This is a genomic window from Melissospora conviva (genome assembly GCF_049523535.1).
GTDB lineage: Bacteria > Actinomycetota > Actinomycetes > Mycobacteriales > Micromonosporaceae > Melissospora > Melissospora conviva.
Map to the genome: position 1 here is coordinate 56,896 of NZ_JBLLDT010000004.1, position 55,834 is coordinate 112,729.

The following is a 55,834-nucleotide window of genomic DNA, read 5'->3' on the forward strand; positions in this document are numbered from 1 at the left end:
GAGCCAGACCAGCACCACCTGCAGCCAGCCCGGCAGGGTCGGGGTGTTCATCACCAGGTCCACCGCGAAGAGATAGATCGCCGCCCCGGTGCCGAAGATGGCGATGTTGAAGATCGCCGCGACGACCGCGTTGGCGAGCCGGCGGATACCGGCGCTGGCCGGCCGGAGCAGGCCGACGGTGCCGAGGATCGGCGCGGCGACAACCGCCCAGCGGAAGATCAGGAAACCGAGCAGGACCAGCAGCGACGCGGTCAGGTCGAACATCGCGAAGAGCAGCGCGGCGAGGACCGCGATGAAGCCGGAACCCACCCGGTCCATGTCCCGCACACCCTGCAGATACTCGTACGCCTCGGGGTCCTCGGTCTTGATCTGCTGGGCGACCTTGGCCCATTGCTGCTGCTTGGCCTTGATGGCAGCGTCCCGGGTGGACGGGTTGGCGCGCAGCATCTCCTGTTCGTCCCAGGAGAAGGAGCGGGCGTCATAGAGGGCCCGGCCGTACTTGCGGGCGGTCTCGCTGTCGGCGGAGCCGAGCACGCCGCGCAGCCAGTTGCGGTAGAGCATCGTCTCGGTGGCGGTGTCACCGGCACGCACCGCGGGTGGGCGCTTGTCGACGCAGGCGTTCGGGTCGGGCAGAACGCACTGGCCCGGAGGGATGTTCTGGCTGGTCGGGCCGACGGCGTCGTGCACCACCCCGAGGGTGGAGATCAGGGTCTGGTCGGCGAGGTTGGCGGACTTCACCGGCCACGCCGCGATCGCCGTCACCGCCACCATGATCAGCAGGGCCCAGCCGGCGGTGGTCATCGCGCTGCTCATCTCGGACTGGCGGGAGCGCCAGAGCAGATAGAGCCCGACAACGCAGAGGGTGATCACCCCGAAGACGCTGAACACCTTGTCGTAGACCGCGCGGGTCGCCTTCTCGACGAGCGGATCCGCCCAGGCCCACATGGTCCCCGGATCCCAGGCCCGTTCCCGCAGCGCGTTCGACGCGCCGATGATCGCCGTGGCGAACATGAACTCGCCGTTGGCGATCATGGTGCTGACCTGGTAGTCCGGGTGCACCACGGAGGTGGCGCAGCCGGCGTCGACGTCATAGGTGTTGTAGCTGTATCCGGCGTAGCCGTACTCGCTGTAGAGGCCGCCGGGACCGGGTTCACGGGAGGAGTCCGGGCGGCCGGCGAACCAGCCCGCCAGACCGGAGTCGGGGCTGCCGGGCGTCGGCGCGTTCCGGCAGGTGACCTGGTCCTCGGTGACGTCCTGGAGCCGGTCGACACAGTCCCGGAAGTTCGCCTGCCACTCCTTGGTGCTGCAGAGGTCGGCGCGGGCGGCCGCCAGCGGCGCGCCGCCGGTCACCGAGGTGACCGGCGCCGCCTGGGCCGACGAGCCGGTGAAGGGCCAGGAGACAGTGGCCATCGCGAGCAGCGCCAGCGCGAGCAGGAACGATGCGGCGCGGACACCCGGGCGGGACATCTCAGTCCTCCAGGTCCGACAGGAGCTGCGGCAGGGCCGAGGTGATGGCCTTCGCCGACGCCGGGGTGGTGTCGAGGTGGTCCAGCAGCCCCTCGACGTACGAGACGTCGACCCGGACCTTCTGCACGCGCCCGTCCACGTCGCGCATCACGAACTCCCGGAAGCCGAGCCGGGAGGAGGAGGAGCTGTCGGCGGCGGAGAGCGAGGCGAGGGTCGCCTCGTAACCGTCGTCGACGGGCACCCGCAGCAGCCGTAGCGCCTCCGAGGCGATCTCGGCGTCCTCGGCGATGCGCCCGACGAAGACCGTGGAGACCAGGTTCTGCACGTCGAGGCCGAGGATGTCGCGCGGGTTCTGCGAGGCGACGAGCGCCGCGAGGTTCCACTTGCGGGAGTCGCGGGCCAGCCGTACCAGGAATGAACGCCCGGAGCGCCACCCCTCCATGAAGTGCGCCTCGTCGAGGCCGACCAACTTGCGCGTCGCCATCGGCGCGCCGTAGCAGCGGCGTACCGCCAGCCGGTGGGCGGTGTGCAGCATCGGCAGTGCCAGCGACTCCTCCGCCGACCAGTACTCCCGCTCGATCTTGAGGTCGGGCAGCCGCAGCCCGGCCATCGTGATGACCGTCAGCGCCGCGTCGGCGCCGAGCAGCCCCTCCGGCGGCCGGCCGAAGAAGAGCAGCGCCAGCGGCATCTCGGCGGTGTCCAGCAGCAGGTTCGCCAGCTCCCGGCCCGCGTCGTCGTCCATCTTGGCCAGGCAGGCGACGACATCATCCAGGGTGGAGGTCTCCTCCGCCGGGACCTGGCGCACCGCGTGCCGCAGCAGCGTCGCCGTCGAGGCCTCCCGTGCCACCTGTGGCGGGACCAGCATCATGCAGATGTCCTGCACGAGCATCCGCCGCTCGGCTCGGGCGTTGGAGACGGCGATGCCGTACTCGCGGTCGCCGGCCGGGCCGGCGGGGAATTCGCCCCGCGACGGGGTCGGGATCAGCGAGTACGGCGCGAGCGTGCCCTGCTCGGAGCCGGTCAGATTGAGCACCCGCGCGTACGGCCGCAGCTCCGGCATGGCCGCCAGCCGCGCCAGCGGACCGGACGGGTCCAGCAGGGTGACCTGTACGCCCCGGCGGGCCGCCAGGTAGCCCAGCGCGCCGAGGAGGGTGGACTTGCCGCCGCCGGGCTCGGCGACGAAGACCGCCAGCCCGGAGCGTTCGCGTACCTCCATCGGGAAGTGCAGGTCCAGGAAGACCGGCCGTCGGCAGGTGCCGGCCGTACGCCCGATCAGGTCGCCGCGGCGGTCCCCGACGGTCGAGGCGGCCTGGGGCAGCGCGGCGGCGAGCAGGTTGACCGGCATCCGCCGCAGGTAGCCGGTGTTGGCGATCGGCTCGCCGGGGATGAACTCGCGGGCCAGCCAGTCCTGGTTCTTGGGGTGCTGCAGCGAGATCCGCAGTTCGCGGCTGTAGAGCTGGATGAGGCGCCGGGACCGCTCCAGGCACTCCTCCCGGGTGCTCCCGCCGACGGCGATGCGGTGCCAGCCGTGCGCGCGGGCCGACTCCACCGGCAGTCCGGTTGTCATCTCGTCACCGATCACCAGTGCCCGCTGGGCCAGCCGGTCCAGCTCGGGTGGCGCGTCGATGCCGTGCTCTGCGTAGTCGAGCTGCTGTGAGCGGATCATCCGCAGCCGGTGTTCGAGATTGCGGAACGAGTCGCTCGGGCCGAGGATGTCGATCCGGCTGGAGAGCTCCATCGGCCAGGGCAGCCGTTCGTGGAAGTGCAGCCACGGCTCGTGCCGTTCCGGGATCTCCAGCGGCTCCATCCGTCCGACGGTCAGGACCGCGACGTGCTGCTCCTCGCCGCTCATCCGGTCGACGAGTTTGACGGTCGAGCCGTACGGGGTGCGGTAACGCTCGATCTGCTCGGTGAGGGCGAGCAGGTCGCCGGTCTCCCATTTGCCGTCGGCGACGGGGGAGAGCCGGCCGGGCGGGGACATGCAGAGCGCCACCGACCGGAAGAGCAGCCACTCCATCTCCTGGGCGGTGGCGCGGCGTCCACGCATCCCGAAGGAGGCCAGCACCTCGTCGAACTGTTCGACGGTACGGCCGAGCTTGCGCCGTTCTCCCTCGGCCACTCCGCGTCCGAAGGTGCGCAGGATCCGTTCGCTGAAGGTGTCGCCGAGGGAGCGCCGGGCGAAGGTGACCCCGAGGTACGTCTGCCCTTCGGCGTGGTTGACCGAGAGCAGGTGCCGCTGGGCGGCGACGAGGTGGTCGCCCCAGTCCGGGCTGCCCGGCACCGGGGGCAGCGGGGTGGCGGTGTGCGCGTCCATCGTGCGCGCCCACTCGTCGGCCGGGAAGGGGCGGGTGGTGCGGCGCAGGTGCAGCCGGAACCCGGCGAGGCCGGCGTACTGCTCGGAGATGGCGGCGAGCAGCGCCTCCCGTTCGGCGTCGGGGCGGAAGGCCCACCGCACCTCGGGCAGCCAGTACCAGGCGGTGACGGTGTTCGCGGTGAAGGTCAGGTGCCCGGCGATCTCGGTGATGGCCAGCTCGACCATCGGATCGCGGTCGCCGAACTTGAACTTCGGTGCCCGCACGGCCTGCCTCGGTTTGCGGGCCGCGCGGTCCGGGCGGCGCCGTTCGGCCGGGGCCGGGGCGGGGGCCGGCGCGGCCCGGTCGGTGCTCCGGTCGCGGTCGCCTGCGGGCGGCGCGGCGGCCGGCTGCGGCGGCTCAGGGTCGGTGACACCGGGCGGGTCGGCGGGGTGCCGGACGGAGGGGATGCGGCCGCGGACACGCCGGGGCGCGGGGTCGGCGGCGATCGCGGCGGGCGTTGCCGTGGCCGGCATCGGGATCGGGGTCCGCGGAAGTGGCGCGGGGGCGGGCTCTTCCAGCGGCTCGCCGACCACCGCCGGTACCACCAGCGGCGCCGAGGCAGCGGCGGTTTCCCGGCCGGGGGTCGGCGGCACCGCGTACGCGGAGCCGGGGGTCGCGTCGACTGCCGGGCTGGGCGCGGCCGGGGCTGTGGTCGTCGGTGCCGGGGCGCTCGGCACGGGCACGGCGCCGGCGGGGAGGGCGACCTGGGCAGGGCGGCCACCGACGGCTCCGCCGAAGAGATCGAGGAACGGGGAGTCGATGTCGTCGTTGCCGGCCGGTGCCGCCGGGGCCCGCGGTGGTGCCACGGTCGGCACCGGACGGCCGCGCAGCGTCTGAGGTGCCTGGAAGACCGCGACGCGGCCGAATCCCGGACCGCGGACCTGCTCCTGCGCCGCGTCGTAGTCGGGCGACTGCTCACCGTCACCATTGGTGCCGGACGGTTGCCGTCCCGGGCGTGCGCCCGGCGGAGGTGGGGGCATCATGCCGGCGTCCGCCGACCCGGGGTGGGGGATGCCGCGGGGTTGCGCCACATGCTCGACCTACGCCTCGCTTCCACTGGGTGCGCCAAGGTGCTGCCGGCCGGTGTCCGGCGGGGGAAGTCGGGGCATGTCGCCGCGCTCCTCGTCCGATGGTTCATGCCAACTCCTCCCGGATGCGGATCCGGCTCGCCGTCAGACGTGGGTCGCGCTGCTCGACCGCCGGTTCCCGGGTACGCCGCCAGTCGGTCAGCGCCGTGCGGATGACCATCCGCGCCGGCCGGTCCGGGTCGACGTGGCGGAAGATGAACGAGGTGGTCACGATCGCCAGGGCGATCTCCCAGGCCGGGAAGAGTTCGACGTTGAACGTGAGAAGCCAGTGGATGAACATGTAGAGCGGGACGAGCAGGATGAACAGGCCGTACTGCGCGTAGGGCAGGTGCACGGGCAGCGTGTAGCCGGGCGGCCCGAGATAGACCAGGCGGGCCCGGTAGATGTCGTCGTCGGTGCGCAGCCGCATGGTCGCCGGACCTATTCGAAGATCAGGTTGATCAGGTAGTCACCCACGAAGAAGAGGGTGGCGGCGCCGGCGATGAAGGCGAGCCCCACGATGGCGATCGCGGAGCTGGTGAGCACCTTGGAGATCTCGCCGCGGCTGGCCCGGCCGATGAAGATGACGCCGAGCACGGCGAGCAGGATCGGGGCGATCTTGCTCGCGAAGAACGTGACGATCCCGGAGGTGTCGATGCCCTTCGGGTCGGCGGCCAGGGGCGTGCCGGCGAAGGTGTCGAGGTGCAGCGCGCCGCTCGCCAACACCGTTTCCAGCAGTTGTGTGGCGATCATTGGACTACCTCCCCTAGCCGCGGCGGGGGCCGCGGCACTGCAGTTGGAAAACCGGGCGGAAAAGTTCGGCGAGCAGGTCGCCATTGACGCTGCGTCGGACGATCATCACTGGTGGTGATGAAATCTGGGCGCTTTGTCCCGCTTCGGTCATCCCTTTCCGCCTTGCCGTCTCAGTGCTGGGCAGTTCCAAAGCGTACGGCGCGGTCCTGTCTGTAACAAGCGGTGCCGTCTGGGCGATCAAACGATGGACATGCCCGTCCGTGACGGCCTGTCCGATCGTACACCTGTGCTAATCGTTGCGCCGGGGGCGGCCGGCGGCCCGGCGGCGCGTCCGGGTGGCGGCCGGCCGGGGGCGCGGTCGCGTGCCCGGCGGCCGGACCGGCCGCCACCACCTGGAGAGCGGCCGGTGCCGGGCTCGGTACCGTCATGCGGTGACTGATCTGGTGCGGGCGGACTTCCCCGTCGTGATGGGCGTCCTCAACGTCACGCCCGACTCCTTCTCCGACGGCGGCCGGTACACCGACCTGGACCAGGCGGTGGCGCACGGCATCCGGCTGCACACCGACGGCGCGCACCTGATCGACGTCGGCGGCGAGTCGACCCGGCCCGGCGCCGAGCGCGTCGACGCCGCCACCGAGATCGCCCGGGTGCTGCCCGTCATCCGCGCCCTCGCCGCCGCCGGCGTGCCGATGAGCATCGACACCACCCGCGCCGCCGTCGCCGAGACCGCCCTCGCCGCCGGCGCCACGATCGTCAACGACGTCTCCGGCGGGCTCGCCGACCCCGACATGAGCCGGGTGGTCCGCGACGCCGGCTGCCCCTGGGTGCTCATGCACTGGCGCGGCCACTCCCGGCGGATGACGGAGCTGGCCGTCTACGACGACGTTGTCGCCGATGTCCGCGCCGAACTGCGCCAACGTGTCGACGCCGCCCTCGCCGCGGGAGTCGCCGCCGACCGGCTGATCATCGACCCCGGGCTCGGCTTCGCCAAGAACGCCGACCACAACTGGCAGCTCAGCACCCGCCTGCCCGAGCTGCTCGACCTCGGCCTGCCGCTGCTCTTCGCCGCCAGTCGCAAGAACTACCTCGGCCGGCTGCTCGCCGCCGGGGGCGGCACGCCCAGGCCGCCGGCCGAACGCGACGTCGCCACCGCCGCCACCAGCCTGCTCGCCGTGGCCGCCGGCGCCTGGGGCGTCCGCGTGCACGACGTCCGCGGCACCGTCGACGCCCTGGCAGTCTGGGCCGCCACCGGCCGGCCCCGGCTGCGCAGCAGAGAGGAATCGGCATGACCGACCGCATCACCCTGACCGGCCTGCGGGCCCGCGGCCACCATGGCGTGTACGACTTCGAGCGCCGCGACGGGCAGGACTTCGTCGTCGACGTCGTACTCGAACTCGACCTCGGTCCGGCGTCGCGCTCCGACGACGTCGCCGACACCGTGCACTACGGCGAACTCGCCGACGCGCTGGTCGCCATCATCACGGGCGACCCGGTCGACCTGATCGAGACCCTCGCCGACCGGCTGCTCACCGCCTGCCTGGCCGACGCCCGGGTCGGGCGGGCAACGGTCACCGTGCACAAGCCGCAGGCTCCGATCGCGCACGAGTTCGCGAATGTGTCGGTGACCATGACGAGAGGGCGGACGGCATGAGTCAGGCGATCCTGGCGCTCGGCAGCAACCTCGGCGACCGCATCGCCACGCTGCGCGCCGCCGTCGCGGGCCTCGGCGACGAGCTGCTGCTCGCCTCCGGCGTCTACGAGACCCCGCCGTGGGGCGATGCCGACCAGCCCGCGTACCTCAACGCGGTCGTCCTGGTCCGCCGCGCCGGCGCCGACGCCCGGTACTGGCTGGAGCGGGTCCGCGAGCTGGAGGCGGCCGGCGGCCGGGTCCGCGACCCGCAGCGCCGTTTCGGTCCCCGTACGCTCGACGTCGACGTCATCGCCGTCTGGGACGACGCCGGGGAACCGGTGCTGCGCGACGACCCCGAGCTGACCCTGCCGCATCCGCGGGCCCACCAGCGCGCCTTCGTGCTCCGCCCGTGGATCGACATCCAGCCCTACGGCCGGCTGCCCGGGCACGGCTGGCTGACCGACCTGCTCAACGCCGAGCCGGTCGCGGGTGACGCGCTCGGTCTGAGCCCTCGTCCGGAACTGCCGTTAGAGTCGGAGTCATGAGTCAGCCGCAGGCGCGCCCGCCCGGATCGGATCCCGCCCGGATGGGACCGACCCGTCCGGCGACGCTCGCGGTGGCAGCGCTGGCAGCCGCGGCGCTGATCTGGCTGCTGGTGACCGCCGCGTACTCCTACCTGCCGCCGCTGCCCTGGCTGCCGGTGGTGACCCTGGCCGGGCTGGCTGTGATCGAGGGCTACCTGGCGTACAGCACCCGGGCCCGCATCGCCGGCAGGCCCGGCCACGAACCGGTGAATCCGCTGCTGGTGGCGCGCTTCGTGGTGCTGGCCAAGTCCTCCGCGCTGGCCGGCGCGATCTTCGCGGGCGGCTACGCGGCGCTGAGCGGCTGGCTCTTCCTCAAGCCGACCCGGGCCGCCGCCGAGGATCTGCCCGTCGCGGTGGCGGGTCTGCTCGCCGCCGCCGCGCTGATGCTTGCCGCCCTCTGGCTGGAGCGCTCGTGCCGGGTGCCGCAGCAGCCCGATGACGAGCGGGGCCGCGACGACCGTGAGCGTCCCGAGCGGGCCGGCGGCGAACGCGCCGGCTGAGCCTGACAGTCATCAATCCGCCATCTCGGGGTGACGGGGTGTCCACCCGGGAGTAGCGTGCCACCGACCGGGACACATTCATGGTGATCTTCGGATCGGATGGGTGGGACCGGCCGTTCGACCGGGTCGGGCGGCGCCGTGCCAGGCGGCCCGCGTCCCGGTCACCGGACCGGTGTGGAGGCGTGGCGCATGTACGAACAACCGGCCTACGGGCAGTACCCGGCCGAGCCGGAGGAGACCGCGCGACCGCAGGCCCCGGCCGAGCCGGTACGTCGGCCCGCCTCCACCGGCGTTTCCGCCGCCGTCGCCCAGTCCGAGCCGGAGCCGGAGCCGGGCCGGGACCGGCTGCTGGTGCACCTGGGCTGGGAGGCGCTGCTGCTGGTCGCGGTCGTGCTGCTCGCCGTATACCTGCACCGCGACCGGCCGGAACTGTTCCGTGGTGCCGGGCTCGACACGTTGCTCGTCGCCGTCGTGGCGATCGGGCTGCTCGGGCTGGCCGCCGGGCTGAGCCTGCGCACCGCCGCCCCGAACCTGGCGATCGGGCCGGTGACGGTGGCGTCGGCGCTGCACTTCGCCGAGGAGGGTGACCAGGGGGTGGTGGCCGCGACGGCGCCGGTGCTGGTCGCCGCGGCCGTCGGCGGGCTCCTCCTCGGGTTGGTCGTTGTCGTCCTGCACGTGCCCGGCTGGGCCGCCGGGCTGGCCGCGGCCGGCGCGGTGGTGGTCCTCGTCCAGCAGCGCCCGGCCGCCGTTGCCGCGGGCGGATTCGAACCGACGGAGAAGGCCCTGCCGCTCTTCGCCGGGTTCGCCGCCGTCGCGTTGCTCGGCGGGCTCTTCGGAGCGGTCGGTGCGCTGCGGCGCGTGCTGGGCCGGTACCGCCCCGTCGGCGATCCGGCGCTGCGTCGCGGCACCGCCGCGGCGGTGCTGACGGTGCTGGCCCTGTCCGCCTCCACCGTCCTGGCGGCGGCGGCCGGCACACTGATCGCCGCCACCGCCACCACCACGGTGGCGCCTGCCCCGGGCTTCGACTGGACGATCCTCGGCTTCGGTGTGGCGATGCTCGGCGGCGCCAGCGCCTTCGGCCGCCGAGGTGGCATCGCCGGCACCTTTCTGGCCGCCGTGCTGGTGACGCTCGTCCTCGGCCTCGCGCTGCTGCCGGATGCCTCCACCGGCCGGTACGCCGTCGGCGCGGCCGCGCTCGGCCTCGGCCTGATCGTCACCCGTCTGGTGGAATGGCGGGGCCGGCCGCGCTCGACGGTCGCCGCTGTCCGGCCCACGACCGTCGACGAGACCGACTGGGGTTCGCTCCGGGGGACCACAAACCCGTCCTGGTATCCGCTGTTGCCGGAGCGGGCCGTGGAGTCGGAGCCGGCGCCCCGGGAGACGACCCGCTGGGAGCAGGAACAGAACTGGTGGGAGCAGGCCCCGCGCTGGGGTGGCCCCAGCCGCTGAGCGCCCTGCCGGGCGGCGCCACCGGAGCCGGCCGTGGTGTCCCCGCGCGCCCCGGCGTCCGTCGCGGGCGCGGGGCGGTTCGCGGCGCTAGGCTCGGACCATGACCGAATCACCGTCTTCGCGTGTCGGCCCCCAGCCCTTCGCCGAACTGGATGCCCTCTCCACGGAGGAACTGCGGGAACGGGCCTTCGAGCTGGCCCGGGACCGGCGCGACGCCGGCTTCTTCTGGGACGTCATCCAGCATCTGCCGAACGCGGACGAGGCCGCTTCCCTGGACGGCGCCCCGAACGCCATCGGCAACGAGGTCGACGAGGCGGTGGCGCTCTGGCGCCAGTTCACCGGCCACGGGTACGAGGAATCGGAGCCGCTGCTGCGGGCCGCCTTCATCGACTATCTGATGCGGCACTCCGGGCGCTGACCGGTCGGCCACCGAGGCCGTGACGGTCGGATGTTTGCCGCCATGTTTGCATTGGGAAATTCGCATTCATGGCTCTCACCAACCGTTACAAGAGTGCACCGGGCGCGGGGACCCTCGCGGCCCTCGTGCTCGTCCTGGTCTTCGGCAGCCCCTGGTATGTCGACTGGGCCCAGGAGAACACCGACAGCGACACGGCGGGCGGCTGGTTCCTGCGGCTCCTCGCCTGGCCCGCGTGGCGGTTCGATTCGAACGACTCCATTCAGGACGTCTTCGCCACGGACCTGCGGGCCATTCTGGTGGTCGCGTTGACCGCCCTCTTCCTCTTCCTGCTCCCCGGTTCACAGCTCGCGCGTGCCCGGGGCACCCTCAGTCAGTTCTTCGCCGGCTGGGCGTCGTACGTCTTCGCCGGTGCCTTCGCCGCGCTGCTCACCGCGTTGATCCACTCCAACCCGTCGCTGCTGGGCGCTTTCCAGGCGGCCGGCTCCGGCGCGACGTACGGCTTCTTCGTGGGCTGGATCATCGGCATCGCCACCCTCGGCGGCTGGCGCGGCCGGCGCTGACGCCAACGCTCCCGCGGCGACGGCGACGGCAACAACCCGATCCGACGACGCCGAGGGCCGGCGGCACTGCGTGCGCACGGGGGCCGGCCGGGCCCTCCCCGACGGGAGGGCCCGGCCGGCCGCGTGGCGCTACTTGTCGATGTCGCCGACGACGAAGAACATCGAGCCGAGAATCGAGATCAGGTCCGGGACCAGCGTTCCCGGCAGCAGGCCGGCCAGCGCCTGGACATTGGCGTACGAGGCGGTGCGCAGCTTCAGCCGCCAGGGGGTCTTCTCGCCCCGGGAGACCAGGTAGTAGCCGTTGATCCCGAGTGGATTCTCGGTCCAGGCGTAGGTGTGCCCCTCGGGCGCCTTGACCACCTTCGGCAGCCGGGTGTTGACCGGTCCGGTGAGGCGGTCGACCCGGTCCAGGCACTGCTCGGCGAGGTCGAGGGAGACGTACACCTGGTCCAGCAGCACCTCGAAGCGGGCGTGGCAGTCCCCGGTGGTGCGGGTGACCACCGGCACGTCGAGCTGGTCGTAGGCGAGGTACGGGTCATCGCGGCGCAGGTCGAAGTCGAGGCCGCTGGCGCGGGCGACCGGCCCGGAGGCGCCGAAGGCCGCCGCGTCGGCGGCGGAGAGCACCCCGACGCCGACGGTGCGGGCCAGGAAGATGTCGTTGCGCCGGATCAGGTTGTCGAGGTCCGGCAGCCGGCGGCGGACCTCGCCGATGGCCGCCCGGGCCCGGCCGGTCCAGCCCGACGGCACCTCCTCCTTGAGGCCGCCGACCCGGTTGTACATGTAGTGGATCCGCCCGCCGCTGGCCTCCTCCATCACCGCCTGCAGCGTCTCGCGCTCACGGAAGGCGTAGAACATCGGCGTGATCGCGCCGATCTCCATCGGATACGAGCCGAGGAACATCAGGTGGTTGAGGACCCGGTTCAGCTCGGCCAGCGCCATCCGCAGCCAGACCGCGCGTTCGGGGACCTCCATGCCCATCAGCCGCTCGACGGCCAGCACCACGCCGAGTTCGTTGGCGAAGGCCGAGAGCCAGTCGTGCCGGTTGGCGAGCACGATCACCTGGCGGTAGTCGCGGACCTCGAAGAGCTTCTCGGCCCCGCGGTGCATGTAGCCGACGACCGGCTCGCAGGAGATCACCCGCTCGCCGTCGAGGACCAGCTTCAGCCGGAGCACGCCGTGGGTGGAGGGGTGCTGCGGTCCGATGTTCAGGACCATGTCGGCGCCGAGTTGCGGGTCGTCGCCGCGGTCGGGGACCAGGCCGGCTCCGGTGCCGACGGTCAGCTCACGCAGGTCACCGGTTCCAGTGCTCATGCCCGTCATCGTGCCACGAGCGGCGGCAGGTCGACGCCGACCGGTTGCAGCAGCCACCAGTGGCCGCCGAGTCCGGCCGGGTCGGTGAGCTCGGCGGCGGCCGAGGCGGCGGCGAGTGCCCGCACGTAGCCGGCCGGGTCGGCCGAGGCCAGCGCCAGGGGCGGCCGGGTCCCGCGGACGCCGAGTGCCCGCAGCGCTTCGGCCTGGGTGAGCAGCGTCGGCGGCCGGTCCGCGACGGCCGCCCCGGCCTCGGCGACGGCGTCGACGGCGACGTGCGCGGTCACGTCGCAGGAGCCGTCCGGCACCGGCGGCACCTGCCGGCCGTGGCGGTAGCCGGTCAGCGTGCCGCCGGCCGGGCGTTCCCCGCGCAGGTGCCCGTAGTCGACGCTGACGGCGAGCCCGCGGCGCACGGTCGCCACCGCCTCGGCCCAGGCGACATCCCGGGTACGCCCGATCTCGGCGCGTCCCGCGCCGGGCCACCAGCGTGCCAGCCATGCCGCGTCGGCCCCGGTGACCGGCGGCCCCGCCGTCTCCTGCCCGGTCGCCGGGTCGACGAGCACCTGGTGCGGGCCGGCGGGGCCGTGATCGGCGATGTCCAGCGGCACGTTGTCCAGCCATTCGGTGGCGAGCAGCAGTCCGGTGATGCCGGCGGGCGGTTGGTCCTGCCAGCGCACCGCCGCGGGTAGCCCCGGCGGGCGGGGGGCGAGTTCGACGGCGGTCGGGCGCAGCCGGGCGGCGAGCGCCGGCCCGGCGGCGGTCAGCATCGCGGTGAGCAGCTCGCCGCGGCCCGCGCCGACGTCGACCAGGTCGAGGTGGTCCGGCCGCCCGAGTGCGGTGTCGACCCGGTCGAGCAGCTCCAGCAGGGCGCCGGCGAGGGCGGTGGAGGCGTGCACACTGGTCCGGAAATGGGCGGCCGGGCCGGCGCCGGAGGTGAAGAACCCGGCCGGGCCGTAGAGCGCCCCGGTCATCGCGGTGCCCCAGGTCACCGGCATCGCCCTGCCCCTTTCGCCGTCGGCGCCCATCGCCTCGCGGCGGGCGGCGTCACATCGTCGGAGCGCGATGGCGTCAGTGAAGGTTTTCACACACGCTTGTCGCACCGCTGTAACACCGGCGCATACTACGACCGACCGGTACCCCAATTATCGAGGACTGGATCGCCTGCCATGAGCGCTCTGCCGCGCCCGGCCGTCCCCGGCGGAGCAGCCGTGGCCCCGGGCACCCCCACTTCGGCCGTACCCCTGGTCTTTCCGCGTGCCCTGACCATCGGCGTGATCGGCTCCGGCCGGGTCGGCGCCGTGCTGGCCGCCGCGTTCACCGCCGCCGGACACCGGGTCGTCGCCGCCTCCGGCCGCTCGCAGGTCTCCCGGGACCGGATCGCCCTGCTGCTGCCCGGAGCCGCCCTGCGGACCCCCGACGAGGTGGCCACCGCCGCGACCGACCTGCTGCTGATCGCCGTACCGGACGACGCGATCGCGGGGGTCGTCACCGGCCTGGCCGAGCGGGGCCGGCTGCACCCGGGCCAGGTGGTGGCGCACACCTCCGGCGCACACGGGCTCGCGCCGCTGGCCGCGGCCGGCGCCGCCGGCGCCCACGCGCTGGCCCTGCACCCGGCGATGACCTTCACCGGCACCCCCGAGGACCTGGGCCGGCTGCCCGCGATCTCGTACGGCGTGACCGCGCCGCCGCAGCTGCGCAGCCTCGCCACCCGGCTCGTCGCCGACCTCGGCGGCGTACCGGAATGGATCGATGAGTCTGCGCGTTGCCTCTACCATGCGGCACTGGCACACGGCGCGAACCACCTGGTGACGCTCGTGAACGAGGCGAGGGACCGGCTGCGCGACGCCGGGGTGACCCGGCCGGAGAAGGTGCTGGCGCCGCTGCTGCGGGCCGCCCTGGACAATGCCCTGCGGCTCGGCGACACCGCGCTGACCGGTCCGGTCTCCCGCGGGGACGCCGCGACGGTCGCCGGGCACCTGGACGAGCTGGACCGGGTGGCGCCGGAGTCGGTGCCGGCCTATCTGGCGCTCGCCCGCCGCACCGCCGACCGGGCGATCGCCGACGGCCGGCTGCGGCCGACAGATGCGGAACTGCTGCTCGGCGTCCTGGCCGACCGGCGCAAGGAGGAGGTCGGATGACCGAGCTGGTGCAGACCCGCGGCGCGCTGGCGGCGGCACGGGCCGCCCGCGAAGGCAGCGTCGGCGTCGTGATGACGATGGGCGCGCTGCACGCCGGGCACGCCGAGCTGATCAGGACGGCCCGCGAGCAGGCCGACCACGTGCTGGTCACCATCTTCGTCAACCCGCTGCAGTTCGGGCCCAGCGAGGACTTCGACCAGTACCCGCGCACCCTCGAAGGCGACCTGGAGATCTGCCGTGGCGCCGGTGTGGACATCGTCTTCGCCCCCTCGGCGGCCGAGGTCTACCCCGGCGGGGAGCCGGCCGTACGCGTCAATCCCGGCCCGCTCGGCGAGGAGCTGGAGGGCGCCAGCCGCCCCGGCTTCTTCCACGGGGTGCTGACGGTGGTGCTGAAGCTGATCAACCTGACCCGGCCGGACCTGGTCTTCTTCGGCGAGAAGGACTACCAGCAGCTCACCCTGGTCCGCCGGATGGTGGCGGACTTCAACCTGCCGGTACGCGTGGTCGGCGTGCCGACCGTGCGCGAGGCCGACGGGCTGGCCCTCTCCAGCCGCAACCGCTACCTCTCCGCCGCCGAGCGCGCGACCGCCCTGGGGCTGTCGGCGGCGTTGCAGGCCGGTGCGACGGCGGCGAAGGACGGCGCGGACGCCGAAGCCGTACTGGTCGCCGCGCGGTCGGTCCTCGCCGCTGCCGCGCCCGACGCGGAACTCGACTACCTCGTACTTACCGACCCGGACCTGCAACCGCGGCCGGTGTCGGGTCCGGCCCGGATGCTCGTGGCAGCCCGGGTCGGCCGGACACGCCTGATCGACAACATGCCCCTCCACCTCGCGGTGGCGGGCTGAGGACCGGGAGAGAACCTGATGTTCCGCACGATGATGAAGTCGAAGATCCACCGGGCCACGGTGACGCAGGCCGACCTGCACTACGTCGGTTCGGTCACGGTGGACCAGGACCTGCTCGACGCCGCGGACCTGCTCCCCGGTGAGCAGGTGGCGATCGTGGACATCACCAACGGCGCCCGGCTGGAGACGTACGTGATCCCCGGTGAGCGGGGCAGTGGCGTGATCGGCATCAACGGCGCGGCGGCGCATCTTGTGCACCCGGGCGACCTGGTCATCCTGATCTCGTACGGGCAGATGGACGACGCGACGGCGCGGGTGTTCCAGCCCCGGGTGGTGCACGTCGACGCCGACAACAGGATCATCCAGCTGGACAGCGACGCCGCAGGCGTGGCGCCGGGCATGGTGGGCGACCCGGTACGCGGCGACCGCGTCGTCGTCTGAGCCTGCGCCCCGACGTTCCGCTGCGGCCTGTTCCCGACCTTCTCTTCCGGACTGTCACCCACGGTCCGGATCCGGTTACCCTGTGGGCCAGTTCTGCCCGGAGGACGCCGGAGGAGGAGCGCCATGCGCCGAGCGACCGCATTCGCCGTGGCGCTGGCGGTGCTGCTGGCGCTCGCCGGCTGCGCCGAAGCGGGCGTTGACGGCGACCTGACCGACGACTGGCCGGCGCTCGGCGAGCTCCGGCCGTTCCTGCCGGTCGCCGGAGTCTGCCACCCGACCGAGAGCCCCCGGGAGGTGTCGGCGGCGCAGAGCAGCGTCGACTGTGCTGTGCCGCACCTGGGTGAGACCGTCCATGTCGGAGCCTTCCCGGTCGGCGTGGCGAAACTCCCGCCGGAGCAGGCCGCCGAGTCCCGGGCCGCCTTCGCCGAGTGCGACCGCCGGGCCGCCGGGTACGTCGGCGCGCAGTGGCGCAGCGCGCGCCTGCGCCTCGACGTCGCCGTCCCCACCGGGACGGCCTGGGCACGGGGGGCCCGCTGGTTCCGCTGCGACCTGACCGAGGTCACCGGAGTCGAGCAGGAGTCACCGGCGCCGGTGCTGCGGACCGGCAGCCTGCGTAACGCGCTCACCACTGGCGGGCCGCTGCTGCTCGGCTGCTACACGGCGGCGCTGAGCCGCGTCGGGCTGGTGGAGAAGCTGACCCCGGTCGACTGCGCCCGGGGTCACAATGCCGAGTTCGCCGGGGTCTGGCCGGTGCCCGAGCGCCTCGACCGGCCACGCCGGGACCGCGACTGGCTGCCCTTCTACGAGGCATGTTCGCGCATCATCGCCGCCTACGTCGGCGTTCCGGACGACGGGTTGCTGCCGGCGCGGGCCGGGATCAAGCCGGTGCCCACGTCGGCGGCGCGCTGGCGGGCCGGGGACCGCGCCGCCCGCTGCTATTTCTGGCTGCCTCAGCGGCAGGTGCAGAGTTCGCTGCGGGGTGGCGGCCCGGCCGCGCTGCCGGTGCCCGGCCGCTGACGGCGTCCAGGGCGTCCGCGAGGGCCGGCGGACCCGGGGCTGTCGGCGATCTCACGGCCCGCCCCCCGACGCCGGGGTGCCGCGGCAGGCGCGGTTGACTGTGCACATGCGTCTGCCGACCGTTGAGCTGCCGTCGTTGCCCGGCCTGCTGGCCGCGCCCGCCCCCGGCTGGGTGGAGAACACCGACGTGATCGTGGTCGGCTCCGGCGTCGCGGGCCTGACCGCCGCGCTGCAGCTGCGCGAGGCGGGGCTGCACGTCACGGTGGTGACCAAGGTCAATATCGACGACGGCTCGACGCGCTGGGCGCAGGGCGGCATCGCCGCGGTGCTGGACCCGCTCGACACCCCACAGGCGCACGCCCGCGACACCGAGATCGCCGGCGTCGGCCTCTGCGACCCCCAGGCGGTACGGGTGCTGGTGGAGGAGGGGCCGGCCCGGGTGCGGGAGCTGACCCGCCTCGGGGCGGAGTTCGACCGCCACCCCGACGGCTCCTGGATGCTGACCCGCGAGGGTGGCCACCGCGCCGACCGGATCGTGCACGCCGGCGGGGACGCCACCGGCGCGGAGGTGCAGCGCGCACTGCACGCCGCCGTACGGCGGGACCCGTGGATCCGGCTCGTGGAGCACGCGCTGGTGCTGGACCTGCTGCGGGCCCCCGGTGACGGCCCCGGCGGCCTCGGGCCGGCCTGCGGCATCACCCTGCACGTGCTCGGTGAGGGCAGCGAGGACGGTGTCGGGGCGATTCTGGCGCGGGCGGTGGTGCTGGCCACCGGCGGCATGGGCCAGGTCTTCGCGGCCACCACCAACCCCGCCGTCTCCACCGGCGACGGCATCGCGCTGGCGATGCGGGCCGGCGCGGCCGTCACCGACCTGGAGTTCGTGCAGTTCCACCCGACCGCGCTGATCGCCCCGCCCGACCCGGCCGCCGGTGGGGTGCGCCGCGCGCAGCAGCCACTGGTCTCCGAGGCGCTGCGCGGCGAAGGGGCGCACCTGGTCGACGCGGACGGCAAGCGCTTCATGCTCGGCCGGCACGAGCTGGCCGAGCTGGCCCCCCGGGACGTGGTCGCCAAGGGCATCCACCGGGTGCTGCTGGAGTCCGGCTCCGATCACGTGCACCTGGACGCCCGGCACCTCGGCGGAGAGTTTCTGGCGCGCCGGTTCCCGACCATCGTCGCCTCCTGCCGGGCGATCGGCGTCGACCCGGCCGTCGACCTGATTCCGGTGGCCCCGGCCGCGCACTACGCCTCCGGCGGGGTCCGTACGGATCTGCTGGGCCGTACCTCCATCCCCGGTCTGTACGCCTGCGGCGAGGTCGCCTGCACCGGGGTGCACGGCGCGAACCGGCTGGCCAGCAACTCGCTGCTGGAGGGGCTGGTCTTCGCCCGGCGCATCGCCGACGAGGTCGCCCGGGGCCTGCCCGAGCAGGCACAGCCGGCGGCGACGGGTGCCTGGGCCGGTGGTGCCGGGCGGGTCGTGTCGCCGGAGATCCGGGAGCCGCTGCAGCGGGCGATGACCCGCGGCGCCGGGGTGCTGCGTTCGGCCGGATCGCTGGCGGGGACCGCCGGGGTGCTGATGGAGCTGGGCCGGCGGCCGGGCAGTGCGGCCACGGCCTCCTGGGAGGCGACGAACCTGCTCACCGTCGCGTCGGCCCTGGTCGCCGCCGCGTACGCCCGGCAGGAGACCCGGGGGTGTCACTGGCGGGAGGACTTCCCGGCGGCCGAGGACCGGTGGCGGGGGCATCTCGTCACGTCGATCACGCCGGGGGACCGGCTCTGCCAGGGTTGGGAGGAGCCGGGGGACCGGCTCGGCCAAGGGCGGGAGGAGCCGGGGGACCGGCTCTGCCAGAGGTGGGAGGAGTTGCGGTGACACCGACGACCGAGCAGGGGCTGCGCGCCGCCGGGCTGGACCCGGAGCAGGTACGGCGTGTCGTCGGCACGGCGCTCGCGGAGGATCTCGGGCCGCTGGGGCAGGACGTGACCAGTGCGGCGACGATCCCGGCCGACCAGGTCGACACCGTCGACGTGGTCGCCCGCGCCGACGGGGTCGTCGCCGGGCTGCACGTCGCGGCGGCCGTCTTCGAGCAGGCCGCGGCCGACGCCGGCCGTACGGTCGAGGTGCGGCTGGTGGCCACCGACGGCGACCGGGTGGCGCGCGGTGACGTGCTGGCGACGGTGACCGGCCCGACCCGCTGCCTGCTGACCGCCGAGCGGACGGCGCTGAACCTGATCAGCCGGATGTCCGGGGTGGCGACCCACACGCGGGCCTGGGCCGACGCGCTGGGCGGGACCAAGGCGATGGTGCTGGACACCCGCAAGACCACGCCGGGGCTGCGGTTGCTGGAGAAGTACGCGGTCCGCGCCGGCGGCGGCACCAACAAGCGGCTGGGCCTCTACGACGTCGCGATGATCAAGGACAACCACAAGCTGGCGGCCGGCGGCATCACCGCCGCCTACCGGCGGGTGCGGGAGCTCTTCCCGCATGTCCCGGTGCAGGTGGAGGTGACCACGGTCGACGAGGCGGTGGAGGCCGTCGAGGCGGGCGCGGACTTCCTGCTCTGCGACAACATGACCCCGGCGACGCTGCGCGAGGTGGTCGAGGTCGTCGGCGACCGCGCGGAGCTGGAGGCGACCGGCGGGCTGACGCTTGCGCGGGCCGCCGAGTACGCCGGGACCGGTGTGGACTACCTCTCGGTGGGGGCGCTCACGCACTCCTCGCCTATCTTGGACATCGCACTTGACTTGAGGCATCGGGGCTGACGCATGCTGCTCTGCATCGACATCGGTAACACCAACACCGTGCTCGCCACCTTCGAAGGTGACAAGCTGGTGCATTCCTGGCGGATCAAGACCGATGCCCGCTCCACCGCCGACGAGCTCGGCCTGATGTTCCGCGGGCTGCTCGCCGGGGACAACGTCGAGATCACCGGCATCGCCGCCTGCTCGACCGTGCCGGCCGCGCTGCGCTCCCTGCGGTCGATGCTGTCCCGCTACTACCCCGACATGCCGAGCGTGATCGTCGAGCCGGGGGTCCGCACCGGTGTGCAGCTGGCGATCGACAACCCCAAGGAGGTCGGCTCCGACCGGGTGGTGAACACCCTGGCGGCGTACACCCTCTACGGCGGGCCTTCGATCGTGGTGGACTTCGGCACCACCACCAACTTCGACGTGATCAGCGACCGGGGCGAGTTCCTCGGCGGCGCGTTCGCCCCCGGCATCGAGATCTCCTTCGACGCGCTCGCCGCCCGGGCGGCCCAGCTGCGCAAGGTCGAGGCGACCCGGCCGCGTTCGGTGATCGGCAAGAACACCGTCGAGTGCCTGCAGTCGGGTCTCTACTTCGGCTTCGCCGGACAGGTGGACCGGATCGTGGAGCGGATGGTGGAGGAGATCGGCGAGGTGCGGGCCGTGATCGCCACCGGCGGCCTGTCGGGTCTGGTGGTGCGCGAGTGCCGCACGGTCACCCACCACGAGCCGATGATCACGCTGATCGGTCTGCGGATGGTCTACGAACGCAACCGCTGATCCCGGGCGGTCACGCCGGCGCCGGCGGCAGGTGCCGGCTCGCGGGCCCGCCGGTCACCGCCGGCGGGCGCGGTGCACGACCGTCCGGTACGGCAGCTCGAAGCTCTCCCGGCCGGCCAGGTCGGGGTGCTCCTCGGTCAGGGCCCGGACCTGCTGCTCAAGCCGGCGCTGCTCCCGTACGTCGGCGGTGAGGTAGTAGGAGCGGGTACGCAGCAGCCCGATCAGGCTCGTCACGTCGTGGGTGACCCGGTGGGCGAACTCGGCGCGCTGCGCCGGGCCGAAGAGCTCGCCGAAGTCCGGTTCCGGCTCCGGCCGGCCCGCCCGGTCCCCGCGGGAGCCGGCGATGCCCTCGATGATCTGCGAGAGCGCGTCGACCCAGGGCGCCGACTCGTCACGCAGGTTCCAGATCGGGGCGAAGCTGCCACCGGGGCGCAGCAACCGGGCGATCTCCGGGTGGGCCCGATCCGGATCGAACCAGTGGTACGCCTGGCCGGCGACCACGGCGTCGGCCGCCCCGTCCGGTAGCGGGACCGCCTCGGCGCTGCCCGCCAGCGCGGTGACTCCGGGTGTGCCGGCGACCAGGCGGGCCCGCATCTCCGGATCGGGCTCGACGGCGACGACCTCGTGCCCCAGTGCGGCGACCCCCCGGGAGAGGATGCCGGTGCCGGCCCCGAGATCCACCACCCGGGCCGGTGCGGTGAAGCCGATGGCGAACGCGACAGCCTCGAGCGGGTACGGCGGCCGGAACCGGTCGTAGTCCCCGGCTGCGGGGCCGAAGGAGAGGGCCTGCGTGTGCTCCACCATGCCCGGAGGTTATCCAATGGGGCGGGCCCGAGGTGGTGAGTACGCTCAGGCCTGACCGGAGTTGATTCTTTGTTGAGGAAGCGTGCCGTGAGCCAGCAGAACGCCGTACCGACCGATCCCGCCGACGATCTTCCGGAGCAGATGCGGGTCCGCCGGGAGAAGCGGACCGCGCTGCTGGCCGAGGGGACCGAGCCCTACCCGGTGGGCTATCCGCGTACCGCCACGCTCGCGGAGATCCGCGCGCGCTACGGCGAGCTGCCGACCGACACCGCGACCGGCGACACCGCCGCGGTGACCGGCCGGGTGATCTTCATCCGGAACACCGGCAAGCTCTGCTTCGCCACCCTGCGCGACGGCGACGGCACCGAGTTGCAGGCGATGCTCTCGCTCGACCGGGTCGGCGCCGACCGGCTCGATGCGTGGAAGCGCCAGGTGGACCTCGGCGACCTCGTCGGCGTGACCGGCGAGGTGATCACCAGCCGCCGCGGTGAACTGTCGATCCTCGCCGCCGACTGGGCCATGACTGCCAAGTCGCTCCGTCCGCTGCCGGTGGCGCACAAGCCCCTCAGCGAGGAGGCGCGGGTCCGCCAGCGCTACGTCGATCTGATCGTGCGTCCGCAGGCGCGCGCCATGGTCCGTACCCGGGCCGGCGCGGTGCGCAGTCTGCGCGACTCGCTGCACCGTCGCGACTTCATCGAAGTCGAGACGCCGATGTTGCAACTGTTGCACGGCGGGGCCGCCGCGCGCCCGTTCGTGACGCACAGCAATGCACTTGACACTGATCTGTATCTCCGAATCGCGCCCGAGCTTTTCTTGAAGCGGGCTCTCGTCGGCGGCGTCGACCGCGTTTTCGAGATCAACCGCAACTTCCGCAATGAGGGCGTCGACAGCAGCCACTCGCCCGAGTTCGCGATGCTCGAGGTCTACGAGGCCTACGGCGACTACAACACGATGGCCACACTCACCCGGAATCTGGTTCAGGAGGCCGCCGTCGCCGTCTCCGGTTCGACCGTGGTGACCCACGCCGACGGCCAGGAGTTCGATCTGGGTGGCGAGTGGCGTTCGGTCACGCTCTTCGGTGTGCTTTCCGAGGCGCTCGGTGAAGAGGTGACCGTCGACACCGAGTATGCGGAGCTCGTGCGGCACGCCGACAAGGTCGGCCTCTCCGTCGACCCCAAGTGGGGGCCGGGCAAGCTCGCCGAGGAGCTCTTCGAGGAGCTGGTCGTACCGGGCCTGCAGGCTCCGACCTTCGTGCGCGACTACCCGGAGGAGACCAGTCCGCTGACCCGGGGCCACCGGGACCGGCCGGGACTGACCGAGAAGTGGGACCTCTACGTGCTGGGCTTCGAGCTCGGCACGGCGTACTCGGAGCTGGCCGACCCGGTGGTGCAGCGGGAGCGGTTGCTGGCCCAGGCCCGGCTGGCCGCTCGCGGCGACGACGAGGCGATGCAGTTGGACGAGGATTTCCTGCGGGCCATGGAGTACGGAATGCCACCGGCCGGCGGCATGGGAATGGGAATCGATCGACTGCTGATGGCGCTGACCGGCCTCGGAATTCGGGAAACCATCCTCTTCCCGCTCGCGCGGCCGGAGTAGCACACGTTCTGCTTGCGCGTTTCGTGGTCCTATTGACGGGGCAAGCGACTAAAGCGCTATTGTGCTCTAGATTGCAGGACGGCCCTGCTGGAAAGGAACGTGGCACGTGGCCAAGCAGATCATTCACAAGTTGGTCGATGACCTCGACGGCGGCGACGCGGACGAGACTGTCAAGTTCGCGCTCGACGGTGTTCAGTACGAGATCGACCTGTCGGAGAAGAACGCCGGCAAATTGCGGGAGCTATTCGACCCGTACATCCAGGCGGGCAGCAAGGTCGGCCGCGGCGGTGTCGTGGTGGGTGGCCGTGCGGCGCGGGGCCGGGGCAGTGCTGCCGCCGACCGCGAGCAGAACAAGGCGATTCGCGCCTGGGCGAAGAAGGAAGGGCGCGACATTTCCGACCGCGGCCGCATCCCCCAGGAGATCGTGGACGAGTACCACGCCAAGGCCGGCCGCTGACCGCGGGCCGTCCTGGATTCGTCGGCGCCGGCCCGGAGCACCGCTGCGGGCCGGCGTTCGTCTGCGCGTGCCGCTGCGGGATGTCGGCGGAACGCCTCGCCGGGGCGGGAATCGCGGCCCCGCCGGCGGCGTTGTCCACAGCTGGTGGATAAGTTGTCCACAGGCTGTGGAAGACCTGCCGGGCTCTTCGGAGGCGCCGGCGGCCGGGGAAGATTTCGCTATCCGCGTACAGCCAGGGGTACGGGAACACCTCCTGAGCGTGGGAGGTTGGAAAAAACAGCCCGTTCCAGGCTCATGCCGACAGCGCACGACCTCAGCTGAGTCGGTCCGCGGCGATAGAGTAAGGAAGCACGGACGTCCGCCCCTGGACGTCCGGGCACCGGCCCCGCCAAGATTCTTGACCATCAAGATCGAGTGCGCACGGCACGTGAGGAGCACGAGGGCATGTTCGAGCGGTTCACCGACCGAGCGCGACGGGTTGTCGTCCTGGCTCAAGAAGAAGCCCGGATGCTCAACCACAACTACATCGGTACGGAACACATCCTGCTGGGCCTGATCCATGAGGGTGAGGGCGTCGCGGCTAAGGCCCTGGAGAGCCTCGGCATCTCCCTCGAGGGCGTCCGCCAGCAGGTCGAGGAGATCATCGGCCAGGGCCAGCAGGCGCCGAGCGGGCACATCCCGTTCACCCCGCGGGCCAAGAAGGTGCTGGAGCTGTCACTGCGCGAGGCGCTGCAGCTCGGCCACAACTACATCGGCACGGAGCACATCCTGCTCGGCCTGATCCGCGAGGGCGAAGGCGTCGCCGCGCAGGTCCTGGTCAAGCTCGGTGCCGATCTCAACCGGGTCCGTCAGCAGGTGATCCAGCTGCTCTCCGGTTACCAGGGCGGCAAGGAGCCGACCGCTGCCGGTGCCGCCGCCGGTGAGGCCGCTCCGTCGACGAGCCTCGTGCTGGACCAGTTCGGGCGCAACCTGACCCAGGCCGCCCGGGAGGGCAAGCTCGACCCGGTCATCGGCCGGGAGAAGGAAATCGAGCGGGTCATGCAGGTGCTCTCCCGCCGCACCAAGAACAACCCGGTCCTGATCGGCGAGCCCGGCGTGGGTAAGACCGCCGTCGTCGAAGGGCTGGCGCAGAAGATCATCAAGGGTGAGGTTCCCGAGACGCTGAAGGACAAGCAGCTCTACACGCTTGACCTCGGCGCCCTGGTCGCCGGCTCGCGCTACCGCGGTGACTTCGAGGAGCGCCTCAAGAAGGTGCTCAAGGAGATCCGCACCCGCGGCGACATCATCCTCTTCATCGACGAGATCCACACCCTGGTCGGCGCGGGCGCCGCCGAGGGCGCGATCGACGCGGCGAGCATCCTCAAGCCGATGCTGGCCCGCGGCGAGCTGCAGACCATCGGCGCCACCACCCTCGACGAGTACCGCAAGTACGTCGAGAAGGACGCCGCCCTGGAGCGTCGCTTCCAGCCCATCCAGGTGGGTGAGCCGTCGCTGGCGCACACCATCGAGATCCTCAAGGGGCTGCGCGACCGGTACGAGGCGCACCACCGCGTCTCGATCACCGATGCGGCGCTGGTCGCCGCCGCCACCCTGGCCGACCGGTACATCTCCGACCGCTTCCTGCCGGACAAGGCGATCGACCTGATCGACGAGGCCGGCGCCCGGATGCGCATCCGCCGGATGACCGCGCCGCCGGACCTGCGTGACTTCGACGAGCGCATCGCCCAGGTGCGCCGCGACAAGGAGTCCGCGATCGACGCGCAGGACTTCGAGCGGGCCGCGCAGCTGCGCGACACCGAGAAGCAGCTCCTCGGGCAGAAGGCCCAGCGGGAGAAGGAGTGGAAGGCCGGCGACCTGGACGTCGTCAGCGAGGTCGACGACGAGCAGATCGCCGAGGTGCTGGGGAACTGGACCGGCATCCCGGTCTACAAGCTCACCGAGGAGGAGACCTCCCGGCTGCTGCGCATGGAGGACGAGCTCCACAAGCGGGTCATCGGCCAGGAGGACGCCGTCAAGGCGGTCTCGAAGGCGATCCGGCGTACCCGCGCCGGCCTGAAGGACCCCAAGCGCCCCTCCGGCTCGTTCATCTTCGCCGGCCCCTCGGGTGTCGGTAAGACCGAGCTCTCCAAGGCGCTCGCCGAGTTCCTCTTCGGCAGCGAGGACGCGCTGATCCAGCTCGACATGTCCGAGTTCCACGACCGGTACACGGTCTCCCGGCTCGTCGGCGCCCCGCCCGGATACGTCGGTTACGACGAGGGCGGCCAGCTGACCGAGAAGGTTCGCCGCCGGCCGTTCTCGGTGGTCCTCTTCGACGAGATCGAAAAGGCCCACCCGGACGTGTTCAACACGCTGCTGCAGATCCTGGAGGACGGCCGTCTCACCGACGGTCAGGGCCGGATCGTCGACTTCAAGAACACTGTGATCATCCTGACCACCAACCTGGGCACGCGTGACGTGGCCAAGTCGGTCTCGCTCGGCTTCCAGGCCTCCGAGGACTCGGAGTCCACCTACGAGCGGATGAAGCAGAAGGTCAACGACGAGCTCAAGCAGCACTTCCGGCCGGAGTTCCTGAACCGGATCGACGACACGATCGTCTTCCACCAGCTCCGGCAGACGGAGATCCTCTCGATCGTGGACATCATGCTCCAGCGCATCGAGGGCCAGCTCCGGAACAAGGACATGGGCCTGGAGCTCACCGACAACGCCAAGAAGTACCTGGCGGCGAAGGGCTTCGACCCGGTGCTCGGCGCCCGTCCGCTGCGTCGCACGATCCAGCGCGACATCGAGGACAACCTCTCCGAGCGGATCCTGTTCAACGAGCTGATCCCGGGTCAGATCATCGTGGTCGACTGCGAAGGCGACCCCGATGACGTCGACAAGGCGAAGCTGGTCTTCCGGGGAGCGGAGAAGCCCGTCCCGGTGCCGGACGCCGTGCCGGCCGACCTCGGCGGCACCGCCGCCGCGGGAGCGGACGACTAGTACTCCCAGCTCTACCCGACCGGGCCCGGTGGCGACAGCCACCGGGCCCGGTCGGCGTCTGCGCCGTTGAACCCCACTGTGCGCCGGCCAGCGGCCGCCGGGCGGGGGCCTCCTCAGTCGCGGTGGTCGCCGGCGAGGGCACAGAGGTCCTCGCGGATCTCCACCAGCCCGTCGTCGACCAGCCCGGCCAGCGCCCGCCGCCGCTGCGTCGCGTCGGCCCAGACCAGGTCCAGCCGCTGCCGGGGCAGGGGCCCCTCGGCGCCGCGCAGCGCGGCCAGCAGCAGCCCGCGTACCTGCCGGTCGGTGCCCGCGTACCGCTGCGGTCGCCGGGTCGGCCCCGGCGGCGCGGTACGGCCCGAGCCGTGCCAGGCGCAGCAGGCGATCAGCGGACAGTCGGCGCAGCGGGGCGCGCGGGCCGTGCAGACCAGCGCCCCGATCTCCATCAACGCGGCGCTGGCGACCACCGCCTCCTCCGGATCCGAAGGCAGCAGCCGCTCGGTGGCGACCAGGTCGGCCGGCCGGGTGGCGGGGCCGGCGTCGGGCTCCCCGGCCACCGCCCGGGCCACCACCCGGCGCACATTGGTGTCCACGACCGGATGCCGCTGCCGGTACGCGAAGGCCGCGACCGCCCGGGCGGTGTACGTGCCGACGCCGGGCAGGGCGAGCAGTTCGAACAGGTCGTCGGGGACCACGCCGCCGTGCCGGTCGACGATCGCCACAGCGCACTCCCGCAGGCGCAGCGCCCGGCGCGGGTAGCCGAGCCGGTTCCACATCCGGATCGCCTCCGCCGGGCTGTCGGCGGCCAGGGCAGCCGGCGTGGGCCAGCGGGCCAGCCAGGCCTCCCAGGCGGGCAGCACACGCACCACCGGTGTCTGCTGGAGCATCACTTCGCTGACCAGGATCGGCCAGGCGCCGATGCCGGGGCGGCGCCACGGCAGGTCACGGGCGTTGGCGCGGAACCAGTCGGCGGCGAGGGCGGCGTACGGGTGTTCTGCCATGGCGTTGACGATGATGCCACGGCCCCCTCGCCCCACCGCCCGCCCCACCACGACCGGGGGCGCCGTCGGCCGCGGAGCACGCGGTTGGTCCGGGGCGTGGGACCGGCCCCGGTTGGCCGATGTCGATCGGGGACAATGGCCGGATGACTGAGCTCGCGATCACCGTGATCGGACCGGACCGCCCGGGCATCGTCGCCGATGTCGCCGAGGTGCTGGCCGGGCTGGGGGCGAACCTCACCGACTCGACCATGACCCGGCTGCGCGGCCACTTCGCCATGACCCTGGTCTGCGCCGGGACGGAGGCCGCGGCCGCGGAGGCGGCGCTGGCGCCACTGAGCGCCGACGGCAAGCTCGTGGTGACAGTCCGGGAGGTCACCGCCGACGCCGGCACCACCAACGGCGGTGAGCCGTACCTGATGTCGGTGCACGGTGGCGACCGGCTCGGCATCGTCGCGGCCACCACCCGCGTCCTCGCCGAGTCCGGTGGCAACGTCACCGACCTGACCACCCGGCTCGCGGGGCCGCTCTACGTCGCCGTCGCCGAGGTGGAAATTCCCGCCGGTACGGCCGCCCAGGTCGCGCAGCGGCTCGCCGTGGTCGCCGCCGAGCTGGGTGTCGAGGTAAGCCTCCGGCCGGCGGATTCGGATCTGCTGTGACGGTCATGCAGGACGGGCTGGGTGACTGGACGCCCGACTCGCTGGGCCGCGCGGGCGTCGTACGGCCGGTTGTCACCGCCCCGAATCCGGTGCTGAGCCGCCCCAGCGAGGAGGTCGACCCGACCTCGGACGAGACCGTGCAGCTCGCCGCGGACCTGATCGAGACGATGCGAGTCTCGCCGGGCTGCGTCGGGTTGGCGGCGCCGCAGGTCGGAGTGGGGGCGCAGGTCTTCGCCGTGGATGTCACCGGCCATCCGAAATCCGTCACGGTGCACGGCACTTTCGTGCTCTGCAACGCCCGGGTGGTCGAGGCGACCCGGCTGCGGCCGGGGCGGGAGGGCTGCATGTCGGTGCCGGACCTCACCGGGGACGTCAAGCGGGCCAGCCGGCTGACGGTCGAGGGTTTCCTGCCGGGTTCGGGCCGCGCGGTGCGGTTGGTAACCGACGGCTTCGAGGCCCGCGCGCTACAGCACGAGATCGACCACTGTGCGGGATTGCTCTTCCTGGACCGGGTCGCCGGAGCGCACGCCGTCTACCAGCGCAAGGTCTATCTCTGATGAGAGCGCCCCGTACGGTGACTTCCTTGCCCGGCGCGTCGGAGCGGATCTTTTCCGGCGGCACCGCTACGGTATTGGCATCATGCGTCTGACGGTCGGTCCCCTGCCACCCGCTGTCTATTGGCGGCGTCGTGCCGTCGTGCTCGGCGCGGTCCTGTTGTTCCTGATGGTCGTCGTCTACTCGTGCGGCGAGCCGGCCGGTGACCGCAACGCCGGCACCACGGGCGATCCGGACCTCGACGTGACCCCCACGGCGACCGCCACCGCGTTGCCGGACCCGTCCTCCTCGGCCACCCCGCAGCCGGGTGCCACCGATGCGGTGGGCGCTCCGATCGAGGGCGCGCCCGGCGGGGTGCCCGGGCAGCCGGCCGGGCCGGCGCAGACCGGTTCGGCTCAGGTGCCGCAGCCACCGGCCACCGGGGCGCAGCTCTGCACCGACGAGGAGATCGAGGTCACCCCGGTGCTGGCGTCCGCGAGCGTCGGCAAGGGCAAGGCTGTCGCACTGCGCATCCAGATCAAGAACGTCTCCGATCGTGGGTGCAGCCGGGATGTCGGCGCCGACGAGCAGGAGATCTACATCAAGGCCGGCGCGGACAAGATCTGGTCCTCGGACAGCTGCACCGACTCCACCGGCAGTTTCCTGCGGGCCTTCGGCCCCGGCGAGGGTGTCGAGGGGCAGGCCAACTGGAACGGCAAGCGCGACAACCGCTGCGCCGCCGGGCAGTCGGCCGGCGACACGCCCAAGCCGGGCAAGTACCAGGTGTACGGCCGGGTCGGCTCCAAGCACAGCGAACCGGTCGAGCTGACCATCGCCGACTGACCGTCGGCGGGCCGCGTGGCAGCGGTCAGACGTAGCGTTCCAGGATGGACGCCTCGGCGAGTCGGGAAAGCCCCTCGCGCACGCTGCGGGCCCGGGCGTCGCCGACCCCCTCCACGGCCTGCAGGTCCTCCACGGTCGCGCCGAGCAGCCGCTGAAGGCTGCCGAAGTGCTCCACCAGCCGGTCCACGACCAGCGCCGGCAGCCGCGGTACCTTCGCGAGCAGCCGGAAGCCCCGCGGGCTGACCGCGGCGTCCAGGGCGTCCGAGGAGCCCGGGTAGCCGATGGCCTTGGCGACCAGGACCAGGTCGATCAGTTCGGTGGCGGTGAGCAGATCCAGCTCCACCAGTGCTTCGTCCAGGGTGCGGCCCCGACGGCCGATCGGCAGATAGTCCCGGATCACCAGCGTCCGGTCGGCGTCGACCCCGGCCATCAGCTCGTCGAGTTGCAGCGCCAGCAGCCGGCCGTCGGTGCCGAGTTCGACGACGTACCCGGCGATCTCGTCGGCGATGCGGCGGACCATCTCCAGGCGCTGGACCACCGCGACGGCGTCGCGGACGGTCACCAGATCCTCGATCTCCAGGGCGGAGAGGGTGCCGGAGACCTCGTCCAGGCGGAGCTTGTACCGCTCGAGGGTGGCCAGGGCCTGGTTGGCGCGGGAGAGGATCGCCGCGGAGTCGTCCAGGACGTGCCGCTGACCGTTGACGTAGAGGCTGATGATCCGCATCGACTGGCTGACCGAGATGACCGGGTAGCCGGTCTGCCGGGCGACGCGCTCGGCGGTGCGGTGCCGGGTGCCGGACTCCTCCGTCGGGATCGACGGGTCGGGCATCAGGTGCACGGCGGCGCGCACGATGCGGGTCCCGTCGCTGGAGAGGACGACGGCGCCGTCCATCTTGCACAGCTCCCGGACCCGGGTCGCGGAGAATTCCACGTCCAGCGGGAAGCCGCCGGTGCAGAGCTTCTCCACGACGCTGTCGTAGCCGAGCACGATGAGGGCGCCCGTACGCCCCCGCAGGATGCGTTCGAGACCGTCGCGCAGGGCGGTCCCGGGGGCCATGAGGGCGAGATTCGCGCGCAGCGGGTCGCCGGTCAGCGGCGTGCCACCACCGGGGTTCCCACTGATCGGGCGACCCGGTGAGCCCGCGCCACCGACGCGGGCCGGACTGTTCGCGCCGGCGGTTCTGTTGGCATCGCGGTCGATCGGCACGGGCACAGTCTACGGACTGTCACGCGCCGGGTGCGGCAGTGGTACATGTGATCGTCGCCGTGGTCATTCCGCGGAGACGCGTGCGGCCCACTGCAGCGCGGAACGGACATCGGTGACCTCGATCACACGCATGTTCGTCGGATTGACGCCAGTCGAATCCGGGCCGCAGCCGGTCGGCACCAGCGCCATCCGGAAGCCGAGCCGGGCGGCCTCGGCCAGCCGGCGCGGCACGGCGCTGACCCGGCGTACCTCGCCGGTCAGGCCGACCTCGCCGATGGCGACGAGGTGCTGGTTGATGGCGAGGTTGAGCCCGCCGGAGGCGACGGCGAGGGCCACCGCCAGGTCGGCGGCGGGTTCCACCACGCGGATGCCGCCGACGGTCGCGGCGAAGACCTCCCGATCGTGCAGGGTGAGCCGTTCGGTACGCCGTTGCAGCACCGCCAGCACCATCGCCAGCCGGGCGCTGTCGAGGCCGGAGACGGTGCGCCGGGGCGAGCCGGCAACGGTGGCGCCGATCAGCGCCTGCACCTCGGTGACGAGGGCCCGGCGCCCCTCCATGGCGACGGTGACGCAGGTGCCGGGGACCGGCTCGCCGTAGCGGGTCAGGAAGAGCCCGGAGGGATCGGCGAGGCTGGTGATGCCCCCCTCGTGCATCTCGAAGCAGCCGACCTCGTCGGCGGCCCCGAAGCGGTTCTTGACGCCGCGCACCATCCGCAGCGAGGAGTGTTTGTCCCCCTCGAAGTGCAGCACGACGTCGACCAGGTGTTCGAGCACCCGCGGCCCGGCGACCTGGCCGTCCTTGGTGACGTGCCCGACCAGCACGGTGGCGATGCCGCGCTCCTTGGCGACGGCGACCAGCGCGGCGGTGACGGCGCGGACCTGGGTCACGCCGCCGGGGACGCCCTCGGCGCCCGGCATGGAGATTGTCTGGACGGAGTCGAGCACGAGCAGCCCCGGTTTGACCGCGTCCAGGTGGCCGAGGACGGCCCCGAGGTCGCTCTCGGCGGCGAGGTAGAGCTGCTCGTGCAGGGTGCCCATCCGCTCGGCGCGCAGCCGGACCTGGCTGACCGACTCCTCGCCGCTGACCACCAGCGAGGGGCTGCCGGAGCCGGCGGCCCAGTGCTGGGCGACGTCGAGCAGCAGGGTCGACTTGCCGACCCCGGGCTCGCCGGCGAGCAGCACCACCGCGCCGGGGACCAGACCGCCGCCGAGGACCCGGTCGAGCTCCGGCACGCCGGTGGCGCGGGCCCGCGCGGGCGCGGCGCTGATGCTGGCAATCGGGCGGGCCGGCTCGGAGGGCGCCCGGGAGGAGACCACGCGGCCGGAGACGACCGGGCCGCTGATGGTGGACTCGACGACCGAACCCCACTCGCCGCACTCCGTGCAGCGCCCGACCCACTTCGGGGGCTGGTGGCCGCAGGCGTCGCACTCGTACGCGGGCCGGGCCTCTTTCGGGGTGCGGGCGCGGGTGCCGCCGGCACGGGCGGCGGTGGCGCGGGCGGGGGTGGATCGCGAGGTTGTCACCGTCCGACGCTAACCAACCGGTGTGACGAAAGCGCCGCCGGCATGGCGGATGCCACGCCGGCGGCGCCGGAGTTCGTCGGGGGACGGCTCAGTCGTGCGAACCGGCCTCTTCGCCCTCGGTCACCGGCGAGTTGCGCGGCGCCGGGCTGAGCGGGGTGGCGACGGGCACCACGGTGGTGATGACCTGGCCGTTGCCGAAGTCGAAGGTGACGGTGACGCTGCCACCGGGGCGCAGCGCCTCCTTGAGGCCGACCAGCTGCACGAAGTCGCCGGACTCCTGGGTCAGCGAGACGTAGCCGTACGCCGGGATCTCGACGCTGGCCGGGCCGGTGGCGGTGGCCGGCTGGCTCGGGCTCGGGGTGACCGGCGAGGCGGTGGCGCCGGGGCCGGTCAGGCTCGGCGACGGCTCGGCGCCAGGAGACGGGGCACCGGGGGTCTCGGTGCCGGGGGTCTCGGCGGGCTCGCTCGGGCTCGCCGCGGGCGAGCTCTCCGGCCCGGGACGCCCGGCGATCTCGCCGCCCAGGGTGACCGAGTCGGCGTTGTCGCTGCTGATCGTCACGGTGACCGGGTTGACCGAGTCGTTGAAGATCGCGACGGTCAGCGGCGCGGTGCCGCCGGCCGGGTAGCCCTCGGGGCTCAGGTAGTCGACGCTGACGTTGCGGACCTTGAAGTCGCCGTTCTCGCTCTGGGCGTTGACGCCACCGAGGGACGGCACCTTGCGCGCGGTCTCGGCGACCTGTCCGGCGCTGCACCCGGAAAGGAGCATGCTCGCGGCCGCCACACCGGCCAGCAGCATTGCCGCCCGCCGATTTCTCTTGATCGAGCGCGTCACGTCGGTCCTCCTCGTTGCGATCCCCACCCGGTTTCGGTCACCGGGCACGGTGGCCATACCCGCGCAGACCGCGCTCCAGCGTAGTTGGGCCTGATCGAGGCGCGCACGCGGACCCGGTGATCGGTTCCTGCCGTAACGCCGTGCTCACACCACGTGCCCGCTGCCGACGAGGAGGACGACGTCGATCAGCGCCACGGTCATCACCCCCCGGAAGACCGCCACCGGCCGGGCAGGGCGCACCCCACCGGCGCGTACGCGAGGGCGGGAGGCGCGCCAGGCGAGCAGCGGCACCACCGCGGCGGCGCCCACGGCGGCCAGCCCGGTCCAGGACGGCGGCCCGGGGGGACCGGCCACCAGGGTCACCGTGGCGGCGAGCAGCAGGGCGGTCGCGGCGATCCGGCTGCCCTCGCCGCCGAGCCGGTGCGGCAGCCCGCGCACGCCGGTCTGGGCGTCGTCGGCCAGATCCGGCAGGACGTTGGCGAAGTGGGCGCCCGCCCCGAGCAGCGCGGCGGCGCCGAGGAGCCAGAGCGGCGGGGCGGGGGCGCCGGGCAGCGCCAGCACGACGAAGGCCGGCAGCGCGCCGAACGACACGGCGTACGGCAGCACGGAGACCGCGGTCGACTTCAACGGCCAGTTGTAGAGCAGCGCGGAGATCAGCCCGAGCGTCGCGCAGGCCGCCGCGGCCGGGTTGGTCGCCAGCGCCGCCGCCGGGGTGGCGACCACGGCGACCAGCGCCGCAACCCCGACGGTACGGCGGGAGAGCCCACCGGTGGCGACGGGTTTGTCGGCGCGTCCCACCGCGCGGTCGCGTACGGCGTCGAGGTAGTCGTTCGACCAGCCGGTGGCGAGCTGGCTCGCTGCGACGGTGGCGACGACGGCGACCGCCGTCGCGAGGTCGTGACCGACCCCCCAGGCGAGCAGGCCGGCCACCGTGCTCACCGCGACCGCCGGTTCCGGATGGCTGGCTCTGAGCAGCCCTAACACTATTCGCGACATAAGAGAAGTCTGGCCGTTGCGCGGCGCGCGTGCCACGCTCGATCGGTGCGAGCCAATCGAGTGGGGACGATGAGCGTGCCACGCCGACTGCCGGCCAACGATCCGCGCCAGTACGACGACCTCGCCCACGAGTGGTGGCAGCCGGACGGTCCTTTCGCGATGCTGCACTGGCTGGCGCGGTCCCGGGCGGCGCTGGTGCCCCCGGCGGCGCGCCCCGGGGCGCTGCTGGTGGACATCGGCTGCGGGGCCGGGCTGCTCGCCCCGCACCTGGCAGGCAAGGGCTACCGCCATGTCGGGCTGGACCTGACCCGGTCCGCGCTGGACCAGGCGGCGGCGCACGGGGTTCTGCCGCTGCACGCCGACGCGACGGCGGTGCCGCTCGCCGACGGCTGTGCCGACGTCGTCGCCGTGGGGGAGTTGCTGGAGCACGTGCCGGACTGGCGGGTGGCCGTCGCCGAGGCCTGCCGGTTGCTGCGTCCGGGCGGCACGCTGGTGCTGGACACCCTCAACGCCACCTGGCAGAGCCGCCTGGTGGCCGTACGCCTGGCCGAGCTCTTCCACGGAGTGCCGCGCGGTATCCACGACCCACGGCTCTTTGTGGACGACGCCGCTCTGGTGCGTGAATGTGCCCGGCACGGGGTATCGCTGCGGGTGCGCGGTATCCGGCCGGCGCTCGGCGGGTTGGCGGGCTGGCTGCTGCGACGTGCCGCCGGGCGTTCCCGCGCCGACGCGGACTGCCCGATGGTGCCGACCTGGTCGACCGCCGTGCTCTATCAGGGGCGTGGGTTCCGCCGGGCAGCGTGATCGTGACCGGCTGAGGTGAATGCCGTACGTGGGCGGTGGCACGACCGGACGAACGAGGTGAGGGAGCGTGTCGGTGGCATCGGTTGTCGCGGGGCTCGGGTCGGCGCTGCCGCCGTCGGTCACTCAGCAGGAGATGTGGGAGGGCTTTTTCGCCCGGCACTACTCGGGCAGCGCCCGGGCGGTGGCGGAGCGCATTTTCGCTCATTCGGGGGTGACGCGGCGGCAGGCGGCGGTCAACCCGGTGCTGGAGGACGTCTCCGACTGGTCGACCGAACGCCGGATGCGGCGCTACCTGGTGGAGGCCCTGCCACTGGGGAAGGAGGCGGTGAGCCGGGCGCTGACCGACGCCGGCCTCGACGCCGCCGAGCTGGGGCTCTTCGCGGTCTGCTCCTGCACCGGCTATGCCACGCCGGGGCTGGACATCCTGCTCGCCCGTGATCTGGGCATGGCCGATACGACCCAGCGGCTGATGGTCGGCCACATGGGTTGTTACGCCGCGCTGCCGGGGCTGGCCGCGGTGAGTGACTTCGTCACCGCCCGCGGGCGGCCGGCGCTGCTGCTCTGCGCGGAGCTGACGAGTCTGCACATCCAGCCGGCGCCGGCGCGGACGGACACTCAGCAGATCGTCTCGCACGCGCTCTTCTCCGACGCCGCGGTCGCTGTGGCGCTGCGTCCGGGCGAGGCCGGCGGGTACGCGGTGCGGGAGGTCGCCGCGGTCACCGACACCTCCACCTCGGAGTTGATGACCTGGGAGGTGACCGACGCCGGTTTCCGGATGGGCCTGTCACCCCAGGTGCCCCAGGTGCTCTCCACGCACGTGCGCCGGATGGTGGAGGGGCTGCTGGCCCGGCACGGTCTGCGCCTGCCCGACGTCGACGGCTGGGCGGTGCATCCGGGTGGCCCGCGGATCCTGGACGTGGTGCAGCGGGAGCTGGAGTTGCCGGACGTGGCGCTGGCGGCCTCTCGCGGGGTCCTCGACGAGCACGGGAACTGCTCCTCGCCGACTGTGCTGCTGATCCTGGACCGGCTGTTGCGGGCGCCGGCGCCGCCGCAGTGGGTGGTGATGCTGGCTTTCGGGCCGGGCCTGACTCTCTACGGCGCCCTGCTGCAACGCTCCGCCTGACTCACCCGGCGAGCAGCGGTAGGTCGGCGCGGTACTCCTCGGCCGAGCCGAGCGCCGGCAGGACGCGGATGACGGTGCCGGTGGCGTTGACGAGGACGGCGGTGGTGGTGCCGCCGGCGGGGGTGAACCCGAGCAGCTCGCGCAGCTCTCCGGCCGGGTCCGCCAGGGCCCGGACCGGCACGTCACCGGTCTGGGGCGAGATGGCGGGCGCGCTGGTGCTGTCCCCGGCGACCGCGACGACGGTGACGCCGGCCGGGGCCGCGGCGACGGCGTCGGCCACCGCGTCGGCGCAGGCGCACTCCTGGGTCAGCAGGATGATCGCGGGGCGCAGACCGCGCAGCGAGACGGGCTCCTGCCGCGTGCCGGTCAGCTCGAGCGCCGGCAGTGGCCGCCCGACGAGGGCGGCGGCGGCAGGGCCCGGGGAGGCCGGCTCGCTGCGCAGGGCGGTGGAGGTCGCCCGTTCGGACCAGGTGACGCCGGCCAGGCCGGCGAGCGTGATCAGCACCGAGGCGATCATGAAGATGGTTATCTGTCGCAGGCTCAGCGAGCCGCTCTCGGCGGGGCCGGATCGGCCGGCGCGCAGTTCGCGCCGGATCTGTTCGGCCTCACGGTGCAGGGCGGAGGCGTCGTCGGGGACGACGATGTGTCCCCACTCGGCGGGCAGGTCGGGCAGCCCGTCGCCGGCGGGTGGGTCGTCCCAGTTTCCGTTGCCGTCGGGCCTGCTCATCGCGCCACCTGAATGTCGTCGCCCCTGCCGGTCCGCGCCGAGTCTCCAGGGTCTCGCACCCCCGCATCCTGCGCCAGAGGTGGGCGGAGGGTGATCTCGTTGGATACAATTCGTTGCACATCCAGACCCGAGATCCACTTCTGTCACGATCATGCCGTGCGGTGATTCGACTGTCACTCTCTGTGCCGGAATCACCGATTCGGCCCCGTGTCAAGCCGAAGAAATCCCTCTCACAGCCCCCCTGACCTGCGTCAACAGTCAAGGCTGCGGTGGGACAGAGGTGTCGGGGCGTGTTACCCTAGACACAGCGAAAGGGGTTTCGAACCTATGGTTTTCAGTGTCGGCGAGACCGTTGTCTACCCCCACCACGGGGCCGCACTCATCGAGGCAATCGAGACCCGGGTCATCAAGGGCGAGGAAAAGAAGTACCTCGTCCTGAAGGTCGCTCAGGGTGACTTGACGGTCCGGGTGCCCGCGGAAAATGCCGAGATCGTCGGCGTGCGCGAAGTTGTCGGCGAAGAGGGCCTTGGCAAGGTCTTCGATGTTCTCCGGGCTCCGCACACCGAGGAGCCGACCAACTGGTCGCGGCGTTACAAGGCAAATCTGGAGAAGCTGGCCTCCGGCAACCCGCTGAAGGTGGCGGAGGTTGTTCGCGACCTCTGGCGCCGGGAGCGGGAGCGGGGTCTGTCCGCGGGTGAGAAGCGCATGCTCGCCAAGGCCCGTGACATTCTGGTGGGCGAGGTCGCCCTTGCCGAGAAGAGCACCAAGGACGAGGCGGAGACGCTGCTCGACAAGGTGCTCACCGAGGCATAATTCGGCACGTGCCGATTGCTGATCAAGAAACATTCGAGGACCGCGACGTGACCGCGCAGCTCAATCCGCGCGGTGACGTCGCGGTCCTTGTTCCTGCCGCCGGTGCCGGTGTCCGCCTCGGCCCGGGGCGCCCCAAAGCCCTGCGGCTGCTCGCCGGCGAACCCCTCCTGGTGCACGCTGTCCGCCGCGTGGCGACCGCTTCGGTGCGCAGCATCGTGGTTGCCGCCCCCGCGGCCGAGGTGGCCGAGGTGCGCGAGCTGCTGGCCCCGATCGCGCCGGTCACCGTCGTGGCCGGTGGCGAGACCCGCCAGGATTCTGTCGCCTGCGCACTGGCCGCGGTCCCCGCCGACGTGGAGATCATCCTGGTGCACGACGCGGCGCGGGCCCTCGTGCCGCCGGAGCTGGTGGAGTCGGTCGCCGCCGCGATCCGTGCCGGCGCCCCGGCCGCCGTGCCGGTGCTGCCGGTGGTCGACACCATCAAGCGGGTCTCCGCCGAGGGCGTGGTCACCGCCACCGTCGACCGCGCCGAGCTGCGCAGCGTGCAGACCCCGCAGGGCTTCCGGCGGGCAGTGCTGACGGCCGCGCACGCGGCCGGGTCCGACGCGTTGACCGACGACGCCGGGCTTGTCGAGCAGCAGGGCGTTCCGGTGACCTGCGTGCCCGGCTCCGAGTTCGCGCTGAAGGTCACCCGCCCCTTCGATCTGGCGCTCGCCGAGCACCTGCTCACGGTCGCGCCCGAGCCGGCCGCGCCGCGTACCCTGATCGCATGATCATTCCTCGGGTCGCCGTCGGCACCGACATCCACGCCTTCGAGCAGGGACGCCCCTGCTGGGTGGCCGGCCTGCACTGGCCGGACGTGGACGGGCTCGCCGGGCACTCCGACGCGGACGTCGCCTCGCACGCCGCCTGCAACGCGCTCCTCTCCGCCGCCGGGCTCGGCGACCTGGGCTCCAACTTCGGCATCGGCGAACCGGAATGGGCCGGCGCCCCGGGCACCGTGCTGCTCGCTGAGTCCGCCCGGCGTGTTCGGGACGCCGGGTTCGAGATCGGCAACGTCTCGGTGCAGGTCATCGGCGTACGGCCGAAGATCGGTCCGCGGCGCGAGGAGGCGCAGCAGGTGATGAGCGCGGCGGTCGGGGCGCCGGTGACCGTCTCCGCCGCCACCACCGACGGGCTCGGTTTCACCGGCCGCGCCGAGGGGCTCGTGGGCATCGCCGTGGCGCTGATCTATCCGGTCGCGGGGGACACGGCGTGACCGCGGATCCCTTCGAGTCCGACGCGGCCGGCTACACCGACCGGGCCCAGCTGCTGGCCGAGCTCGGGCGCTTCGACGACGCCGTCACCGAACTCGGCACCGCGGCGACCCTCGACCCGGACGATCCCCGGCCACTGGTGCTGCTCGCCCGGGTCCAGCTCGCCGCCGGGCGTCCCGAGGCCGCGCTGGCCGCCGCCGACGCGGCCCTCGCACTGGAGCCCGGCGTGCTGCCCGTGCTGGCCGTACGGGGAATGGCCCTGGTCGATCTACGGCGCTACCGGGAGGCGGCGGAGCTGGCGCAGGGCATCCTGCGTGCCTCCCCGCACGACGGGTACGCCCAGCGCACCGGGGCGGCGCTCCTCGGCGAATCCCGCAACGGCCAGGAGGCGCTCGACGCCGCCTGGCGGGCCACCCAGCTCACCCCGCAGGAGCCCCAGGCGCACCTGGTGCTCAGCGTCGTCGCCGCCCGCATGCAGGTCTTCGACCTCGCCGAGAAGGCGTACCGGGAGGCGTTGCGGCTTGACCCGTACCTCGCCGAGGCCACGGCGGACACCGGCGTGCTGCGTCTGGAGCAGCGGCGGCAGGCCGAGGCGCTGGAGTACCTCGCCGCGACCGCGCCGGTGCCGATCGGGGCGTCCCGCTCGGTCTGGACCGGGCTGCACCAGGCGGTCGCCTACGGTGCCGGGTACTCCCTGATCGGGGCGATCGTCATCGCCTGGGCCGCGACCTCCTCGGGCGGCTTCTCCCGGCTGCTGGCGCTGCTGGTGGCGCTGACCGGCGCCGGGCTGGGCTGGTGGCTGGTCAAGCGGATGCCGGAGCTGAGCCCGGCGCAGCTGCCGCAGCTCTGGCAGGCCGACCGGACGCTGATGCTCGCCGTCGGCGGCGCCGCGGCCGGCCTGCTCCTGCTGCTTACCTATGTGCTGATCGGCACCCCGTGGCCGCTGGTGGCGGCGATCGGGGTCACCGCCGTCGCCGAGGTCGTCCTCTTCACCCGCCGCCTGAGCTGAGCGGGTCGGACAGCCCCGCCCGTACGCGCCGGGCGGGGCTCACTGACCGGCGGGGCGGGCCCAGGTCCAGGCGTACCCGGGGTCCTCGCACTCCGCAGCGGCCTCGCAGAGCTCGAGCGGGCGGAACGTGTCGACCATGACGGCGAGCTCGTCGAAGAACTCCGCGCCGAGGGAGCGTTCGACGGCGCCTGGCTGCGGACCGTGGGTGAACCCGGCCGGGTGCAGCGAGATCGAGCCCTGTTCGATGCCGGAGCCGCGCCGGGCCTCGTAGTTGCCGCCGGTGTAGAACATCATCTCGTCGGAGTCGACGTTGTGGTGGTTGTACGGCACCGGCACCGCCTGCGGGTGGTAGTCGACCTTGCGCGGCACGAAGGAGCAGATCACGAAGTTCGGGCCTTCGAAGGTCTGGTGCACCGGTGGCGGCTGGTGCACCCGGCCGGTGATCGGCTCGAAGTCGTGGATGGAGAACGCCCACGGGTAGAGGTGGCCGTCCCAGCCGACCACGTCGAAGGGGTGGTGTGCGTAGACGTACCGGGTCCAGGCGGTGCCGTCGCCGGTGCCGCGGGCACGGTGGCGGACGTAGACCTCGACGTCGGTGTCGTCGACGAGCAGCGGGCCCTGCGGTCCGCGGACGTCGCGCTCGCAGTACGGCGAGTGCTCCAGGAACTGGCCGCGCACCGACAGGTAGCGCCGGGGCGGTCCGATGTGCCCGCTCGCCTCGACCGTCAGCAGCCGCAGCGGTTCCGCGCCGGTCGGGACGATCCGGAAGATCACCGAGGTCGGGACGATGACGTAGTCGCCCGCGCCCGCCTCCAGCACGCCGAAGGTGGATTCCAGGCGCATCGTGCCGGCCTCGACGTAGAGGCACTCGTCGCCGATGGCGTTGCGGTAGAGCGGGGAGGGTTCGGTGGCGACGGCGTACCCGATTCGGACGTCGTCGTTGGCGAGCAGCGGCCGCCGGCCGAGCACGGCGTCGCCGCCGGTGCCGTCGAGCTTGTGGGTACGCAGGTGACGCGGCTTCAGCGGCAGGTTCGGCACCCGGGTGGTGGCGGGCGGGGTGTACTCCTCGGCGGTGAGGATCCCGGTGGGCAGGTGCCGGTGGTAGAGCAGGGAGGAGTCGGAGGAGAAGCCTTCCTGGCCCATCAGCTCCTCGGCGTAGAGCGTGCCGTCGGGCTGGCGGAACTGGGTGTGGCGCTTGCGGGGCACCTCGCCGACGCTGCGGTAGTAGGGCATGTCGCCTCCCGATTCGTCCCGGTCACCAGCGGCGGGCGTCCGATAATCGGACGCTCTTGTCCGCTCTGTGTAGCGTCCCGTAAGTTCTGTGGTTGTGTCAACGCTGCCCCCTCTGCTCCGCGGCCTGGTGGACGACGCGGCGGTCTTCCCACCCGGCAGTGCCACGCTGCCCGACGCCCTCGCCGCCCACCGCCGCCACCGCGAGGCCTGGTACGCCGACCTCGTCGGGCCCCTGCTGGTGCCCGCCTCCGCGCTGACCGACCTGGCGGCGCTGCTCGACCCGGCCGCCACCATCGACGTCGGCGTCATCGGCGACGTGCCGATCGGCGACCTGGCCGCCCTGCTCGCCGACACCGACCCGCGCCTGCGGATCCGGCAGCTCGAAGCCGCGGTCGCCCGCCGCGGCGAGGACCCCCAGCCCGGCCTGCACGCCCTCGCCGCCCTCGCCGCAGACCTGCCCGCCGCCGCAGACCTGCCCGTCTCCGCCGACCTGCCCGCCGACCGGCCGGTTTCCGCGGCTCCGGCTCTCCCCGCCGAGCGGCCCGTCTACGCCGAGCTTCCGCTGACCCGGGGGTTGCCGGAGGCACTGGAGACGCTCGCGCGGCTGCGCGCCGACGGCCTGCCCATCGCGGCCAAGTTCCGCACCGGCGGCCTCGCCGCCGAACTCTTCCCCAGCCCGGCACAGCTCGCCGCGGTGATCGCCGCCTGCCGGGACCACCGGTTGCCCTTCAAGCTCACCGCCGGACTGCACCACGCCCTGCGGCACACCGATCCGGCAACCGGCTTCACCCACCACGGCTTCGTCAACGTCCTCGCCGCCGTCCTCGCCGCCGCCGATGGTGCGACCATCGAGGAGATCACCCGGCTGCTGGCGGCCTGGGACGCCGAGACGCCGGCCGCGCTGGTCGGCGCCGCCACCGGCCGGGACCGTCCCCTCTGGATCGGTTTCGGCTCCTGCAGCGTCACCGAGCCACTGGACGACCTGGCCGGACTGGGATTCACCAGCACCAGCACCAGCACCGGCACCGACGCGAGCCGGGCGGCCGGCCCGACGCGGCCGACACACCCGGCCGGCACGAACGACAGCGAGGAGAGGTCATGACCTGGGTCGAGGGCGCCGACGGTACGCCGTACGGGCTGCAGAACCTGCCGTACGGAGTCTTCCGGCGCGGCGACGGCGCGGCGCGGATCGGGGTGCGCATCGGCGACCTGGTCCTGGACCTGACCGCCGCCGAGGAGGCCGGGCTGGTGCTCGCCGGTGGCGCGTTCGGCGCGGCGACGCTCAACGAGTTCATGGCGCTCGGCCGGGCCCAGTGGACCACCGTGCGACGGCGCATCCGGGAACTGCTCGCCGAGCCGGAGCACCGGGCGGCCGTGGAGCCGCTGCTGGTGCCGCTGGCGCAGGTGCGGATGACGATGCCCTTCGCCGTCGGTGACTACGTCGATTTCTACTCCTCGGCGCACCACGCCACCAACGTCGGCCGGATCTTCCGCCCCGACCAGGCGCCGCTGCTGCCGAACTGGAAGCACCTGCCGATCGGCTACCACGGCCGGGCCGGCACCGTCGTCGTCTCCGGCACGCCGATCACGCGGCCCCGGGGTCAGCGCGCCACGTCGCAGGGCCCGGTCTTCGGCCCTTCCGTACGCCTGGACATCGAGGCCGAGGTCGGGTTCGTCGTCGGTGTCGGCTCCGAACTGGGGCAGCCGGTGCCGGTCGGGTCCTTCGCCGACCACGTCTTCGGGGTGGTGCTGGTCAACGACTGGTCCGCCCGGGACATCCAGGCGTGGGAGTACCAGCCGCTCGGCCCCTTCCTCGGCAAGTCCTTCGCCACCTCCGTCTCGGCGTGGGTGGTGCCCCTGGAGGCGCTGGCCGAGGCGTGGGTGCCCGCGCCGGAGCAGGACCCGGCGGTGCTGGACTACCTGCGCGACACCCCGCACCTCGGGCTGGACCTGCGGCTGTCGGTCCAGTGGAACGGTGAGCGGGTCACCGAGCCGCCCTTCGCGTCGATGTACTGGACGCCCGCGCAGCAGCTCGCCCACCTCACCGTCAACGGCGCGTCGCTGCGCACCGGCGACCTCTACGCCTCCGGCACGGTCTCCGGCCCGGAACGCAGCCAGGTCGGCTCGTTTCTGGAGCTGAGCTGGGGCGGCACCGAGCCGATCGCGCTCGGCGCGGCGAAGCGGACATTTCTCGACGACGGCGACACCGTGACCATCACGGCGACCGCGCCCGGCCCGGACGGCAGCACCATCGGCCTCGGCGAGGTGACCGGCACGATCACGCCGCCGATCACCGGCTGACCGACGACCAGCCGGCGGCTGACCGCCGCCTGCACACAGCGAGGTCAGGCACAGCGGGCGGCACCTGCGGGCCCAGGCGCAGACGGCGGGACCTGCGGGTTCAGGCGCAGCGCGGGCAGGGCGCAGCGGGGTCAGGCGCCGGGCTCGCCGGGCTGCGGCAGGGCCGGGCCGCGCCAGTGCAGCTCCGGCGGGCGTCCGCGCGGCACCACGACCTGGCGTACCCAGCGGCGGATCTGCCGGCGGCGGCGGTCCGGGTGGGTGCGGGGGTGGGCGGCCCGGCGGGCCAGCCAGGTCCGCAGGGCGTACCGCGGCAGGTGGCGCAGCGCCGCGTCGAGCACCGCGCAGCTGACGTACGTCTCCAGCCGGAAGGCGGCGACCGGTGGCCGGCCGCAGCCGCCGTCGCAGCGGTAGAGGCGCTGAGGTGCGCCGTCGGCGGACCGGTCCAGCGGCACCATCGCGGCGCCACAGCCACACGAGAGCATCCCCCAGAGCAGGAAGGGCGTGGGCCGGCCCGGCTCGTCCCACCAGGATTCCGCCCTGGACCGGCCGCCGGTCCGCCCCGTCGGCTGTCGCATCCGGTTCACCACCTTCGATGGCCGCGTGCGCCGGACGGTGCCGGGTGCCGGGTGCGGCACTCGCGGCGCGACGCCCGGGAGTCTCCTGATCGAGGAGTCTGCGCGATCGCGGAAAGCGACACAATCCTTACGCATGGATACGACAGTTGGTATGCGGCCTTCTCCGGGCGGCAGACCCCGTCGGCGCGACACGAACTCGTTCAGGGAACCGGCAGAAAACCGTCAACCGCGCATCGGTAGGGTGCCGGACGGAGGTGTGTCCATGGCATTGGCGAAGGGCCGACGGCTGACGGTCGCCGTCCTGGCGGCGGTGACGGCCCTCGGGGTGAGCGTCGTGGTCGCGTACCGGATGCTGGCCCCGGCCGACGTGGTCACCCCCGCGACGCAGCCCTACCCCGCGGCGGTCACCCCCAAGGTCGGCACCGACACCCGGCTGGCAATGGCCCCGCTGATCGTCGACGACCGGCTGCGGGTCTACGCCACCACCCGCCAGGTCTGGGCCGACCATCCGGTGGACGCGCGCACCCGCCGTACCGCCTTCTGGTCGTTGCGGCGCTGGCCGGCGGAGGTCTCCGGGGTCGCGGCCGGCGGCACCACCGTGCTGACCCGCTGGTCCGACGGGGAACTGGTCGCGCTCGACGCGCGTACCGGGGAGGTGGCCTGGCGGGTGACCGGGCCGAAGCCGGCCGAGGGTTACACCGGCCGGCTCACCGGCGCCGAGACCGTCTACGCGCCGCCGGGACTGCACCTTGCGACGGACGCCGCCAGTGGCCGCGTCACCGCCGTCGTCGCCGGCGGCGGGGAGCTGGCCGCCTATGACCTGGCCGACGGCCGGCAGCTCTGGCGGGCGTCGGTCGACGACAACTGCCGGGGCGAGAGCTTCACCACGGCGGGCGGGCAGCTCGCCCTGATCGACACCTGCGCGCAGCCGCGGGCGATCGAACTGCGGGACCTTTCCACCGGACAGCCGATCGCCGGCCGGCAGCCGGACGTCAGCGGCACCGACCTCGCGGTGACCCCGGTCGGCTGCCGGGCCGCGGCCTCCGACTGCACCGCCCTGCGGGTGACGGCCGGCGGGCAGACGCAGGGCTGGCGGGTGGACGGGGAGACCCCCGTCGCCGTCGCGGCCCTGGACGCCCCCGGCAGCGTCCTCGTCGGCGACGCCGTGGTCGGATTCGAGGGGACCGACCTGGTGGTCCGGTCGGCGCAGGGCGCCGAACGCTGGCGCAAGTCCGCCCCCGACACCACCCTGCTCGCCGCCGCGGACGGCCGGGTGCACCTGCGCACCTCCGGCAACGACCTGGTCACCTTCGAGCTGAACCGGGGCCGGGAGCTGTCCCGCTTCCCGCTGACCATGTACAGCGACGACACCGGCTGGGAGGCCGGCTACGTCCAGGCCGTCGACGGCTACGTTGTCGTCGAGCGGCTCAACCGGGCCGACCCCGACCTCGGCGACCGCGCCTACTACCTCGGCGCCGAGCCGGTCCTGATCGCCGTCACCGGCCGCTGACAGCAGCCGGCCGCCGCCCCGCTGGGGACGACGGCCGGTCACGGCGGGCACGGATCAGGCGAGCGCGGCCTCCGCGGCCGCCAGGAAGGCGTCGTTCTCCTCCGGGGTGCCGATGGTGACCCGCACCCCGTCCCCGGCGAAGGGACGGACGATGACCCCGCGCGCCTCACAGGCCCGGCCGAAGGCCACGGCGGCGTCACCCAGCGGCAGCCAGACGAAGTTCGCCTGACTCGTGGGGACCTCCGGCAGGAGCTTGCGCAGCGCCTCGGTGACCCGCTCCCGTTCGCTGATCACCACGTCGCAGCGGCGGCGCATCTCGTCGGCCTGGGTGAGCGCGGCCAGCGCCCCGGCCTGCGCGGCGAGGCTGGTCGAGAAGGGCGTGACGACCTTGCGTACGGCGGCGGCCACCTCCGGGTGGGCGACCAGGAAGCCGATCCGCAGCCCGGCCAGCCCCCACGCCTTCGACAGTGTCCGCAGCACCACCACGTTCGGCCGGTCCAGGTACGTCAGGCCGTCGGGCACCTGCCGGTCGGTGACGAACTCCCGGTACGCCTCGTCGATGACGACCAGCACGTCCTGCGGAACCGCGTCGAGGAAGGCGTCCAGCTCGGCCTTGCGCACCGAGGTGCCGGTCGGGTTGTTCGGGTTGCAGACGATCACCAGCCGGGTCCGGTCGGTGATCGCCGCCGCCATCGCCGACAGGTCGTGGCCGTGTGCGGCGGTGTTCGGCACCCGCACGCTGCTCGCCCCGCTGGTCGCCGCGATGATCGGGTACGCCTCGAAGGAGCGCCACGAGTAGACCATCTCGTCGCCGGGCAGGCAGGTGGCGCGGACCAGGTGCTCGGCGAGCGCCACCGATCCGCAGCCGGTGGCGATGCGCTCGGCGGGTACGCCGTACCGCTCGGCGAGGGCGTCGCGCAGCGCGACAACGCCCATGTCCGGGTAGCGGTGCACGCCGGTGACGGCCTCGGTGACCGCCTCGACGACGCCGGGCAGCGGCCCGAACGGCACCTCGTTGCTGGCGAGCTTGATCGCCTCCGTCAGCCCCAGCTCACGGGCCAGGTCGGCGGGGCTGCGGCCGGGGACGTAGTTGGGCAGCGCGTCGAGGTCGGCGCGGGTCAGCCCGAGCCGGGGCGGACGCGGAACGGATCCGGTCACGGTGCGGTACCTCCTGTGGGGGTGGAGTCGTTGTCGGCGCTGCCGGGGGTCGGCGGCGTGTCGCGGGGCGCCCGCACCACCACGGTCAGCGCGCGCTTGTCGTGCAGGGCCTGCTGAAGCGGCCGGTCCACGACGGGGGAGAAGGCGTCGAAGAGCTGCAGCACGAGGCCGAGTCCGCAGCAGTACCAGAGCAGGGTGGGCAGGCCGAAGGTGTTCCAGCGGCGCAGCGAGCGGTTGCCACCGACGGGCTTGCCCGACTCCAGCGCCACCACCTTGATGCCCATCACCCGCTTGCCGAAGGTCTGCCCGGTACGCCCCACCGCCGGCACCTCGTAGACCGCCCAGAGCACGGCGATGATCAGCAGGATCAACATGGTCAGCGTGCCGGAGCGGTCGCTGGTGGGCAGCCCTTCGGTGGAGGTGTCACCGGCCATCGAGCGGCGCCACGCCTCCTGCCAGATCGGGGTGATCTCCTCGATGAGCTGCCAGACCAGCCAGAAGCAGGCGACCGCGCTCAGCCCGAAGACGATCGCGAAGTCGATCAGCCGGGCGACCAGCCGCGTGCCGAGCCCGGCGAGCTGCATGCCGTGCGGCGCCGGCGGGGGCGCCGGGTGGACGTACCCGTGGGGTGGCCAGCCGGGTGGCGGCTGCTGTCCGGGTGGCGCCTGCTGTCCGGGTGGCGGTTGCTGTCCGGTGGGCGGTGCGGGCCAGCCGGGCGGTGCGGGCCAGCCGGGCGGGCTCGCACCCGGTGGGGGTGCCGGCCAGCCGGCGCCGGGTGGCGTGCCGGCGGGACCCGGCACCGCGGGGGAACCGGGCTGACCGGCCGGTGAGACCTGGCCGGTCACCGCCGGTGAGGCGGGTTCCGGTTCCGGTTCGGGCTCCGGCGGGGGCGGCCCCTCCGGGGTGGGGGCATCGGCGGGCAGGGCACGGCCGATCCAGCCACCCCCGTCCCAGTAACGCTGGGTAGCCGGATCGGCGGGATCGACGTACCAGCCGGGCGCGACACTCATCGGGCCGACCTCAGTTCGCTGCTCACGGTCACCCTGGAACCTTATCCACCGGTTCCACCCGCACTGATCGGTGCGGGTGGAACCGGGGAGCGGGCGGCTGCCCGCCCGCTCCCCGGCCGCGGCGTTGCGGCGTGCTGCGCGTCGCTGAGGTCACAGGTTGCCGCGGCGCTCCTGCTCGCGCTCGATCGCCTCGAAGAGCGCCTTGAAGTTGCCCTTGCCGAAGCCGAGCGAGCCGTGCCGCTCGATCAGCTCGAAGAAGACAGTCGGCCGGTCCTGGACGGGCTTGGTGAAGATCTGCAGCAGGTAGCCGTCCTCGTCCCGGTCGACCAGGATCTTGCGGGACTTCAGCTCCTCGATCGGGGCGCGGACGTTGCCGATGCGGGCCCGCAGCTCCGGGTCCTCGTAGTAGGAGTCCGGGGTGTCCAGGAACTCCACGCCCGCGGCGCGCATCGCGTCGACGGTGGTGAGGATGTCGTTGGTGGCGAGCGCGATGTGCTGGGCGCCCGGCCCCTGGTAGAACTCCAGGTACTCGTCGATCTGCGACTTCTTGCGCGCGATCGCCGGCTCGTTCAGCGGGAACTTCACCCGGCGGGTGCCGTTGGCGACCACCTTGGACATCAGCGCCGAGTAGTCGGTGGCGATGTCGTCGCCGATGAACTCGGCCATGTTGGTGAAGCCCATGACGCGGGCGTAGAAGGTCACCCACTCTTCCATCTTGCCGAGCTCGACGTTGCCGACGATGTGGTCGACGGCCTGGAAGAAGCGCTTCGGCTGAAGACCCGCCTCGATCATCGGCGTGCGGTCGACGATCGGGCCGCGGGCGACGAAGCCCGGCAGGAACGGGCCGCTGTAGCGGGAGCGGTCGACCAGCGTGTGCCGGGTGTCGCCGTAGGTGGCGATGGCGGCGGTCCGGATCGTGCCGTGCTCGTCGGTGACGTCCGCCGGCTCGGCGAGCCCGGTCGCGCCCTGGGAGACCGCGTACGCGTAGGCCTTGTCGACGTCGGGGACCTCGAGGGCGATGTCGCTGACACCGTCGCTGTGCTTGGCGACGTGCTCGGCGCCTTCGGCGTCGGGGCGGACCGCGCCACGCAGCAGGAACCGGGCCGAGCCGCTGGTCAGGACGTACTCGGCGTGGTCGCGGTAGCCCTGCTCGGGGCCGCGGTACGCCACGCAGGTCATGCCGAAGGCGGTGGAGTAGTAGTGGGCCGCCTGTTTGGCGTTGCCGACCATGAAGGTCACGTGGTCGACACTGCGGACCGGGAAGGGGTCGGCGGAGATGTCGTGGTCGACGGCGCCGACGAGCCGGTCGACATCCACCTCGTCGGTCGGCTGGGGCCGGTCGATCGCCTGGGTCATGGCTGCCTCCTTGGCTCGGCCGGGGGTCCGGCATGTCGGGGGTGTTGTGGCGAGGATCGCTTTACCGCCACCAGTTGGGCAACTGTCCGCAATAGCGCTGGTCACCTTGCACATTTGGTACGGTCATCGACCATGCCCTCTGCGCAAGATGTACAGCTTGATGCCCTGGACCTCGCGTTGATCGAGCTGCTCGACCTGGAGCCGCGCATCGGGGTCCTGGAGTGCTCCCGGCGGCTGCGGGTGGCCCGCGGCACCGTGCAGGCCCGGCTCGACAAGCTCCTCGCCCGCGGTGTCATCGGCGGCTTCGGCCCGCAGCTCTCGCCGGCGGCGATCGGATTCACCGTCACCTCGTTCATCACCCTGGAGATCAGTCAGCGGCACGGCCACAACCGGGTCACCGAGCACCTGTCGGCCATCCCCGAGGTGCTGGAGGCGCACACCATCACCGGCGCCAGTGACCTGCTCTGCCGCATCGTTGCCCGCTCCAACACCGACCTGCAGCGGGTCATCGACCAGATCGTGTCCTATGAGGGGATCACCCGGGCCTCGACGATCATCGCGCTCGCCGAGCAGATCCCGTACCGGGTGCTGCCCCTGGCCCGTTCGGCGGCGCTCGACCGTCAGGCCGGGGACGGCTCGGCGGTGAGCGCGTCGCCGAGCGCGGTGCGTTCGTAGCGCACCGACCGTCCGGTCCGGACCCCGCGGACCAGGCCGGCGTCGCGCAGCACCGCCAGGTGCCCGCCGATGGTGCCCAGGCTCAGGCCGAACTGCGCGGTGAGCTGGCTGGTGGTCGCCGGCGCGGCCAGCGCCCGCAGCAGCGCCGCCCGGTTCGCGCCGACCAGCCGGTCCAGCCCGTCGGCGGTGCGGCCGGCGGGTGCCGGCCCGAGCAGGTCGGCCACGGAGCGGGCCCGGTAGGTGATCGCGTACGGCCAGGGGGGTTCGACGAAGATGCCGAGGCCGCCGAAGATGCTCGGCACGAAGAGCAGCCCCTGCCCGTTGGGCCGGTGTCGCTCGGGCGCCTGCCCCGCGGCGACGATGGTGCCGGTGTCGCCCTCGACGCTCCAGCTCAGGCGCCGGTCCATGCCGGCCAGGGCCCCGGCCCAGCCGTACGTGGCGAGGCGGCCGGCCCGGTAGACGAGGTCGCGTTCGAGGATGGCCCGCAGCCGGGGCCAGTCCGGTTCGATCAGCGTTGCCCAGGCCGCCTCGACGGCGTCGGCGAAGTGCCGGACGACGTCGGGGGAGTCGAGCAGTCGCCGGATCTGTTCCGGGGGCCGGTGGTGTCCGGCGAGGTTGCGGGCGAGTTCGGCGCGGGCCTGGGCGAGCGGAGTGGCCCGGACGACGGCGAGCTCGTCGGCGAAGGTCAGCCCCACTCCGGTCGGGGGCGGGCAGATGAAGTCGGCGTTGTAGAGCCGGCGGCGGTAGAGCGCCCGCATCGCGTCGATGCCCGGCCAGGACCGGCGCAGCGCGGTGTAGCGCGGCCGCATCCGTTCCGCCCAGGGGCGCAGCGGCCCGGCCGGGAGATGCCCGGCGAGGAGCCGGAGCGCGGCGGTGGTCTCGCCGAGCGGCGAGATCGCGTACCGGCTGGCGGCAACGTCCGCCGGGCTGACTTCGATCCGTATCACCGGCACCTCCCGGGCCACTCTAGGCCGGGCTGCCGTACGGCGTTGAGCTGGGGCTTTCGTCTGGAGGCGAAAGCTTCGCCGGCCGGTGAGGCACCGGGCAGGGTGACGGCGTGAGCACCTCTTCATCCGCCGCCGCCAGGCCTGGCGCGGCCCCGTCGCCGGATCCGACGCGTCGCGCCACCTTCGCCGACGTCTTCGCGGTGCCGGAGTTCCGGACCGTCTTCGCCAGCTTCGGGATCTTCATGATCGGCGAGACGGTGAAGATGCTGGCACTCTCGGTGCTGATCTACGAGCGGACCGGTTCGTCGCTGATCGCCGCGCTCGCGTACGTCGCGGGCTTCCTGCCGCACGCACTGGGCGGGATCTTCCTGCTCTCGCTCGCCGACCGCTGGCGTCCCCGGGTGCTGATGGTCGGCTACGACCTGATCCGCCTGGTGATGGTGGTGGTCCTGGCGACCGGGGTGCTGCCGCCGGTGGCGATGCTCGCTCTGGTCTTCACCGTCGGCCTGGTCGCCCCGGTGAGCAACGCCGCCCGGACCGCGCTGCTGCCGGACCTGCTCGACGGGGACGCCTACGTCCTCGGCCGGTCGCTGTTCACCGTCGCCGCCGGCGCCACGCAGGTGCTCGGCTTCGGTGTCGGCGGGCTGCTGCTCAACCTGGTCGGCCCGTACGGCGCGCTCTGGCTGACCGCCGCGACCTGCGCGATCTCGGCGCTGCTGCTGCGCTTCGGGCTGCGTGACCGGCCACCTCGGACGGCGGCGCCGGGTGCCGGCGCGCCGGGTGCGATCGGTGAGACGTGGCGGGTGAACCGTCTGCTCCTGGCCGACCGGCGGGTGCGGGGTCTGCTGCTGGCGCAGTGGCTGCCCGGTTCCCTGCTGGTCGGGGCCGAGGGGGTGGTGGTGCCCTACACCGCTGCGCTGGGCAGCGGGCTGGACGCCGGGACCGCCTCGGGAGTGCTCTTCATGGCCGCCGCGGCCGGGATGCTCGTCGGCGACCTGATCGTCGGCCGGTTCGTCGCGCCGGGGATGCGGGAACGGCTGACGCCATGGCTGGCGCTGCTGCTCGGCGTACCGATGCTGGCCTTTGTGCTGAATCCCGCGCTGGCGCCGGCGGCGGCGCTCTTCGCCCTCGCGACGGCGGGTTCGGCCTATCAGCTCGGTCTGGCGCGACGGTTCCTGGAGGCGGTCCCGCCGGAGCGCCGGGGTCAGTCGTTCGGGCTGGCGGGGATCGGGTTCATGACGGCGCAGGGTGCGGCGGCGGCCGGTGCGGGGGCGCTCGGCGAGGTGATCGCACCCGGGATCGTGATGGCGCTGGCGGGCGGCGGGTCACTGTTGGCGACGCTGCTGCTCTGGCGCTGGCTTTCCGGCAAAGACGCCTAAATGGGCATGACACGGACTAATCGGGATAACGTGCGTGTCGGGGCAGTCCGGTTACCGTACCTCCCGTGGCGAAGGGGAGCGGCCCGTGCGTGAGTTGTTACCTCGCGCTGGCCCTGATCACCGTGGTGGTCCTCGCCGCGACCGGAATCTGGAACCCGTTCCCCGGCATGTGGGAGTGGCTGGGCAGCAGCCGGTCGCTGAGTGAACCCGCGCCGGCCTGGCAGGCCCGGGTCGGCGGACGCCCCACCCAGGTCACCTTCGCCGAGAACACAGTCATCGTCGAGCAGCGCACCCGGGTCGAGGCGCGCAGCCTCGCCGACGGCACGCAGCTCTGGGAGCGCAAGGCCGACTGGGCGGCCGTGGCGGGCGGCCCGGCCGACGCCGTGGTCGCCGTCGGCAAGATCCTGGAGAAGGGGTACGACCTGCTCGACCCGCGGACCGGGGCGGTGCGCCGCCGCGACGACGACGCTGTCGCGGTCTGGACCTATCGCGACATGCTTCTCGACGCCCGCTGCGTCGCCCCCACCGACTGCACCGTCACCGCCTGGGACCCGCGCGGCACCAGTCCGCTCTGGAGCGCCGCCCTGCCCGGCGTGAACACCGGCCTGCTCGCCGACAACCCCGACCTGCTCGCCACCCGGCGGCTGACCAGCCACCGCGTCGACCCGGCCGCCGGCGGCCCCGAGTACGTCCCGGGGCTGCTCGGATTCCCCGTCGACGAACGGGTCTACGTGCTCAACACCGCCACCGGCCGGATGCTCTACGAGGCCGAACCCGGCCCGGAGGAGCGCAACAGCGTCGTCGGCGGCCGGCTGCTGCGCATCCACGCCCGCCCCGGCGACGGCACCTGCTACATCACCGTGACCGGCCGCGACCCGGCGACCGGCGTGCAGGCCTGGCAGCGGGCCGGCATCAACCTCCGCACCGCCGACAGCGGCGGCTGTGCCCAGCGCGAGGACCCGCAGGGCGCCCGCAACGTGCTCCTGGGCACCGGCCCGGACGGCAGGGAGACCGTGCTGGACGCCTACGACGGGCAGCTGCTCTGGATCGGCGACGCCGGGGAGAAGGTGATCGGCGTCGACGACCGCTACGTGCTGGTACGCGGCGTCGACGGCAGTACCGTCGACGCCCACGAACTGGGCGTCACCGGTGACCGGTGGAACCGCCGGCTCGACGGCAAGAGCACCGGGGCGCTGACGCCGTACGCCGCGGTGCTCGTCGGGGACGAGCCCGACCGGGTGATCGCGGTCAACCCCGGCACCGGCGCGGACCTGGCGAACCTGCGCACCCGCGCCGACGTGCTCGCCGTCGGCCCCAGCGGCATGATCATCGGCGAGGGGCGGGAGATCGGGTACGTCCGCTTCGACGGCGCCCCCGGCGACGACGGCGGCTACGACCCCGGCAGCGGGTACGGCGACGAACCCGGCCCCGCGCCCTCCCTCAGCTGCGGCGGACCGAAGAACGAGGTCTGCGAACCGGTGCGCAAGTAGCCCTGCCGCTGCCGCCGGGATGAGAGAGGCGTCCCATGACCGCCCGGGGGGTGCCGGGCCCGCTCCGCTCTGACTTAGGCTTTCCGCTCATGAGCAGTGCCGCGTTCTCCTACGCCCCCCTACTGCCGACCGGGCCCGACCAGACCGAGTACCGGCTGATCACCGACGAGGGTGTCGACGTGGTCGACGGCCCCGGTGGCCGCCGGTTCCTCACCGTCGACCCGGCCGCGCTGACCGCGCTGACCGCCGAGGCGATGCACGACATCGCCCACTACCTGCGGCCGGCGCACCTGGCCCAGCTGCGGTCGATCATCGACGACCCCGCCGCCAGCCCCAACGACCGCTTCGTGGCGCTGGATCTGCTGCGCAACGCCAACATCGCCGCCGGCGGCGTGCTGCCGATGTGCCAGGACACCGGCACCGCGATCGTGATGGGCAAGCGGGGCCGGCACGTGCTCACCGACGGCACCGACGCCGAGGCGATCTCGCGCGGCGTCTACCAGGCATACACCAAGCTCAACCTGCGCTACTCGCAGCTCGCCCCGCTGACCATGTGGGACGAGCGCAACACCGGCTCCAACCTGCCGGCCCAGGTGGAGATCTACGGCGAGGACCCGGACGGGCACGCCGACGCGTACAAGTTCCTCTTCATGGCCAAGGGCGGCGGCTCGGCGAACAAGTCGTACCTCTACCAGGAGACCAAGGCGCTGCTGAACCCGACGCGGATGATGCAGTTCCTCGAGGAGAAGCTGCGGCTGATCGGCACCGCGGCCTGCCCGCCGTACCACTTGGCGATCGTCGTCGGCGGCACCTCCGCCGAGTACGCGCTCAAGACCGCCAAGTACGCCAGCGCCAAGTATCTGGACAACCTCCCCACTTCGGGATCGGCGACCGGCCACGGCTTCCGCGACCTGGAGCTGGAGGCCGAGGTGCTGGAGCTGACCCGCAACTTCGGCATCGGCGCGCAGTTCGGCGGCCGTTACTTCTGCCACGACGTACGCGTCATCCGGCTGCCCCGGCACGGCGCCTCCTGCCCGGTGGCGATCGCCGTCTCCTGCTCGGCCGACCGGCAGGCGGTCGCCAAGATCACGCCGTCGGGTGTCTGGCTGGAGAAGCTGGAGACCGACCCGGCCCGCTTCATGCCCGACGTCACCCCCGAGCAGCTCGACGGCGGCTCCCAGGCGGTCAAGGTCGACCTGAACCGGCCGATGGCCGAGATCCGCGCCGAGCTGTCGAAGTACCCGGTGAAGACCCGGCTGTCGCTGACCGGTCCGCTCGTCGTGGCCCGCGACATCGCCCACGCCAAGATCGCCGAGCGGCTCGACGCCGGTGAGCCGATGCCGCAGTACCTGCGCGACCACGCCGTCTACTACGCCGGCCCGGCCAAGACCCCCGAGGGGTACGCCTCCGGCTCGTTCGGCCCGACCACGGCCGGCCGCATGGACGCCTATGTGGAGAAGTTCCAGGCCGCCGGCGGATCGCACATCATGCTCGCCAAGGGCAACCGGTCGGGGCAGGTCACCCGCTCCTGCCAGGAGCACGGCGGCTTCTACCTCGGCTCCATCGGCGGCCCGGCCGCCCGGCTGGCGCAGGACTGCATCAAGCACGTCGAGGTCCTGGAGTACCCGGAACTCGGCATGGAAGCGGTCTGGAAGATCGAGGTCGAGGACTTCCCCGCCTTCATCGTCGTCGACGACAAGGGCAACGACTTCTTCTCCGAGGTCACCAAGCCGGTCCTGACCGTCGGCCGCCGCTGAGTCGCGTCCGGCGTCCTGCCGCCGCCTGAACGAACGGCGCCCCGTTCATCGAGAGCATCGATGAACGGGGCGCCATTGTCTTCGGGGTTCGTGCCGGCCGGGATCGTCGTGGCAGGACGCCCGGAGCGGCGTCAGCCGACGTAGAAGTAGTGGTACATCTCGCCCGACGTGACGCCGTCGGCGCTCCGGCTGGAGACGTAGAGGTAGTGGCTTCCCTCGGACTCCGGCGTCAACGTGATCGTCGCGGTGCCGTCCGGGCCCGCCGCCACCGTGTGCTCTCCGCCCCTCCAGCGGTACACGAACTCCGTCGTCCCCGGCATGGCGGCGGTCAGCGTGAACTCGCCGGGCGTCCCGGCCCCCGCCCCACCGCCGGAGGGCGGAAAGTCCTCGCCGGTCACCGTGGGCGCGAGCGGCAGCAGCATGAACATGTACTCGGTCGGGTCGGAGACGATCGAGCCGACGACCGCGCGGACCGTGAGCGTCACCCAGCCGCTGGTCTCGGTCGGGTAGGAGCGCGGCGTCCACGTGATCGTCGCGCTGCCGTCCCCGGCAGCCTGCACTGTCTCCTCCTGCTCGCCGAAGGAGTAGACGTAACCGGTTACGCCCTCGCTCGCCGGGCGGAAGGTGAAGTCACCGGCGACACCGGGGCCGCCCGCTGCCGAGTACTCGGGGTAGGTCGCCGATTCGACGGTCGGGGCGTGGGAGGCGACCTGGAATGAGACGTTCGCGGTCTCGGAGACGGTGCCGTCGCTGCTGCGGCTGTCCACTTGGAGCGTGTGGTATCCGGATTTGGTCGGGGTGTAGACCACGCTCGCGGTGCCGTCGGGCTGCGCCGCGACCGTCTGCTGCGGACCGCGGTTGACCGACCAGATGTATTCGACGGTGTCGGGCATACCCGGACGGAAGACAAAGGTGCCGGGGGTGCCGGTGGGAGCGCCGGTCCTTCCTCCGATCGGGTACTCCACCGAACTCACGCTCGGCTGGGTGACGAGGTAGATGTCGAGGCGGCTGATGCCGCTGGGCAGCCCGCCAGAGGTACGGCTGGTGACGGTGATCTGGTTCATCCCGGGCCGACGCGGCACCACGGTCACGGTCGTCGTGCCGTCCGCGCCCGCCGGTACGGTCACCGGATCGTCGTCGTTGAACCGATAGGTGTACTCGACGACGTTGTCCATCCGGGGGGAAAAGGTCAGTTCACGCGGCTCGCCGATGCGGGCGGAGGGGTTGGCGTCGGTGAT

General features: G+C 72.8%; 52 protein-coding genes and 1 pseudogene (2 of these 53 running past the window's edge). 33 read left to right on the forward strand and 20 right to left on the reverse strand.

Going from position 1 to position 55,834, the window contains the following annotated elements; all coding sequences use genetic code 11:
• The 4 genes from ACK8GG_RS11650 to ACK8GG_RS11665 all read right to left on the reverse strand — a co-directional run.
• On the reverse strand, positions 1-1,467 hold the 5' portion of the coding sequence (locus ACK8GG_RS11650; RefSeq protein ID WP_440356285.1) for an MraY family glycosyltransferase. 486 nt of this gene lie to the left of the window's left edge; only the first 1,467 of its 1,953 coding nucleotides appear in the window; the start codon lies at positions 1,465-1,467; its stop codon lies off the left edge, out of view.
• 1 nt (position 1,468) lies between these two features.
• Complete coding sequence (locus ACK8GG_RS11655) at positions 1,469-4,804, reverse strand: ATP-binding protein (RefSeq protein ID WP_440349324.1); 3,336 nt, start codon at positions 4,802-4,804, stop codon at positions 1,469-1,471.
• Between the two features lie 151 nt (positions 4,805-4,955).
• The gene (locus ACK8GG_RS11660; protein ID WP_440349325.1) at positions 4,956-5,318 is read right to left on the reverse strand and encodes a hypothetical protein; all 363 of its coding nucleotides are present in this window, start codon (positions 5,316-5,318) and stop codon (positions 4,956-4,958) included.
• Between the two features lie 11 nt (positions 5,319-5,329).
• Complete coding sequence (locus tag ACK8GG_RS11665) at positions 5,330-5,641, reverse strand: hypothetical protein (RefSeq protein WP_440349326.1); 312 nt, start codon at positions 5,639-5,641, stop codon at positions 5,330-5,332.
• Positions 5,642-6,072: 431 nt separating this feature from the next.
• Here ACK8GG_RS11665 and folP point away from each other — a divergent pair, with 431 nt between their 5' ends.
• The 7 genes from folP to ACK8GG_RS11700 all read left to right on the forward strand — a co-directional run bounded on the left by folP (position 6,073) and on the right by ACK8GG_RS11700 (position 10,782).
• The gene (folP, locus tag ACK8GG_RS11670) at positions 6,073-6,930 is read left to right on the forward strand and encodes a dihydropteroate synthase (protein WP_440349327.1); all 858 of its coding nucleotides are present in this window, start codon (positions 6,073-6,075) and stop codon (positions 6,928-6,930) included.
• On the forward strand, positions 6,927-7,292 hold the full coding sequence (folB, locus tag ACK8GG_RS11675) for a dihydroneopterin aldolase (RefSeq protein ID WP_440349328.1): 366 nt from the start codon (positions 6,927-6,929) through the stop codon (positions 7,290-7,292). Before folP ends, folB begins: the two co-directional genes overlap by 4 nt.
• The gene (gene folK, locus ACK8GG_RS11680) at positions 7,289-7,816 is read left to right on the forward strand and encodes a 2-amino-4-hydroxy-6-hydroxymethyldihydropteridine diphosphokinase (protein ID WP_440349329.1); all 528 of its coding nucleotides are present in this window, start codon (positions 7,289-7,291) and stop codon (positions 7,814-7,816) included. The genes folB and folK overlap by 4 nt, the downstream gene beginning before the upstream one ends.
• A complete protein-coding gene (locus ACK8GG_RS11685; RefSeq protein WP_440356286.1) occupies positions 7,813-8,355 on the forward strand; it encodes a DUF3180 domain-containing protein in 543 nt (180 codons plus the stop codon). The genes folK and ACK8GG_RS11685 overlap by 4 nt, the downstream gene beginning before the upstream one ends.
• A gap of 189 nt (positions 8,356-8,544) precedes the next feature.
• Positions 8,545-9,804, forward strand: a complete 1,260-nt coding sequence (locus ACK8GG_RS11690) for an ABC transporter permease (RefSeq protein WP_440356287.1) — start codon at positions 8,545-8,547, stop codon at positions 9,802-9,804.
• Positions 9,805-9,904: 100 nt separating this feature from the next.
• Positions 9,905-10,222 (forward strand): hypothetical protein, encoded by a 318-nt coding sequence (locus ACK8GG_RS11695; protein WP_440352346.1) that lies wholly within the window; start codon positions 9,905-9,907, stop codon positions 10,220-10,222.
• 68 nt (positions 10,223-10,290) lie between these two features.
• Positions 10,291-10,782, forward strand: coding sequence for a hypothetical protein (locus ACK8GG_RS11700; RefSeq protein ID WP_440349333.1), 492 nt, complete (start codon positions 10,291-10,293; stop codon positions 10,780-10,782).
• A 129-nt stretch (positions 10,783-10,911) separates the two neighbouring features.
• Here ACK8GG_RS11700 and ACK8GG_RS11705 read toward each other — a convergent pair whose 3' ends face one another.
• Both ACK8GG_RS11705 and ACK8GG_RS11710 read right to left on the reverse strand, forming a co-directional pair.
• On the reverse strand, positions 10,912-12,102 hold the full coding sequence (locus ACK8GG_RS11705; protein ID WP_440356288.1) for an NADH-quinone oxidoreductase subunit D: 1,191 nt from the start codon (positions 12,100-12,102) through the stop codon (positions 10,912-10,914).
• Positions 12,099-13,085, reverse strand: a complete 987-nt coding sequence (locus ACK8GG_RS11710; protein ID WP_440349798.1) for an SAM-dependent methyltransferase — start codon at positions 13,083-13,085, stop codon at positions 12,099-12,101. Before ACK8GG_RS11710 ends, ACK8GG_RS11705 begins: the two co-directional genes overlap by 4 nt.
• 171 nt (positions 13,086-13,256) lie before the next feature.
• Here ACK8GG_RS11710 and ACK8GG_RS11715 point away from each other — a divergent pair, with 171 nt between their 5' ends.
• The 7 genes from ACK8GG_RS11715 to ACK8GG_RS11745 all read left to right on the forward strand — a co-directional run bounded on the left by ACK8GG_RS11715 (position 13,257) and on the right by ACK8GG_RS11745 (position 20,050).
• Positions 13,257-14,228 (forward strand): Rossmann-like and DUF2520 domain-containing protein, encoded by a 972-nt coding sequence (locus tag ACK8GG_RS11715; RefSeq protein WP_440356289.1) that lies wholly within the window; start codon positions 13,257-13,259, stop codon positions 14,226-14,228.
• Positions 14,225-15,073, forward strand: coding sequence for a pantoate--beta-alanine ligase (gene panC, locus ACK8GG_RS11720; RefSeq protein WP_440356290.1), 849 nt, complete (start codon positions 14,225-14,227; stop codon positions 15,071-15,073). Before ACK8GG_RS11715 ends, panC begins: the two co-directional genes overlap by 4 nt.
• 18 nt (positions 15,074-15,091) lie before the next feature.
• Positions 15,092-15,514 (forward strand): aspartate 1-decarboxylase, encoded by a 423-nt coding sequence (panD, locus tag ACK8GG_RS11725; RefSeq protein WP_440349337.1) that lies wholly within the window; start codon positions 15,092-15,094, stop codon positions 15,512-15,514.
• A gap of 123 nt (positions 15,515-15,637) precedes the next feature.
• Positions 15,638-16,531 (forward strand): septum formation family protein, encoded by an 894-nt coding sequence (locus ACK8GG_RS11730; protein ID WP_440356291.1) that lies wholly within the window; start codon positions 15,638-15,640, stop codon positions 16,529-16,531.
• 106 nt (positions 16,532-16,637) lie between these two features.
• Positions 16,638-18,398: an L-aspartate oxidase gene (locus ACK8GG_RS11735; RefSeq protein WP_440356292.1), complete on the forward strand. Its 1,761-nt coding sequence runs from the start codon at positions 16,638-16,640 to the stop codon at positions 18,396-18,398.
• Entirely contained in the window at positions 18,395-19,288 is an 894-nt protein-coding gene (nadC, locus tag ACK8GG_RS11740) for a carboxylating nicotinate-nucleotide diphosphorylase (RefSeq protein ID WP_440349339.1), read from the forward strand. Before ACK8GG_RS11735 ends, nadC begins: the two co-directional genes overlap by 4 nt.
• A 3-nt stretch (positions 19,289-19,291) precedes the next feature.
• Entirely contained in the window at positions 19,292-20,050 is a 759-nt protein-coding gene (locus ACK8GG_RS11745) for a type III pantothenate kinase (RefSeq protein WP_440349340.1), read from the forward strand.
• 54 nt (positions 20,051-20,104) lie between these two features.
• Here ACK8GG_RS11745 and ACK8GG_RS11750 read toward each other — a convergent pair whose 3' ends face one another.
• Complete coding sequence (locus tag ACK8GG_RS11750; RefSeq protein WP_440352349.1) at positions 20,105-20,854, reverse strand: class I SAM-dependent methyltransferase; 750 nt, start codon at positions 20,852-20,854, stop codon at positions 20,105-20,107.
• Positions 20,855-20,941: 87 nt separating this feature from the next.
• Between ACK8GG_RS11750 and lysS the strand changes: the two genes are divergently transcribed.
• The 3 genes from lysS to ACK8GG_RS11765 all read left to right on the forward strand — a co-directional run bounded on the left by lysS (position 20,942) and on the right by ACK8GG_RS11765 (position 25,886).
• Entirely contained in the window at positions 20,942-22,450 is a 1,509-nt protein-coding gene (gene lysS / locus ACK8GG_RS11755) for a lysine--tRNA ligase (protein ID WP_440356293.1), read from the forward strand.
• 106 nt (positions 22,451-22,556) lie between these two features.
• Entirely contained in the window at positions 22,557-22,907 is a 351-nt protein-coding gene (locus ACK8GG_RS11760) for a histone-like nucleoid-structuring protein Lsr2 (RefSeq protein ID WP_440349343.1), read from the forward strand.
• Between the two features lie 444 nt (positions 22,908-23,351).
• A complete protein-coding gene (locus tag ACK8GG_RS11765) occupies positions 23,352-25,886 on the forward strand; it encodes an ATP-dependent Clp protease ATP-binding subunit (RefSeq protein ID WP_440353318.1) in 2,535 nt (844 codons plus the stop codon).
• A gap of 113 nt (positions 25,887-25,999) precedes the next feature.
• Here ACK8GG_RS11765 and ACK8GG_RS11770 read toward each other — a convergent pair whose 3' ends face one another.
• Positions 26,000-26,884 (reverse strand): HhH-GPD family protein, encoded by an 885-nt coding sequence (locus tag ACK8GG_RS11770; RefSeq protein WP_440352350.1) that lies wholly within the window; start codon positions 26,882-26,884, stop codon positions 26,000-26,002.
• Between the two features lie 143 nt (positions 26,885-27,027).
• Here ACK8GG_RS11770 and ACK8GG_RS11775 point away from each other — a divergent pair, with 143 nt between their 5' ends.
• The 3 genes from ACK8GG_RS11775 to ACK8GG_RS11785 all read left to right on the forward strand — a co-directional run bounded on the left by ACK8GG_RS11775 (position 27,028) and on the right by ACK8GG_RS11785 (position 28,917).
• Positions 27,028-27,540 (forward strand): glycine cleavage system transcriptional repressor, encoded by a 513-nt coding sequence (locus tag ACK8GG_RS11775; RefSeq protein ID WP_440349345.1) that lies wholly within the window; start codon positions 27,028-27,030, stop codon positions 27,538-27,540.
• Positions 27,541-27,545: 5 nt separating this feature from the next.
• Entirely contained in the window at positions 27,546-28,097 is a 552-nt protein-coding gene (locus ACK8GG_RS11780; protein ID WP_440353319.1) for a peptide deformylase, read from the forward strand.
• A gap of 82 nt (positions 28,098-28,179) precedes the next feature.
• On the forward strand, positions 28,180-28,917 hold the full coding sequence (locus ACK8GG_RS11785) for a hypothetical protein (protein WP_440352351.1): 738 nt from the start codon (positions 28,180-28,182) through the stop codon (positions 28,915-28,917).
• A gap of 25 nt (positions 28,918-28,942) precedes the next feature.
• On the opposite strand, the gene disA is transcribed toward ACK8GG_RS11785, so the two are convergent.
• From disA to ACK8GG_RS11805, 4 genes are all read right to left on the reverse strand, one after another.
• Positions 28,943-30,124, reverse strand: coding sequence for a DNA integrity scanning diadenylate cyclase DisA (gene disA / locus ACK8GG_RS11790; RefSeq protein ID WP_440352352.1), 1,182 nt, complete (start codon positions 30,122-30,124; stop codon positions 28,943-28,945).
• Between the two features lie 63 nt (positions 30,125-30,187).
• Positions 30,188-31,648, reverse strand: a complete 1,461-nt coding sequence (gene radA, locus ACK8GG_RS11795) for a DNA repair protein RadA (protein ID WP_440356294.1) — start codon at positions 31,646-31,648, stop codon at positions 30,188-30,190.
• An 88-nt stretch (positions 31,649-31,736) separates the two neighbouring features.
• Positions 31,737-32,480 (reverse strand): copper chaperone PCu(A)C domain-containing protein, encoded by a 744-nt coding sequence (locus tag ACK8GG_RS11800; RefSeq protein WP_440356295.1) that lies wholly within the window; start codon positions 32,478-32,480, stop codon positions 31,737-31,739.
• Between the two features lie 144 nt (positions 32,481-32,624).
• The gene (locus ACK8GG_RS11805) at positions 32,625-33,476 is read right to left on the reverse strand and encodes a UbiA family prenyltransferase (protein ID WP_440356296.1); all 852 of its coding nucleotides are present in this window, start codon (positions 33,474-33,476) and stop codon (positions 32,625-32,627) included.
• Positions 33,477-33,545: 69 nt separating this feature from the next.
• Here ACK8GG_RS11805 and ACK8GG_RS11810 point away from each other — a divergent pair, with 69 nt between their 5' ends.
• Both ACK8GG_RS11810 and ACK8GG_RS11815 read left to right on the forward strand, forming a co-directional pair.
• Entirely contained in the window at positions 33,546-34,280 is a 735-nt protein-coding gene (locus ACK8GG_RS11810; protein ID WP_440356297.1) for a methyltransferase domain-containing protein, read from the forward strand.
• 73 nt (positions 34,281-34,353) lie between these two features.
• On the forward strand, positions 34,354-35,403 hold the full coding sequence (locus ACK8GG_RS11815) for a type III polyketide synthase (protein WP_440352357.1): 1,050 nt from the start codon (positions 34,354-34,356) through the stop codon (positions 35,401-35,403).
• Position 35,404: 1 nt separating this feature from the next.
• On the opposite strand, the gene ACK8GG_RS11820 is transcribed toward ACK8GG_RS11815, so the two are convergent.
• Complete coding sequence (locus tag ACK8GG_RS11820) at positions 35,405-36,130, reverse strand: hypothetical protein (protein WP_440352358.1); 726 nt, start codon at positions 36,128-36,130, stop codon at positions 35,405-35,407.
• Positions 36,131-36,457: 327 nt separating this feature from the next.
• Here ACK8GG_RS11820 and ACK8GG_RS11825 point away from each other — a divergent pair, with 327 nt between their 5' ends.
• From ACK8GG_RS11825 to ACK8GG_RS11840, 4 genes are read left to right on the forward strand one after another with little or no spacing between them, the layout of a single operon-like run.
• Positions 36,458-36,943 carry a CarD family transcriptional regulator gene (locus ACK8GG_RS11825; protein WP_440349354.1) on the forward strand — a complete coding sequence of 162 codons (486 nt, stop codon included), beginning with the start codon at positions 36,458-36,460 and terminating at the stop codon, positions 36,941-36,943.
• Positions 36,944-36,990: 47 nt separating this feature from the next.
• Positions 36,991-37,713, forward strand: a complete 723-nt coding sequence (gene ispD, locus ACK8GG_RS11830) for a 2-C-methyl-D-erythritol 4-phosphate cytidylyltransferase (protein ID WP_440353320.1) — start codon at positions 36,991-36,993, stop codon at positions 37,711-37,713.
• A complete protein-coding gene (gene ispF / locus ACK8GG_RS11835; RefSeq protein ID WP_440349356.1) occupies positions 37,710-38,198 on the forward strand; it encodes a 2-C-methyl-D-erythritol 2,4-cyclodiphosphate synthase in 489 nt (162 codons plus the stop codon). The genes ispD and ispF overlap by 4 nt, the downstream gene beginning before the upstream one ends.
• Positions 38,195-39,205 (forward strand): tetratricopeptide repeat protein, encoded by a 1,011-nt coding sequence (locus ACK8GG_RS11840; RefSeq protein ID WP_440349357.1) that lies wholly within the window; start codon positions 38,195-38,197, stop codon positions 39,203-39,205. The genes ispF and ACK8GG_RS11840 overlap by 4 nt, the downstream gene beginning before the upstream one ends.
• Before the next feature lie 39 nt (positions 39,206-39,244).
• On the opposite strand, the gene ACK8GG_RS11845 is transcribed toward ACK8GG_RS11840, so the two are convergent.
• Positions 39,245-40,438, reverse strand: a complete 1,194-nt coding sequence (locus tag ACK8GG_RS11845; protein WP_440356298.1) for a homogentisate 1,2-dioxygenase — start codon at positions 40,436-40,438, stop codon at positions 39,245-39,247.
• Positions 40,439-40,526: 88 nt separating this feature from the next.
• Here ACK8GG_RS11845 and ACK8GG_RS11850 point away from each other — a divergent pair.
• Both ACK8GG_RS11850 and fahA read left to right on the forward strand, forming a co-directional pair.
• Positions 40,527-41,453, forward strand: a pseudogene (locus ACK8GG_RS11850) (hypothetical protein); the annotation flags it as partial.
• A gap of 83 nt (positions 41,454-41,536) precedes the next feature.
• The gene (fahA, locus tag ACK8GG_RS11855) at positions 41,537-42,739 is read left to right on the forward strand and encodes a fumarylacetoacetase (protein WP_440352360.1); all 1,203 of its coding nucleotides are present in this window, start codon (positions 41,537-41,539) and stop codon (positions 42,737-42,739) included.
• Positions 42,740-42,870: 131 nt separating this feature from the next.
• Here fahA and ACK8GG_RS11860 read toward each other — a convergent pair whose 3' ends face one another.
• Positions 42,871-43,314 carry a hypothetical protein gene (locus tag ACK8GG_RS11860; RefSeq protein WP_440352361.1) on the reverse strand — a complete coding sequence of 148 codons (444 nt, stop codon included), beginning with the start codon at positions 43,312-43,314 and terminating at the stop codon, positions 42,871-42,873.
• Between the two features lie 262 nt (positions 43,315-43,576).
• Between ACK8GG_RS11860 and ACK8GG_RS11865 the strand changes: the two genes are divergently transcribed.
• The gene (locus ACK8GG_RS11865; protein ID WP_440356299.1) at positions 43,577-44,824 is read left to right on the forward strand and encodes an outer membrane protein assembly factor BamB family protein; all 1,248 of its coding nucleotides are present in this window, start codon (positions 43,577-43,579) and stop codon (positions 44,822-44,824) included.
• A 54-nt stretch (positions 44,825-44,878) separates the two neighbouring features.
• Here the strand turns inward: ACK8GG_RS11865 and hisC are convergent, their stop codons facing one another.
• The 3 genes from hisC to hppD all read right to left on the reverse strand — a co-directional run bounded on the left by hisC (position 44,879) and on the right by hppD (position 48,348).
• Complete coding sequence (hisC, locus tag ACK8GG_RS11870; protein WP_440352363.1) at positions 44,879-45,982, reverse strand: histidinol-phosphate transaminase; 1,104 nt, start codon at positions 45,980-45,982, stop codon at positions 44,879-44,881.
• Positions 45,979-46,992, reverse strand: coding sequence for an RDD family protein (locus ACK8GG_RS11875; RefSeq protein ID WP_440356300.1), 1,014 nt, complete (start codon positions 46,990-46,992; stop codon positions 45,979-45,981). Before ACK8GG_RS11875 ends, hisC begins: the two co-directional genes overlap by 4 nt.
• Positions 46,993-47,142: 150 nt before the next feature.
• Positions 47,143-48,348 carry a 4-hydroxyphenylpyruvate dioxygenase gene (hppD, locus tag ACK8GG_RS11880; RefSeq protein WP_440352365.1) on the reverse strand — a complete coding sequence of 402 codons (1,206 nt, stop codon included), beginning with the start codon at positions 48,346-48,348 and terminating at the stop codon, positions 47,143-47,145.
• A 132-nt stretch (positions 48,349-48,480) separates the two neighbouring features.
• On the opposite strand from hppD, the gene ACK8GG_RS11885 reads away from it, so the two are divergent.
• Positions 48,481-49,023 (forward strand): Lrp/AsnC family transcriptional regulator, encoded by a 543-nt coding sequence (locus ACK8GG_RS11885; RefSeq protein WP_440352366.1) that lies wholly within the window; start codon positions 48,481-48,483, stop codon positions 49,021-49,023.
• On the opposite strand, the gene ACK8GG_RS11890 is transcribed toward ACK8GG_RS11885, so the two are convergent.
• On the reverse strand, positions 48,969-49,967 hold the full coding sequence (locus ACK8GG_RS11890; RefSeq protein WP_440356423.1) for an ArsR/SmtB family transcription factor: 999 nt from the start codon (positions 49,965-49,967) through the stop codon (positions 48,969-48,971). The two genes, ACK8GG_RS11885 and ACK8GG_RS11890, sit on opposite strands and share 55 nt — an antisense overlap.
• A 113-nt stretch (positions 49,968-50,080) precedes the next feature.
• Between ACK8GG_RS11890 and ACK8GG_RS11895 the strand changes: the two genes are divergently transcribed.
• From ACK8GG_RS11895 to ACK8GG_RS11905, 3 genes are all read left to right on the forward strand, one after another.
• Positions 50,081-51,349, forward strand: coding sequence for an MFS transporter (locus ACK8GG_RS11895; RefSeq protein ID WP_440352367.1), 1,269 nt, complete (start codon positions 50,081-50,083; stop codon positions 51,347-51,349).
• 65 nt (positions 51,350-51,414) lie between these two features.
• Positions 51,415-52,839, forward strand: coding sequence for an outer membrane protein assembly factor BamB family protein (locus ACK8GG_RS11900; protein ID WP_440356301.1), 1,425 nt, complete (start codon positions 51,415-51,417; stop codon positions 52,837-52,839).
• 89 nt (positions 52,840-52,928) lie between these two features.
• On the forward strand, positions 52,929-54,596 hold the full coding sequence (locus ACK8GG_RS11905) for a fumarate hydratase (protein ID WP_440349368.1): 1,668 nt from the start codon (positions 52,929-52,931) through the stop codon (positions 54,594-54,596).
• Positions 54,597-54,727: 131 nt separating this feature from the next.
• Here ACK8GG_RS11905 and ACK8GG_RS11910 read toward each other — a convergent pair whose 3' ends face one another.
• Positions 54,728-55,834 carry the 3' portion of a DNRLRE domain-containing protein gene (locus ACK8GG_RS11910; RefSeq protein ID WP_440356302.1) on the reverse strand. Its footprint extends 1,290 nt past the window's final position, so 1,107 of the gene's 2,397 nt are visible here — the last part of the coding sequence; its start codon lies beyond the right edge, outside the window; the stop codon is at positions 54,728-54,730.

Bases quoted from the DNA above. Each gene is read 5' to 3' on its own strand.
- ACK8GG_RS11655 (WP_440349324.1), bottom strand. From the start codon at position 4,804: ATGATGCCCCCACCTCCGCCGGGCGCACGCCCGGGACGGCAACCGTCC.
- ACK8GG_RS11660 (WP_440349325.1), bottom strand. From the start codon at position 5,318: ATGCGGCTGCGCACCGACGACGACATCTACCGGGCCCGCCTGGTCTAT.
- ACK8GG_RS11665 (WP_440349326.1), bottom strand. From the start codon at position 5,641: ATGATCGCCACACAACTGCTGGAAACGGTGTTGGCGAGCGGCGCGCTG.
- folB (WP_440349328.1), top strand. From the start codon at position 6,927: ATGACCGACCGCATCACCCTGACCGGCCTGCGGGCCCGCGGCCACCAT.
- folK (WP_440349329.1), top strand. From the start codon at position 7,289: ATGAGTCAGGCGATCCTGGCGCTCGGCAGCAACCTCGGCGACCGCATC.
- ACK8GG_RS11685 (WP_440356286.1), top strand. From the start codon at position 7,813: ATGAGTCAGCCGCAGGCGCGCCCGCCCGGATCGGATCCCGCCCGGATG.
- ACK8GG_RS11690 (WP_440356287.1), top strand. From the start codon at position 8,545: ATGTACGAACAACCGGCCTACGGGCAGTACCCGGCCGAGCCGGAGGAG.
- ACK8GG_RS11695 (WP_440352346.1), top strand. From the start codon at position 9,905: ATGACCGAATCACCGTCTTCGCGTGTCGGCCCCCAGCCCTTCGCCGAA.
- ACK8GG_RS11700 (WP_440349333.1), top strand. From the start codon at position 10,291: ATGGCTCTCACCAACCGTTACAAGAGTGCACCGGGCGCGGGGACCCTC.
- ACK8GG_RS11705 (WP_440356288.1), bottom strand. From the start codon at position 12,102: ATGACGGGCATGAGCACTGGAACCGGTGACCTGCGTGAGCTGACCGTC.
- ACK8GG_RS11710 (WP_440349798.1), bottom strand. From the start codon at position 13,085: ATGCCGGTGACCTGGGGCACCGCGATGACCGGGGCGCTCTACGGCCCG.
- ACK8GG_RS11715 (WP_440356289.1), top strand. From the start codon at position 13,257: ATGAGCGCTCTGCCGCGCCCGGCCGTCCCCGGCGGAGCAGCCGTGGCC.
- panC (WP_440356290.1), top strand. From the start codon at position 14,225: ATGACCGAGCTGGTGCAGACCCGCGGCGCGCTGGCGGCGGCACGGGCC.
- panD (WP_440349337.1), top strand. From the start codon at position 15,092: ATGTTCCGCACGATGATGAAGTCGAAGATCCACCGGGCCACGGTGACG.
- ACK8GG_RS11730 (WP_440356291.1), top strand. From the start codon at position 15,638: ATGCGCCGAGCGACCGCATTCGCCGTGGCGCTGGCGGTGCTGCTGGCG.
- ACK8GG_RS11735 (WP_440356292.1), top strand. From the start codon at position 16,638: ATGCGTCTGCCGACCGTTGAGCTGCCGTCGTTGCCCGGCCTGCTGGCC.
- ACK8GG_RS11745 (WP_440349340.1), top strand. From the start codon at position 19,292: ATGCTGCTCTGCATCGACATCGGTAACACCAACACCGTGCTCGCCACC.
- ACK8GG_RS11750 (WP_440352349.1), bottom strand. From the start codon at position 20,854: ATGGTGGAGCACACGCAGGCCCTCTCCTTCGGCCCCGCAGCCGGGGAC.
- ACK8GG_RS11765 (WP_440353318.1), top strand. From the start codon at position 23,352: ATGTTCGAGCGGTTCACCGACCGAGCGCGACGGGTTGTCGTCCTGGCT.
- ACK8GG_RS11770 (WP_440352350.1), bottom strand. From the start codon at position 26,884: ATGGCAGAACACCCGTACGCCGCCCTCGCCGCCGACTGGTTCCGCGCC.
- ACK8GG_RS11775 (WP_440349345.1), top strand. From the start codon at position 27,028: ATGACTGAGCTCGCGATCACCGTGATCGGACCGGACCGCCCGGGCATC.
- ACK8GG_RS11780 (WP_440353319.1), top strand. From the start codon at position 27,546: ATGCAGGACGGGCTGGGTGACTGGACGCCCGACTCGCTGGGCCGCGCG.
- ACK8GG_RS11785 (WP_440352351.1), top strand. From the start codon at position 28,180: ATGCGTCTGACGGTCGGTCCCCTGCCACCCGCTGTCTATTGGCGGCGT.
- ACK8GG_RS11805 (WP_440356296.1), bottom strand. From the start codon at position 33,476: ATGTCGCGAATAGTGTTAGGGCTGCTCAGAGCCAGCCATCCGGAACCG.
- ACK8GG_RS11810 (WP_440356297.1), top strand. From the start codon at position 33,546: ATGAGCGTGCCACGCCGACTGCCGGCCAACGATCCGCGCCAGTACGAC.
- ACK8GG_RS11820 (WP_440352358.1), bottom strand. From the start codon at position 36,130: ATGAGCAGGCCCGACGGCAACGGAAACTGGGACGACCCACCCGCCGGC.
- ACK8GG_RS11825 (WP_440349354.1), top strand. From the start codon at position 36,458: ATGGTTTTCAGTGTCGGCGAGACCGTTGTCTACCCCCACCACGGGGCC.
- ispF (WP_440349356.1), top strand. From the start codon at position 37,710: ATGATCATTCCTCGGGTCGCCGTCGGCACCGACATCCACGCCTTCGAG.
- ACK8GG_RS11845 (WP_440356298.1), bottom strand. From the start codon at position 40,438: ATGCCCTACTACCGCAGCGTCGGCGAGGTGCCCCGCAAGCGCCACACC.
- fahA (WP_440352360.1), top strand. From the start codon at position 41,537: ATGACCTGGGTCGAGGGCGCCGACGGTACGCCGTACGGGCTGCAGAAC.
- ACK8GG_RS11860 (WP_440352361.1), bottom strand. From the start codon at position 43,314: ATGCGACAGCCGACGGGGCGGACCGGCGGCCGGTCCAGGGCGGAATCC.
- ACK8GG_RS11865 (WP_440356299.1), top strand. From the start codon at position 43,577: ATGGCATTGGCGAAGGGCCGACGGCTGACGGTCGCCGTCCTGGCGGCG.
- ACK8GG_RS11875 (WP_440356300.1), bottom strand. From the start codon at position 46,992: ATGAGTGTCGCGCCCGGCTGGTACGTCGATCCCGCCGATCCGGCTACC.
- hppD (WP_440352365.1), bottom strand. From the start codon at position 48,348: ATGACCCAGGCGATCGACCGGCCCCAGCCGACCGACGAGGTGGATGTC.
- ACK8GG_RS11885 (WP_440352366.1), top strand. From the start codon at position 48,481: ATGCCCTCTGCGCAAGATGTACAGCTTGATGCCCTGGACCTCGCGTTG.
- ACK8GG_RS11905 (WP_440349368.1), top strand. From the start codon at position 52,929: ATGAGCAGTGCCGCGTTCTCCTACGCCCCCCTACTGCCGACCGGGCCC.